Below are 57450 nucleotides of genomic sequence, written 5' to 3' on the forward strand. Positions count from 1 at the left end.
GTGGAGGCCGGCGCCCGGGTCAGCGCCTGCGTCGTGGACGAGTGGGCCCGCGTCGGCCGGGACGCGGTCGTCGGTCGGCCGCTGCCGGGCACGCGGGTGACCGACGGGGCGATCACCCTGGTGGGCCGGCACGCGGTCGTGGCGCCGGGGGACGACGTGCCCGCCGGCGCCCGGCTGGAGCCGGGGACCACCACGTGAGGCCCCGGCCCGCCCTCTGCGCGAGGATGGGTCCGTGAGCGACGACGACGCATCGCCGGCCCCCCGCGGGTCCCGGACCAGGGACACCGACCGCGAGGACCTCGGCTCGCTGCCGCAGACCCGGTCGATCAGCCGCTGGGACCGCGTCTGGCGGCCGTTCTGGGTGCTGCCCACCGTCATCATCGTCGTGGCCACCCTGGGCGGGGTGTTCATGCCGGTGCTGGACCGCACGCTGGACGACCAGCTGCCCTACTTCTTCCCCGGGGGCCCCAGCGGCGCCCGCGACATGCTCGGCAACATCGCCGGGGCGATGATCTCGGTGACCGGCCTGGTGTTCTCCATCACGATGGTCGTCATCCAGCTGGCCAGCAGCCAGTACAGCCCCCGCGTGCTCGGCGACTTCCTCTCCAGCCGGATCACCCAGGTGACCCTGGGCATCTTCGCCGCGAGCTTCACCTACGCCCTCACGGTGCTGCGGTCCGTCCAGGGCGAGTCGGGCGAGAGCGCCCAGTTCGTCCCGCAGGTCTCGGTCACCCTCGGCTTCTTCCTCGTGCTGGCCAGCGTCGGGATGTTCCTGGCCTTCATCCACCACATCACCAACTCGATCCAGGTCTCCTCGATCGTCTCCCACCTGGGCGAGGACACCGTCGACGTCGTCGACCGCTACTTCCCCGAGCCGGACGCCCCGGGGTCGCGGCTGGGCCTGAACACCTGGGACCCCGGCCAGGGCAGGACCGCCCAGACCCTGCCCGCGCTCGAGCACGGCTCGGTCGTGGAGGTCGACCACCGGCGCCTGGTGGCGTGGGCCGAGGAGCACGACGTCGTCGTCGAGGTGCTGCCGCAGGTCGGCGACTTCGTGCCCGAGGGGATCCCCGCGGTGAAGGTGTGGCGCGAGGTCCGGGCCGGACAGCTGGACGAGGACGACCTGGAGAGCCTCCGGCCGATGGTCGTCGTGGAGAAGGACCGCTTCTTCCACCAGGACCCCGCCTTCGGGATCCGCAAGCTCGTCGACATCGCCGAGCGCGCGCTCTCCCCGGGCATCAACGACCCCACGACCGCCGTCCAGGTGGTCGACGAGCTGCACCGCATCCTGCGGCTCCTGGTCCTGCGCGCCGAGCTGCCGGCCCTGGTGACCCGGGACGGCCAGGTGCGCCTCGTGCACCGGCCGCAGCGGATCGGCCAGCTCGTCGACCTGGCCCTGGCGGAGCCGCTGCACTACGGGCAGGACTCGCTGCAGGTGCCGCGGCGGGTCGTCGCCGTGCTCGAGGACCTCCTCACGGTCGCCCTGCCCGAGCACCGGCCGCTGCTGGAGCGGTGGCTGCGGACCGCGCGCGACCTGGTCGGGGACGTGGCCGAGGGGAGCGGGACGTGAACGAGGCGCTGGAGGGGCTGGAGCTGCCGCCGGTCACCCCGGTGGGGGTGGCCCTCGGGCTGGCGGTCCTCGTCGTCGGCGTGGCGCTGGGCCAGCTCGTCCGGCTGCTCGTGGCGCGCGCGCTGGCCTGGCGCGGCCGCAGCGAGAGCTCGTCCCGGGTCTTCGGCCGCCTCGTCTCCTGGCTGGTCACCCTGCTCGCCGTCGGCGCCGCCGTCACCATCACCTTCCCCAGCATCCGCCCGGTCAACCTGCTCGGGGGCATCGGCGTCGTCTCGATCGCGGCCGGCATCGCCTTCCAGACCGTGCTGGGCAACATGTTCGCCGGCATCGTCATCCTCACCCGGGACCGGTTCCGCGTCGGCGACCAGATCTCGGTGGGCGAGCACCGCGGCACCGTCGTGCAGATGGGCCTGACCAGCACGTCGGTGCGCACCTTCGACGGCCGTCTGGTGCTGGTGCCCAACGGCACGCTGCACTCGGAGGTGGTCACCGTGCAGACCGGCTTCGAGCGCGTGCGCAGCTCGGTGCTGGTCGACGTCGCCGACAGCGCCGACCTCGACCGGGCCGCCCGCGTCGCCGTCGAGGCGATGCGGGCGGTGCCCCAGGTGCTGGACGAGCCGGGTCCCGAGGCCTTCCTCACCTCCATCGGCACCGCCACGGTGCAGCTGGAGCTGCGCTTCTGGTCCGGTGCCCGGCAGCTGGAGACCAAGGAGGCCACCCACGCCGTGGTCAGGGAGGTGCTGGCGGCCTTCGCCGAGCACGAGGTGGAGGCCGGGTCGGACGTCTACACCGTGGACGCCGGGCCCCGCCTGGCCCGGCTGCTGCGCGGCGACCAGGACCGTGCGACGGGTGCGGCCGAGGGGTCGCTGCGGCAGACTGAGGACCCATGAGCAGCCCGCACGACACGAGGACCGAGATCGAGCAGGCCCGCGAGGAGGATGGCCCGGGGCCTGACGGCGAGGAGGTCGCGGGTGAGGTCGAGGCCGAGGAGGCCACGGACGAGGCCGACGGTGACGAGGGCGAGGAGACCGAGGCCGAGGCCGAGGTCGAGGAGACCGAGAGCGACGAGGGCCACGAGGACGGACCCCGCACCGAGGGCCACCGCCTCACGGCGCTGACCGTCACCATGGTCACGGTCGACTGCGAGGACCCCCACGAGCTGGCCGGCTTCTGGCAACGGGCCATGGGCGCCGAGACGGCCCACGAGAGCGAGGACTTCGTGGTGCTGACCGGGGAGCCCCGCCTGGCCTTCCAGCGGGTGGAGCAGCCCAGCGCGGGCAAGAACCGGCTCCACCTGGACCTGGCGGGCACCGACCGGACCACCGAGGTCGCCCGGCTCGTGGAGCTGGGCGCCGAGGTCGTGCGCAACCACGACGTCGACGGGTTCGCCTGGACGGTGATGCGCGACCCCGCCGGCAACGAGTTCTGCGTCGCGGACGCGGAGGACTGAGCCGCCCGGTGCGGATCGCCCTCCTGGCGGCGGGCAGCCGCGGCGACTACCAGCCGGTCCTCGCGGTGGGCCGGGAGCTGGCGGACCGCGGGCACGAGGTCGGGGTGACCGCCACCCGCGAGTTCGTCGGTCTGGTGCAGTCGGCGGGTCTGCGGCCCGAGCCGGTGGACGTCGACGCCATGGCCTACTACCGCGACCAGCTGGGGGCCCACGGCATGCCGACCGACCTCGCCGGCCAGCTCCGCATGCTGCGCGGCCTGGCCGAGCTGCTGGCGCCCTCGGTCCGGCGACGGCTGGAGGAGATGCGGCCCCGCTACGACGGCCTGGTCCTCACCGCGATGACGGCCGGGTGGCCGGCCCTGGCCGGCTGGCCCCGGGCCCCGCGGGTGCTCATGATGTTCGTCCCGGCGCTGCCGACCACCTGGGGCGACACCAGCATGTTCTCCGTCGTGCCGGGCCGGTCGTGGCGCAACCTCGCGGCCGCCCTGAGGGTCCTGCCCACCGCCGTCCGCCTGGTCGCCCCGGACCCCCGCGCCGCGCTGAGCATGGGCACGGCGCCGGCGTTCGTGGCGCACAGCCCCCGGCTGGTCACCCCCCGCAGGGTGGCCGGGCGACAGGTCCGTGCGGTCGGCTACCCGTTCCGTCCGCTCCCGGCGGACACCGCGCTCGAGCCCGGCCTGGCCGCCTGGCTCGACGACGGCCCCGCCCCGGTCTTCGTCGGCCTGGGGTCGCACACCCTGCCCGCCGTGCGCACGGTGCTGGCGCACGCCGTGGAGGCGGCCGCCGACCTGGGGCTGAGAGTGGTGCTCCAGGGCGGCTCCGGCCTCGAGGACGGGCTCGGGCCCGACGTCCGGGTCGTCGACGACGTGGCCCACGAGCTGCTCTTCCCCCGCACCGCCGCGGTCGTGCACCACGGGGGTGCGGGGACCACCGCGCAGGCGTTGCGTTCCGGTCGTCCGCAGGTCGTGGTGCCCTTCACCATGGACCAGCCCTTCTTCGCGCGCCGGGTGCACGAGATCGGCGTCGGATCCGCCCCGGTCCCCGCCGCGTCCGCCACCCGGACGGCGTTCCGGCAGGCGTTGGCGGCCGCCCGGGAGCCCGGCGTCGCGCGGCGGGCGGAGGACGAGGCCGCGGCCGTCGCCCTCGAGGACGGCGTCCGGGGTGCGGCCGCCGAGATCGAGGCCGCACTCGCCGCCCGCACCTCCCGGTAGCGTGGGGGTCGTGCGACCCGTCCGCGCGACCGCCGTCCTGGTCCTCCTCGGCGCCCTGGGGGTGACCGGCTGCTCGTCGACGGCCACGCCGGACCCCGGCACCGGGACGACCCCCGACCCATCCGCGTCGCCGGGCCCTGCCGAGGACGCGACCGCGGGCGGCGGAAGCGACGCGGCCACGGACACGGACGACGCGGGCACGGCCGGCGGTGGCGCGACGGAGGACGCCCCGACCACCGGCGGGACCACCGTGGACCCGGCCGTCCCGCCCGAGCTCGACGTCGAGGTCGTCCTCGACGGGCTCGCCATCCCCTGGGACGTGGCACCCCGCCCCGACGGCACGGTCCTGGTCACCGAGCGGGGCGGGCGGCTGCTGGCCCACCGGGACGGCCGGACCCAGGAGGTGGCCACCGACCTGGACCACCTGTTCGCCTCCGGGGAGGCCGGCCTCATGGGCCTGGCGGTCGAGGAGGACACCGTCTACCTGTGCCACGCCTGGGCCCCGCCCGACGGGCCGGGGGACGTCCGCGTCACCGCCCACACGCTCACCGAGGACCTGACCTCCGCCACCCTGCAGGACGTGGTCGTCGACGGCATACCCCTGACCTCCGGGCGGCACAGCGGCTGCCGGCTGCTCCTGCAGGACGACGGCACCCTCCTCGTCGGGACCGGCGACGCGGCCGACGAGGCCAACCCGCAGGACCTCGACTCCCTGGGCGGCAAGGTGCTGCACGTGCGGACCGACGGCGGAGCGGCCGACCCCGCCTCGGCACCGCCCGGCGCCGACCCGCGCATCCTCACCTACGGCCACCGCAACGTCCAGGGCCTGGCCGGGCAGCCCGGCACCGGGGAGATCTTCTCGGTCGAGCACGGGCCGGCCGTGGACGACGAGGTCAACGTGCTGGAACCGGGGGCCAACTACGGGTGGGCGCCCGGCCCGGGCTACGACGAGGGTGTGCCGATGACCGACCTCGAGCGGTTCCCGGACGCCGTGGAGGCGGTGTGGTCCAGCGGGGACCCCACCCACGCCACGAGCGGTGCCGCCTTCCTCGAGGGCGAGGCCTGGGGCGCCTGGGAGGGCGCGCTCGCGGTCGCCGAGCTCAAGGGGTCAGGGATGACGGTGCTGACCCTCGACGGGCGGGAGGTCGTCGACGAGGCCCGGGTGCCGGAGCTCGAGGGCACCTACGGCCGCCTGCGGTCCGTCGTGCTGGACGACGACGGCGCGCTGTGGGTGACGACCTCCAACGGCAGCGACGACGTCGTCCTGCGGGTCACGCCGCGCGGCTGAGCGGACCCGCTCACCAGCTCCCGTCGCACCGGTCGACCACCTGGGCCAGCCGGTCCACCTGCCGACGGACCTGCCGCTCGTAGACCTCGGCCCGCGGGTGGCCCCGCATGCGGTCCCGGCGCTCGGGGTAGCGGCCGACCAGCTGGGCGTGCGCCAGCACCAGCTCCTCGGCACCGCTGAGGCGGCCGTCCTGCCGGGGAACGCCCAGGACCTCGGCCACGACGTCCAGCAGGGCGGCCGGATCGCCGCAGAAGAGGTGCAGCTTGGCGGCGTCGTGCATGACCGGCGCCTCCTGCGAGTGCTCCCAGTCGAGCAGCGTGAGCCCGTCCGGGCCGGCGAAGACGTTGGAGGGCACCAGGTCCCCGTGCGACCAGGAGACCCGGAGGGTGTCCGCGTCCCGGCCCAAGAGCTCGGCGACGCGTCCGGCGACCCCGTTTGGGACGATGCCGGCGCCGACCGTGGCCGCCCACCGCCGTGACATCCGGTCGCCCCACCGCTGCCGCACGGTCGTGCGCCGCGTCCCGTGTCCGGCATGCAGACCGGCGAGGGCGGTCAGCAGCTCGGCCGCCCGGGCGTCCAGCGCGCGCGCCGACCCCAACGGCCGGCCCTCGACGAGCTCCTCCACGAGGTAGCGCACTCCGGACCCGGTCCGCCCGTGGGAGACCATCCGGGGCGCCAGGCCGGGGGCGTGCCGGGCCACGACCTCGTGCGCGCGCACCGACCGGGAGATCCCGCACTCCCCCTTCGGCCCGGCCGGCTGGGCCGCCAGGACCAGCCCGGCCTCGGGGTATGCCGCGCGCAGCTTGACGCGGTCGGCCAGGTCGAGCTTGCCGAGGACGACCACGTCGGCCGCGACGAGCGCGGTCACCGACCGGACCGCGGGGTCCTCCTCGGACCAGGCTCCCCGCAGGGGCGGAGGCACCATCGGCTCGACGCGGGGGTCGAGCCGACCCACCCGGGCCACCCGGTCACGGACGAGCAGCTCGCGTCCGGTCGTCCGACGTGGAAGGGCGGCGTCCGTCTCCTCGATCTCGGCGACGAGCTCCAGGGCCCCGACGAGCCGGTCGTGCAGGTCCTGCGGCGCGCCCCCGCCCGTCCCGGTGGCTCCCCCGCCCGTCCCGGGAGGTCGCAGCCGGTGACCACGGTCCGCCAACGCCTCGCCGAGCAGCGGCAGCCGCCACCCGTCGGCCGCCCAGGCCTGCTGCTCCCACGGCGTGCGGGCGACCCAGACCGGGGCGCGGCCGGTGAGCGTGCGGACGACCTCCCCCGCCTGCTCGAGGTCGCGCACGGGCTCGTCCGCGGACGGCGGCACGGCCGCGACCAACGCCTCCCCGGCACGCAGCTCAGGGAGCGGCAGGGCGGGTGGGCCGAGAAGCGCGGGGTCGAGGACCAGCAGCGTGCCGGCGACCACCTCGTCGGCGTCGGTGAGCAGCTCGACGTGGCCGGCGGCCGCCTCGGCGAGGAGCTCCTCGTCGTACGGCTCCGGCTCGGCCCCGGCCCGGGTGAGGTCCTCGCGGACGAGCACGGCCGGGAGTCCGCCGTCGGCGGCGACGAGGGCCGCCAGACCACCGCCGAGCGCGGACGGGACGGGCCGGGCCGCGTCGGCCAGCAGGACGAGGGGGGCCGCGGAGGGGGCGCCGCCCGTCGCCCCCGTCCTCGACGGCCCGTCCACGGGGTCGCCCACGGGCACCGTCTCCTGGTCGCGGTCGACCCGGAACCGGCGGGGGACGGCATACGGACGGGGACCCTTCCGCTCGAGGGGAAGTGCGGCCTCTCCCGCCCGGACCCTGCGGTGCCAGTCGCGGAAGGCGTTGCGGAAGAGCACGCGGTCGGGGTGGTGCCAGCCCCAGGCGAAGTCGGCCCGCGAGAGCGAGCCCGCCGCCAGCCGGGTGATCGCCAACGGAGCGACGACGTCCTGCACGGGGCCGACCAGCCGCAGCCGCTCGGCGAACTCCGAGTCCGCCCCCTTGCGCAGGGTGTCGAAGGGTCCCACCCGGTCGAAGACCTCGCGGCGCACGAGGAGGGAGCTGGCGTTCATCCGCTCCGGGCGGTAGCCGAACCACTGCCGGGTCAGGTCCGGCCGGGCACGGACGGCGGCCGACCGGCTGGCGACGGCCTCCGGATGGTCGGTCAGGGCCGCGACCTGCCGGGCCAGCCGCTCAGGGTGCGACCAGTCGTCGGCGTCCTGGGTGGTCACCAGCTCTCCCCGGGCCTCGGCCAGGGCACGGTTGCGAGCCACGTACGCCCCGCCGTTGCGGTCCTGCCGCAGGAGCCGGACGCGGTCGTCGAGGGCGGCGACGGCCTCGAACACCGCGGCGAAGCCGGGTCCGGAGGCGTCGTCGACGACCACCACCTCGAGCTGGCCGTAGGACTGGGCCAGCACCGAGCGCACCGAGGTGAGCAGCCCGGCGTCGGGGCGGAAGGCGGGCACGACGACGGTGACGAGCGGGCCGTCCACCGAACGGGCCGGCCCCAGGTGCAGGCCGTCGAAGAGGCACGCCCCCGAGGGGTCCACCTGCGGCCCGAGGAGGTCGCGCGCCCGGAACCGGGAGCCGAGCGCCGCCACCCAGGCCTGGTGGTCCGCGGCGTCGACCGGGCGTCCGCCGGCGCCCGCCCCGTCGGCGTCTCCCGCCCGCCGCACGTAGGGGTTGAGCAGGTCGGCCCGCAGCCCCTCGGCCACGTCCGCCGTCAGGCCGCCGAGGGTGGCCAGACCCTCGTGCACGAGGTCCGTCCGCCCGGCGAGGTAGGCGGCCTGCAGGTAGTGCCGCTGCTCGACGGGGCGCAGCCCACCCGGCCCGTGCCGCCCGACGACCTGCCGGAAGACCTCCACGGCGGCGGCCAGACCTCCCGTCTCCCCCGTGGCCGCCCACGCGGTGGCCAGCGCCACCGTGAAGGGCAGGGTCTCCCCCGGCACCGTGGTCGCCGCGGGCAGGGGCTCGCCGTCGAGCAGGGCGGCGGCCACGGCGGCGGACGGCCGCCGGAAGCCGGCGGTGAGCGCCAGCGCCTCCAGGCCCGCGGGGTGCCGGCCGCGCAGCGCCACGGCCAGCAGCCTGGCGGCCCGGTCCCGGGCCGGGGCCCCGCCGTCGCCACCGTCCAGGAGCAGGCGCGCGGACAGCACGCTCGTCGCCTCCACCCGTGCCCACCTCCTCGCGTCCCGACGTCGCCGGTCAGCCTAGTGCCGCATACCCTGGGTCCCGTGAGCACGCACATCGCAGCCCAGCCCGGTCAGATCGCCCCCCGCATCCTCCTGCCCGGGGACCCCCTGCGCGCCCGGTGGATCGCCGAGACCTTCCTCGACGACGCCGAGTGCTACTCCGAGGTCCGGGGGATGCTCGGGTTCACCGGCACGTTCCGCGGCGAACGGGTCTCGGTCCAGGGCACGGGTATGGGGCAGCCGTCCGCCTCCATCTACGTCAACGAGCTGATCGACGAGTACGGCGTCCAGCAGCTGGTGCGGGTCGGGTCCTGCGGGGCGCTCACCGATCGCCTGCAGGTGCGCGACGTGGTCCTGGCGATGGCCGCCGCGACCGACAGCTCGATGAACACGCTGCGCTTCCAGGGCTACCACTACCCCGCGACGGCCGACTTCGCGCTGCTGCGGGCGGCGGCCGACGCGGCGCAGGCGCACGGGGCGCGCCACCACGTCGGCACCGTCTTCAGCTCGGACAGCTTCTACCACTCTCGCCCGGAGCTGACCGCCAAGGTCGTGGAGTACGGCGTCGCGGCCGTGGAGATGGAGACGGCCGAGATCTACACGCTGGCGGCCAAGGCCCGGCGGCAGGCGCTGACGGTGTGCACCGTCTCCGACCACATCGTCACGGGCGAGGAGACGAGCGCCTCGGAGCGGGAGCAGACCTTCGGCGACATGGTGACGATCGCCCTGGAGGCGATGCTGGCCACCCCGCTGCCCTCGGCCTGAGCCCCGGCCCCGCCGTCGGGGCGGGCGGCCCAGGCGGCGGCCTCAGCCGAGGAAGGCGCGCACGTCCGCGGCGAGCCCGGCACGGCTCCGAGCCGGGCGAGCTGGGCGAGGTCGAACATCGAGGTGTCCGAGACGATCTGGTCCAGCTCGCCCCGGACCCACAGCACCGGCGGGACGGGGTCGAGGTCGGCGAAGCCGCTCTGGTCGAGGTACTTCGGCGACAGCGCGTTGTTCATCCCGGTCGTGCCGGGGGCCACCCCGGGCCAGTTCGACGACGTCGTGAGGTCGCCGGGGTAAACGTCGTCACCGACGGAGGTCTTGAGCATCCCGTCCAGGTAGCGCTGCTCGACGTCGGGGTCGAAGGTGAACCCGGGGGCGACGTAGAACTGGCGCAGCGTGGTCAGCGGGCTGGTCGGCTCCTCGCCGCGGTCGCCCGCGCCCAGCTTGGCCTGGACGGTCATGCCGGGCATCCTGCCAGCGTCCTGCCGTCCCTGTCAGGGCTCGCTGTGGTCAGGGGTCGGCGTGCTCGGGCGGCCACACCACGGCGAACCTCTCGAGCACGATCTCCTGGTCCTCCGACCAGGGCTCGCCGCGCGCCGCGCAGGTGCGCGTCCAGTAGCGCCGGTGCTCCCGCCGCCAGCTCTCCAGCGACAGATCGCCCTCCCCCTCCTGCGCGGCGTAGGTCGCGTCGACCCCGCCGAAGGTGCCGATCCGCAGCTCGGTGCTGCGGAGGACGAGGCGCGGCCTCCCCCGGCCGTCGCAGGCGATCCAGTGGGACCCGACCCGTGGCAGCGGCTCGCCCTCGGCCAGGAAGTCGGCGACCAGCGCCGAGGTCGCCCGCTTGCCGCCGGCCAGCACGAGGTCGAGCAGCTCGTCAGCGAGCTCCTCGGAGTCCCCGAAGTGCTCGACCGTGTGGTCGGGGCAGGCGGCGACGACGCCCGGGAAGGCCGCGGCATACGCCTCCCAGAGCGCGGCCGCGGCGGCGACGTCCGGCGCGCCGGGGGGTGTGCGGTGCTGCTCGGCCACGGCAGACCCGGGCGGGTCAGGCCGCGCGGCGCGCGACGACGTCGACGAAGACCTGGGGCAGCTCGCGGGGGTCGGTGATGACCAGCGACTCGCCGCCGGCCGCCGTGGCCAGCCGCTCCAGCGCGTCGGCGTCCACGTCGGGCCCCACACCGATGAGGACGACGGTCACCTGCCGGTCGCCCTCCTCCCGGGCCTGCTCCAGCCGTTCGACGACCTCGTCCTCGGACAGTCCGCCCGTCGAGTCGTCGTTGATGCCGTCGGTGAGCATGAGCACCGAGCTGATCGCGTCGTCGACGTCCTCCTCCTGCATCGCGCTGTACGCGGCCCAGAGGGAGTCGTGCAGGCCGGTGTCGCCCTGCAGGGTGTCGACGCCGAGCTCTTCGGTGACCCCCAGGAGGACCTCCTTGTGCGTGACGTCCCCGACCTCCTCCTCGAGCGGTCGCAGCGGGGCGGCCTCGACGTGGTCACGCTCGCCGTCGAGGGAGGTGGCGAAGTACCACACGCCCACCGCCGTCCGCTCCGGGATGACCGACAGCGCCGTCTGCGCCGCCTCGCGGGTGAGGTCGATGCGGGTCGCGTCGTCGTCGACCGGTGCCTCCATCGACCCGGAGATGTCGATGAGGGCCAGGATGCGCGACTGGGGGGCGATGACCGACCAGGTCTCGGCGACCGTGGCGGTCAGCTGCTCGTCGGGGGCCTCGCCCGTCGTGCGCACCCGCTCGGGGACGCCCGGGACCCCGGGCGCGGCGCCCTCGTCCCCGGGGCGCAGGAACGACTCCGCCAGGTCGCCGTCGGCGGCGCCGGAGGTCAGCTCCTCCTGGAGGGCCGCGACGGCCTCTTCAGACCCCTCCTGGCCGACGCGCACGAACGGCAGCTGGACGGTGCCGAGGTCGCCGCCGAGCTGCACCCCCTGCAGCTCCTGGCCGTCGGCCACAGCGGTGCCGATCTGCTGCTCCGTGGCCGGGACCAGCGTGTCCGCGTCGGACCGCAGCACCGACAGCGGGTCACCCTGGGCGGCCGTCTGGGCGAGCACGACGAGCAGGCTGCGGCCGGGGCCGCCCGGCTCGTCCAGCGACCCCAGCTCCTCGGAGGTGGCGGCGAGCAGGGCCATGGTGGCCGGGTCGTTGCGGGGGTCCCCCAGGCGCATCGTCAGCTGCGCGTCCCCGGTGGCCGCCTGCTCCTGGTAGACCTGCGCCAGCTCGGCGAAGCTGCTGTCCGGGGTCAGGCCCAGGTCACCCATCCCGGCGACCGTGCCGGGCGCACCGGTGAGCAGGACCGGGCTGCTGGCGACCGTGGGGCCGACCTGGAGGTCCACCCCGTCCCGGGCGGCCAGCTGGGCCCAGGCCACCGAGCTGGGGAGCCAGACGTCGGGGGCGTCCTCACCGCGGACCTCCGCCTGGGAGGTGGCGGTCTCCCGCTCCTGGACGTCGTAGGTGAAGCAGTCGTCGGCCGCCCGGTCCGCGGCGGCGGTGACGGCGGGCAGCAGCTCCGGTGCCGACCACACGGTCACCGGGTCGCAGCTCTCGGGGGCGGCGGCCGGCGGGGGGTCGCTGGTGACGGCGGCGTCGTCGGACGGGGCCGGCTCGGCGGTCGTCGGGGCGGGGTCGGGCGCGTCGGCGGCCGGGTCGTCGTCGTCCCCGCCGAGGAACCAGAACGCACCGGCCACCAGCACGACGCCGAGCAGGGCGAGCAGGGCCCACAGGATCCCCCTGCGGTCGTTGTCCTCCGGCGGACGGCTGTGCTTGGCCACGAGCGAAAGGTAGCAGCCCGTCCGTGGACGCCGTCAGCACGGACCGGAGGCGGGCGGCTCAGCCCGGTGCGGTCCGGCGGGGGAGCCCGTCCTCGAGGAAGAGGGGGCCCGCGCCGCCCGCCGTCCCCCCGACCTCGGCCTCGGCCTCGGCCAGGGAGGTCAGCAGCCGGGCGACGTAGGGGGCGACGTGGTCGGCCGCCTCGGCGAGGGTGCACCAGTGGACGGAGCGCAGCTCGGTGCGCTGCAGCACCGCCCGGTCCAGCAGGTCGGGGTGGACCCCCAGGTCGAAGACGAGCAGGAGGGCGTCGGCCCACTGCTTGTAGGGCGGGAGCCAGTCGACCGCGAGCAGGTCGCCGACCGGCAGGTCGACGCCCAGCTCCTCGCAGACCTCCCGCTCGAGGCTGGCCACCGGTGTCTCGGCCGGCTCGGCCACGCCGCCGACGAGGTCCCAGTCGCGCTTGTAGGTCAGCTCGCACAGCAGCACCCGGCCCTGGTCGTCCCGGACGAGCCCCTGCACGATGAGCCGCTTGGTGGGCAGGGTGGCGTTCAGCATCCCCAGGAACCCGGCGGGGGTCCCGGGGGACGGGTCGTCCCGCAGCCGGCCGAGCCGGAGGACGTCGCCGGGTGGTCCGTCGGCGGCCGCGGCCCGGCCGCGGGCGACGCCCTCGGGCCGCAGCCCGGCCCGCTGGAGGACGCGCCGGGTCCCGTGGTCGTCCACGTCCACCTGAGCCTCGACGCGGTGGTGCCCGTCGCCGAACGACCGCTCCACCAGCCCGACGACGAGGTCGACGGCGTCCGTCGGGTCGGCCGGCAGGTGGGACAGACCGACCAGCTCGACCACGCCGGGGGCGACGGTCCGGCGGCGGACGTTCCCGGGCAGGACGGGCTCGTCGCGGCCGTCGCGCCCGGCGCCCGGGCCCTCGCCGGGGAGCGGCGGCATACCCGGCCCGTGGTCCGTGCTCAGACGTGCCGCCGGCTGGTGATGACCCGGAACCGGTTGGCCACGAACGCCGTGTCCGCGTAGGCGGCGTTGGCGGCCGGGTTGGCCCCGGTGCCGTGCAGGTCGCTGAACGCGGCCGTCTGGTTGACGAAGATCTGCCCGGTGAGGTTCTCCGAGAGCGCGACCCCCGCCTCGACCGCCGCCTCCCGGGCGTCCTCGAGCACCTGCTCGTCGGTGGAGTAGACGGAGGCGGTCATCCCCCCGTGCTCGCGCACGGTCTCGGCGAAGCGTCGCAGCGACTCGGTCGTGTCGGCGGTCCGCACGAGGAAGGCGACCGGCCCGAAGCACTCCTGGGTGTAGGCGACCTCGTTGCCCGCGTCGGTGGCCACGAGGGCGGGCGTGCGCACGACGGCGTCGGGATAGTGCGGGTGGGTCACGGCCCGGGAGTCGAGGAGCACCTCGCCACCGAGCCGCTCGGCCAGGGCCGGCACGTCGGTCGCCCGGCCGCGGACGTCGTCGTTGACGGTGGCGCCGAGGATCTCCACCGCACGGGCGTCGTCGGCGGTGAACCGCGAGAGAGCCTCCGCCAGGTGCTGCCCGAACTCGTCGGCGCCCAGGTGGCCCTCGTCGGTGTCGACCCCGGTGGCCGGCACGTAGACGTTCTGCGGGGCGGTGCACATCTGGCCCGAGTAGAGCGAGAAAGAGAACGCCAGGTTGCCCAGCAGGCCCTTGAGGTCGTCGGTGGAGTCGACGACGACGGAGTTGAGGCCGGCCTTCTCGGTGTAGACCAGCTTGCCCGCCTTGCCGGCCTCGGCCTCCAGCCACGCGCCGAACCCGGGCCCGCCGGTGTAGTCGATGATCTTCACCGCCGGGTGCAGGGCCAGGTCCTTGGCCAGGGTGCCGCCGTCGTCCTCGGCGGCCAGCTGGACCAGGGCCGGGTCGAAGCCGGCCTCGAGCAGCACCTCGCGGGCGGTGGCGACGGTGAGCGCCAGCGGGAGGACGGCACGGGGGTGGGGCTTGACGACGACCGGGTTGCCGGTGGCCAGGCTGGCGAAGATGCCCGGGTAGGCGTTCCAGGTGGGGAAGGTGTTGCAGCCGATGACCAGCGCCACCCCCCGGGGCACGACCCGGTAGTCCTTCTGCATCCGGATCGGCCCGCCCTTGGCGGGCTTCTCCCAGACCACGGAGGCAGGGATGCGGCTCTGCTCCTCCAGGGCGGCCACGACGGCCTCGAGCGCCCGGTCCTGGGCGTGCGGACCGCCGGCCTGGAAGCTCATGACGAACGGCTGGCCGCTGGTGTGCATGACGGCGTGGGCCATCTGGTGGGACCGGGCGTTGATCCGGTCGACGATCTCGGTGCAGACGGCGGCGCGGACCTCGGCGCCCGCGTCGCGCCAGGCGGGCATCGCGGCGAGCGCGGCGTCCATGGCGGCGTCGACGTCGAGCTCGGGGTAGCGCACGCCTAGCGTCGGGCCGTAGGGGCTGACCTCGCTGCCGACCTCCCGACCGGTGGAGGGCTGGTCGGCCAGGGCCGAGTAGCTGGCGTTGAGGCTGCGCTCGTGGGCGTCCTGGCCGTCCTGCGGCGCGGTCTCGCCGTAGACGCGCGGGCTGGGAGACTCGGGGTAGCGGCTGTAGTAGCTGCGCTCCCGGAGGGCCCGGGCGGCCTCCTCGAGGGTGTCCCGGTGCTGCTCCAGGAGCGGGTGCGTCGTCGCGGTCTCAGACATGCCCGTCAGCCTAACGACCGATGCCGGGTGCCGGCCCGGTCATCCCGCCGCGCCCGGCGGGCGGCCCGCCACCCGCTCCCCGCGGCGCACCTCCCAGGCGGTGGCCCCGCCCACGAGGACGCCGCCGACGAGGTTGGCGAGCAGGTCCCTGGCCGTGTTGTCGTAGCCGCCGACCCGGGTGCTCTCCAGCGTCAGGGTGAGCACCCACTCGACCACCTCGTTCAGCGCCCCGAACGCGCCGGCGCCGAGCACCACGACCCACCAGGCCGCCGCCGCCCGGGCGCCGGGGACCGGGGCCAGACGTCGTCCCAGCGCCTCCCACGTGGCCCGGCCGACCACGCCGAACCCGACCGCGTGCTGCAGGTTGTCGTAGCGGACCACGTCCTGGACCAGCCACCACTGGTAGAGCGTTCCGGTCCCGACCGGGACCATCCCCCCGGCCAGGTGGCCGAGGCCGAAGAGGAGCAGGCCCCAGACCGTGGGTGCGCTCAGCCCGGCGCGGCGGTGCAGGAGCGCGACCGCGCCCGCGCCCAGGACGAGGACGGCCAGGTAGACCTGCCAGTTGGGCTGGCCCGTAGCGATGCCCAGCCCGAGGAGCGCGGCGGTCCCGACCAGTCCGACGACGAAGGGGACCACGAGGTCGGCGATCCTCCCGCCGGGACGTGGCGGGACGGGGCCCGCGGGAGGGTCGCCCGGCCGGGTGGTCACGGCGACCCGGTGCCGGGCCGGGCGGCCGCGGGGTCGAGCACGACGGCGAAGAGCGCCCGCGGGTCCTGCAGCGTGGCGGGCCGTCGGGCGGCGGACCGGGGGACGACGTGGCCCCAGCGCACCGGGCGGCGGTGGGGCAGGGGCCCGTGGGGGACGAAGACGTAGTCCCCGGCGACCTCCCCCAGGAGCAGCCCGGCGCCGTCCTGCACGGGCAGGCCCACGAGATCGCCCGGCCGGACCTCGTCGAGGAGCGTGGACAGCTGGCGCAGGTCCTTGGCGGGCCGCCGGCCCGTGCGCTCCCGGGAGAGCGCCCGCAGCTCCTCCGGGCCCAGGCCGGCGGCGGGCACGTCAACCCCGGACCGGGTGCCCAGGCCCATGACGCCGGCCCCCAGGCATACCCCGACCTCCGTCTCCGTGGGCGGCCGCACGACCCAGACCCGCGTCCCCGCCGGTCCGGGCGGCACCGGGACGTCGTCGGGCCCGGGCCAGACGTAGGGCAGGTCGTCCGGCTCCGGGCCGTAGCGCGCGGTCAGCAGCGGCCGGTAGTGGTCGGGGTCCTTGGCCAGCAGGTTGGATCGGTGCGAGCGGTGCAGCTCCGCGTCGCCCAGCCAGGACGGCAGGAGGCCGGCGGCGGCCAGCTCCTGCTGGGGGACGTCGACGACCCCGGGGGCGAACTCCGCGATCGCCGGGGCCGTCCCGTCGGCGTGCCCGCGGTCGCGCCACTGCCGCACCATCGCCAGGCCGTAGGCGACCAGGGCGGGGGTGCGTCCGCGCCACATCCGCACGGCGGGGTGGTTGACCCAGCCGTAGTCCGGCAGCTCCAGGGCGCGCAGGACCTGCAGGGTCTCCACCCGCTGCTTGCCCAGCCGGGCGTCGTCGAGCAGCCGGGCGCTCTCGTCGAAGCCCGGGTCGGGCAGGAAGGTCTGCACCGGACCATCCTGCTGGACGGGGCCACCGGGCGTCACCCCGGTGGCGGCCCGGGGCGGGCGGGACCGCGTGCCCGTCAGCCGCCGGCCATCACCCGGCTGCGCCCGCGGAACTCCGCCAGCACCGCACCGTCGGACTGCCGGACCACCGTGACGTCGGTGATCCCGCTGCGGCCGTAGGTGACCCGTTCCCGAGCCTCCGCGACGAGGACGTCCTCGAGGCGCCCCGCGGCCACGTAGGTGATGTCGCAACCGGCCGCGACCGTGGGCCTGCCGGTCGCGTTGCAGGCGAGGGCGAAGGTCGAGTCGGCCAGGGCGAAGACGTAGCCGCCGTGGGCGATGTCGTGCCCGTTGACCATGGTCTCCCTGATCCGCATCCGCGCCCGGGCACGGCCCAGGGGTATGCCGTCGCGCACCTCCACCCCGACGTCCAGCAGCTCGATGCCCAGGTGGGCCGAGGCCCGGTCCTGGGCCCACATCCGCCGGACGTGGGCCAGGTCGGGCGGGGCCGAGGGGTCGGTGCCGGGGGTCTCCCCGGGTGCGCCGGTGCTCACAGGGCCTCGCTCGGCCGGTAGCGGCCGCCCGGGTAGACCAGGTCGAGCTCGGCGAGGGTCTCCCGGACCCGGTCCGCGCCCAGCTCGGCCAGCCAGCCGAAGGGCCCCTTCGGGTAGTTGGTGCCCAGCCGCATGGCGGTGTCGACGTCCTCGGCCGAGGCCTCCCCGCGGTGGACCAGGTCGACCCCCTCGTTGACGAGCATCGCCAGCGTCCGGGCGACGGGGTCGGTGACCACGGGCCCGCCGACGAGCCGGCCGGCCAGCTCCTCGTCGGGGTCGGCGTCCACGGCCCGGCCGTCCTCGTAGGTGAACACGCCGCGGCCGGTCTTGCGGCCCAGACGGCCGTCCCGCACGAGGGCGCGCTGGTAGTCGGTGGGTGCGTAGCGGGGGTCCTCGTCCGTCTGGTGCCACACGGACTCCCCGACGGCGAGGTTGACGTCCTGGCCGATGAGGTCGGTCAGCTCCATCGGCCCCATCCGGAAGCCGGCCCGCCGCAGGGCCAGGTCGACGGTGGCCGCGTCGACCAGCCCCTCCTCCACCATCCGCTGGGCCTCCCCGTAGAACGGCCGGGCGACCCGGTTGACGATGAACCCGGGGGTCGAGGCGCACAGCACCGGGGTCTTGCCCCAACGCCGCACCAGCTCGGCGGCGGCCTGGAGCACCGCGGGGTCGGACCGCACGCCACGGACCACCTCGACGAGGCGCATGACCGGCGGGGGGTTGAAGAAGTGCAGCCCCAGCACCCGCCCGGGGTGCTGCAGCGCGGGCGACCGGCCGCCGTGCAGGGCGGCGTCGTGGCCGGTGGTGGCCTCGCGGACGATGGCGTCGATCGACAGGCTGGAGGTGTTGGTGGCCAGCACCGTGCCCGGCGACTGGGACTGCTCGAGCTGGCGGAAGATGACGCGCTTGACGTCGAGGTGCTCGACGACGGCCTCGACGACGAGGGCGACCGCCGGGACGGTCGTCATGTCGGAGGTGGTCAGCGGGGTGATCTGCCCCAGCAGCGCGTCGACGTCCCCCTGCCCGGTGCGGCCCTTGGCCACCTGCCGGGCCAGGCCGTCACGGATGCGGTCGACGGCCTTCGCGGCGGCTCCCTCCTGGGCGTCGACGAGGTGCACGGGGTGCCCGGCCGCAGCGGCGACCTGGGCGATGCCGGCCCCCATGGCGCCGGCACCGAGAACGGCCACCGGGGTCCGGGCGGGGTCGGCGAGCAGGGGGTGGTCCTCGTGGTGCGACGTCGTCATGCGCCCACTGTGGCACGCCGCCCGGGCCTCAGCCGCGCAGCACCTTCTCCATCGCCTTGCCCCGGGCCAGCTCGTCGACGAGCTTGTCCAGGTAGCGGATCTTCTGCATGAGGGGGTCCTCGACGTCCTCCACCCGGACGCCGCAGACGACCCCGGTGACCTGGTCCACCCGCGGGTTGAGCTCGGCGGCGGCGAAGAAGTCCTCGAACGTGGTGCCGGCGTCCAGGTGGCGCTGGAGGGCCGCCTCGTCGAACCCGGTCAGCCACTCGACGACCTGGTCCAGCTCGGCCTTCGTGCGGCCCTTGCGCTCCACCTTGGCGACGTAGTGCGGGTAGACGGAGGCGAAGCTGGTGGTGAAGATCCGGTGCATCCACCGAGCGTAGTGCGGGCCCGGGGCCGCACGGCATACCCTGCCCTGAGCCGCCCCGACGAAGAGGTGAGGTATGACGCTGCCGACGATCGACCCCCGACCGGACCTGCACGACGAGGCCGAGACCTGGTCGGTGGACCAGCTGCGCGCCGCGCAGCTGGAGCGGCTGCAGGGCTGCGTGCGGCGGGCGTACGAGGGGGTGCCGCACTACCGGCGGCAGCTGGAGGAGCGCGGCGTCCACCCCGACGACGTCCGCAGCCTCGAGGACGTCCGGCTGCTGCCCTTCACGACCAAGGCGGACCTGCGGGACAACTATCCGTTCGGGATGCTGGCGGTCCCCCGCGAGCAGTGCGTGCGGCTGCACGCCAGCTCAGGGACCACCGGGCGGCCCACGGTCGTGGGCTACACGCGGCAGGACATCGACACCTGGGCCGGGCTCGTGGCGAGGTCGCTGCGCGCCGCCGGGGTGCGCCCGGGCCACCTGGTCCACGTGGCCTACGGCTACGGGCTGTTCACCGGCGGGCTGGGCGCCCACTACGGCGCCGAGCGGCTCGGGTGCACCGTCGTGCCGATGAGCGGCGGGCAGACCGAGAAGCAGATCCAGCTGATCCGCGACTTCCGGCCCGACGTCATCATGGTCACGCCGTCCTACTTCCTGGCCCTCATCGACCACGTCAAGGAGCTGGGGCTCGACCCCGCCGAGACGTCGCTGCAGATCGGCGTCTTCGGCGCCGAGCCGTGGACCGAGGCGATGCGCGCCGAGATCGAGCAGACCTGCGGTATGCACGCGACCGACATCTTCGGGCTCTCGGAGATGATGGGCCCCGGCGTGGCGCAGGAGTGCGTCGAGACCAAGGACGGCCTCACGCTGTGGGAGGACCACTTCTACCCCGAGGTCGTCGACCCGCTGACCGACGAGCCGGTGCCCGACGGGGAGGAGGGCGAGCTGGTGCTCACCGCGCTGACCCGGGAGGCGATGCCGGTGCTGCGCTACCGCACCCGCGACCTGACCCGGCTGCTGCCCGGCACGGCCCGGCCGTCCATGCGGCGGATGGCCAAGATCACCGGACGCAGCGACGACCTGATGATCGTGCGCGGCGTCAACGTCTTCCCCACCCAGATCGAGGAGCTGGTGCTGGCCACCGAGGGGCTGACGCCCCACTTCCAGTGCGTGCTCTCCCGACCGGGCCGGATGGACCAGCTGACGGTCAACGTCGAGGGCGCCCCGGGGCTGGACGAGGCGCGTCGGGCCTCGATCGCGCGCGAGCTGGGCCACCAGATCAAGTCGCGGATCGGCACCAGCGCCCAGGTGGTCGTGCTGGCCGAGGGCGGCATCGAGCGGTCGGTCGGCAAGGCGCGCCGGATCGTGGACCTGCGGGAGAAGGGCTGACCCGCGGCCGCTGCGTCGGTCGCTGCAACTAGGGTTCGGCCCATGACGACGTGGTGGGGGTGGGCGATCCGGCGCGCCCGCGCGTCCACCGGGCTGCTGCTGACCCTGCTCGTGCTCGTCACCGCCACCACCGCGATCCTCGCCGGCACGGTCGGCTACTCCGGGGCCGCCGCGACGACCGCCGCCCGGGCCTCGCTGACAGGGGCCGTGCCGCAGGAGGCGGGGATCCGGGTGCAGACCCGGCAGGCGCAGGACCCACAGGCCCAGGACGCCGCGGCCCGACGCCTGGTCGACGAGGCGTTCTCCCCCGCACCGGTCAGCGTCCAGCGCACGGTGGTCAGTGAGCCCCGGCCGGTCCGGCTCGGGGAGGACGGCCTGGAGGGAAGGCTCGTCGTCCTCGCCAGCGTCTCGCTCACCCCGGAGGACCCCGAGGTGGCGGAGCGGGTCGAGGTGGTCGAGGGCACCTGGCCCTCCCCCGGCGCCGAGCCGGTCCAGGGCATGCTGCACGCCGCGGCGGCCGAGACCTGGGGCGTGCGGGTCGGGGACACCCTCGTCGTCGGCGGCGCCGACGTCGAGGTGACCGGCCTCTGGCGCCCGGTCGCCGCCGACGACGCCTTCTGGTTCGGCGACCCGCTCGTGGCGGCCGGTCGGGACGGCACCGACCGCGGCCCGCTGGTCGTGCCGCCGGACGGCGTGGTCCGCGTCGTGGACGCCCCCTTCGTCCGGTGGACCGTCCAGCCTGACGCCACCAGGATCCAGCCGGACGACCTGGCCCACCTCGCCTCCGCGGCGGGCAGCCTGCGGTCGTCGATGAAGACGCCGGAGGTGGACGTCCGCGGCGTGACCGTCGACGGCGACCTGGCCCCCACCGCCGGGACGGCCGCGACCAACCTGGCCACGGCCCGCGCACTGGGGGTGGTCCCGCTCTCGGTGCTCGTCCTCGTGACGATGCTGTCCGTGGTCCAGCTGGCCCGCCTCCTGGCGACCACCCGGGAGACGCAGCACCAGCTGCTGCTGGCCCGGGGCGCCACCGGCGCCCAGGTGCTGGGCAGCACGGTGGCGGAGTCCGCCGTCGTCGCGCTGGCCGGCACCGCCCTCGGCGGCGGGACGGCCTGGGCCGTCCTGCAGGCCGTCCCCGCCGGGGACGGCCAGTGGCCCACGGTGGTGCGGGTCGCGCTGCTCACCGGCGCCGCGGTCCTCGCCGTCCTCGTCGCCGTCGCAGGGTTCCAGGTGCGCCGGCTCACCGCTGGGGGCCGGGCCGACGTGTCTGGGCGCACCCGCGCCGCGACGGCGCTGGCCACCGTGGTGCTGGTCCTCGGCGGGGCGGGCGTGGCCTGGTGGCAGCTGCGACGGCACGGCTCGCCGCTGGTGACCCGGGAGGACGGCTCGCTGGGCACCGACCTGGTCGCGGGCGCGGCGCCCGCGCTGCTCCTGGCCGCCGCGGCCGTCGTGGCGATGGCCCTGCTGGGCCCGGCCGGGCGCCTGGTCGAGGCGCTCACCCGGCCGGGCCGGGGCGCCACCGGCCACCTGGCCGCGGCCCAGGTCTCCCGCCGGCTGCCGGTCTACGCCGTGCCCGCGGTCCTGACCGTCCTCGCGGTCGGGGCGACCACCCTGTCCGGCCTCTACGCCGGCACCTCGGCCCAGCTGCGGGACGACCTGCGCTCGGTGGCCCAGGGCGCCCCCGTCCGGGTCGTGCCGGAGGAGCCCCCGGCCACCGTGGAGCCGGGCGTGGTGGCCCCTCCCCCGCCGTCCCTGCGCGGCGCACCCGGCGTCGTGCGGTCCACGCCCGTGTGGCTCGACGAGGGTGCCCGGCTGGGCGACGCGCAGGTGGCGCTCACCGTCTCCCCCGTCGTCGACCTCGCGGCCGTGGCGACCGGACCCGGGCTGGCCGGCACGTCGACGCGCGCCGACGGACAGGCCGGGGACGACGCGACGGGCGCCACCACCCACCCGCTCGTGCCGGTCGAGGCCCTCACGACGGACGGGCCGACCGCGGACGGGGTTCCCCTCCCCGGTGGCGCGACCACCCTCGAGGCGGCCCTGACAGTCGAGCTCACCGTCGAGGACGAGTTCCTGCACACCCTCCAGGAGCGGTACGAGCAGGACGTGCAGAACTACGTCGACGGGGCCCACGGCGGCGAACCGCTCCCCGAGGACGAGGCCCGCTCCATGGCCCGGCAGGTGGTCGACGAGCAGCTCCGGGCCGCCGCCGACGACCGGACGGTGCCCTGGACGGTGTCGCTGACCCTCCTCGACCCCACCACCGGGACGCTGGACGTCGTGGACGGACCCACGGTTCCCGTCGACAGGCCGGTGGTCACGCCGCAGGAGGGCCGCGCCTACACCGAGGCCGAGGTCGAGCCCGGTGGTGGCACCGGCACGGTGACCTTCACCCTCCCGGAGGGCAGCACCCAGGTGCTCCTGGACGTCCGGATCGAGGCGCCCCTCACGCCGGGGGACCGGTGGGAGCCGGTGCCGGCGGAGGTCGCCGCCCGTCTGTCCCTGTCCACCGGTGACGGCGACCCCGTGCTCGGCCCGGCCACCGAGGGCTGGGGTGCCGAGCAGCTGGCCCCGCCGGACGTGACGCAGGCCGCGCAGGAGGACGCCGACCGGCTCGCCGCCGAGGCGGAGTCCGAGGGCCGCGACCTCGTGGAGACGCGGGTGGACCCGGCCACCGGCGCCGTCTGGGTCCTCGACGACGCGGTCTTCGTGCCCGCGTCCCTCGACACGTCGGGGGAGACCTGGACGCTGCACGGGGTGGCCCGCAGCAACTGGCCCGAGCAGACGGTCGTCGTGGGCCCCGGCCGCAGCTACCGCCCTCCCCCGGCCGAGGGTCCGTTCGCCCCGCCGGACCCGGCCGCCAGCCCCGACGTCACCGTCGAACCGGTCCCGGTCGCCCTCACCCCCGAGGCCGCCCGCGCCGCCAACCTCGAGGTCGGCGACGAGGCCCTGGTGGAGGCCTTCGGGACCGACGTACCGGTCACGGTCACCACCCTGGTGCCGGCGGTCCCCGGCACCCTCGCACCCCGGGCCGCCCTGCTCGACCGGGACGGCCTGCTCCGCGCACTGGCCGCCGACGACCGCGGGCTGCCGTTCCCCACGCAGCTGTGGGCCGCGACCGTCCCCGGTCAGGAGGCGACCGTCGTCGAGACGCTCGCCGGCCGGGACGACGTGGTCTCCGTCACCGGGCCCGCCTCCGGGGCAGCCCTGGTCACCGACGCGACCGGCGCCGCCCGCCGGGTCTTCTGGGTGGCCTCGGCCGGGGCGGTCCTGCTGGCGGCCACCGGCATCGGCGCAGTCGCGGCGACCCTGCTCGCGTCTCGCCGTCCCGAGGTGGCGGTGCTGCGGGCGCTCGGCATGCCGCCCGTCGCCCAGGCCCGCTCCCGGACGCTCGAGCTCGGCGGCATCGTGGCCGCCGCGGTCGCCCTCGGCCTGGTCGCGGGCCTGCTCGTCGCCCGGGCCGTGGTGCCCGAGCTGGCCCGGTCCACGACCGCCGTCGACCAGGTGACGCTGGCGGCCCCCCTGCACCTGGAGGCCGTCCCGTGGGTAGTCATCCTGCTCACCGGCGCGATCGCCGTCGCCGCCGTGGTGCTCGCCCAGGCGACCCGGGTGCGCCGGCAGGCCCTGGAAACCGACTACCGGGAGGAAATCCGGTGAGCGGACGTCACCGCGGGGCGCGACGGCATACCGGAGCAGGTATGGCGTGGCGGCAGTTCGCCGCGGACCCGTGGGTCTCCGTGGGGCTGGCCCTGCTGGTGGCGGTGGTCTCCGTGCTCCTCACCGCGGTGCCGCGCGCCCTGCAGGACGTCAACGACCGTCAGCTCGCCCAGGACGTCGGCGGCCTGTCCGCCCTGCAGCGGGACGTCACCGGCCGGTGGAGCACCACGGTCGAGGTGCCGGCACCGCCGGGGGTCGACCCGTGGGTCCCCTTCGAGGAGGGGGCGGCGAAGGTCCGGGCCGGCCAGCCCGAGCCGCTGCGGTCGCTGCTGCAGGAGGCGCAGATGTACGCCCGCGCCACCACCGCGGTGGAGCACGTCCCGGACGAGGACAGCGGCTACTACGGCGCGGAGGTCGCGGTCCACGCGGACCCGCACCTGGCCGAGCACGTGGAGATCGTCGACGGCACGCTGCCCGGCCCGTGGGGCGGGCCTGAGGCCGACGCGTCCGGGGAGGCCGGGGCGGAGGGTGGACGGGTCGTGGGTCCGGACGGGGCGCCCGGCGAGGGGGACGCCGGCGACGGCGTCCCGGTGGTCGTGCTCGAGGAGGCCGCCGAGGAGCTGCTGTGGGAGGTCGGTGACCGGGTCGGCCCGCTGGTGGTCGCCGGGACCTACCGGCCGCTGGAGCCGGACGACCCGCGGTGGCAGCACGTCGACAACGGCGTCCGGATGGGGGTGCTCTTCGACCCCAACCGTGGGCAGGCCGCGCTGGTGACCGCGTTCGTGGACCCCGGCAGCCGCGGCTACCTGGGCCAGCCCACCGCGGTCCGGCACGAGCTGTGGTTCCCCGTCGACCCGGACGCGGCGTCCGGGACGGGCGTCGACGTGGGTCTGGTCCGCCGACAGCTGACCGGGATGCTCGCCCAGCAGCACACGCTCGTGGAGTCCGGCGACCCCGCGCTCGGACCGATCGAGGCCGACCAGACACCGGCGTTCGCCACCGAGCTGACCGACACCCTCGACCAGGTGGTCCGCCAGCAGCGGGCGACGTCCTCGCTCCTGGCGGTGGTCGCCGCCGGGCCCCTCGGGGTCGCGCTGGCCGTGGTCGGGCTCGCCGCCCGGCTGGTGGTCCAGCGACGCCGCCCGTCGGTGGCTCTCGTGCTGGCCCGGGGCGCCAGCCCCCGCCAGCTGCGCCGGCTGGCGGTCGTCGAGGGCCTGGCCGTCGGGGTGCCGGCGGCCGTGCTCGGCCACGTCCTGGCCCGGGTGCTCCTGCCCGGGGGTGCGGGCTGGCAGGAGTGGCTCGTCACGGCGGCGGTGGCGGCCGCCCCGGCGGTCGCGCTGGCCGCGTCCGTCGACGACGCCTCCCTCCTGCAGACGCGGCGCGACCTCTCGCGCCGCAGCAGCTCGCGGTGGCGGTGGGTCGTGGAGGCCGCCGTCGTCGCCCTGGCCGGGCTGGCCACCTGGCGGCTGCTGGACCGCGGCTCGCGGGGTGACGACCCGGGGACCTCCGGCGTCGACCTGCTCGCGGCCGCCACCCCGGTGCTGCTGGCGCTGGCCGCCTGCGTCGTGGCGCTGCGGCTCTACCCGGTCCCGCTGGCGGCCCTGACGCGGGTGCTGCGCGGCCGCCGGAGCCTGACCCCCTTCCTCGGCGCGGCCCGCGCCCTGCGCGACCCCGCCGGAGGGTTGGTCCCGACCCTGGCCGTCGTCCTGGGGACCACCATCGCCCTGGTCAGCGCGGTGCTGCTGACGACGGTGACGCGCGGGGCCGAGGCCGCCGCCTGGCAGGCCAACGGGGCCGCCGTCCGCGTCAACGGCCCGGTGCTGACCGACGAGCTCGTCGGGCAGCTGGCCGGGCTCGACGGGGTGGCGGCGGTCGCCCGGGTCGCCGACATCGGCACCACCCAGGAGCTCTTCGTCGACGGGGAGCGCACGCCCCTGCGGATCCTCGTCGCGGACCCCGCCCTGGAGCAGGTGCTCGGTGCCGGCTCACCCGCCCCCGGTCCGCCGCCGCAGCTGTATGCCGACGAGGGCGCCATCCCCCTCGTCACCGGGGGCGACGCGCCCGCGCAGGTGGGCCCGGCCACCCTCGGGGGCGCGGACGGGCAGGTCCAGGTCGTCGGGCACCTGGCCGAGCTGCCCGGCGTGCAGACCCCCGGCAGCTGGGCGCTCATGGACGCCGACCGCTGGGCCGAGCTCGGGCGCCGGCTGCCCACGGCCCGGTCGGCGCTGGTCTCGACCACCGAGGGGGCGGACCCCGGCGCGGTCGCGGACGCGGTGCAGGACCTGGTCGGGACCGGCGTCGTGACGACGGTGCAGGAGGAGCTGGACTCCTTCACCTCGGCCCCCGTGACGACCGGGCTCACCCGCGCCTTCGTCGGCGCCACCGTGCTGACCGGGCTGCTCACCGTGCTCGCCGTCGTCGTGGTCCAGCTCATGGGGACCGCGGCGCGCTCCCGGCTGCTGGCCGTCCTGCGCACCCTGGGCCTGCGTCCCGGGCAGACCCGGGCGCTGGCCGCGTGGGAGCTGGGCCCGGTGCTGGCCACCTCGCTCGTCGTCGGCGCCGTCCTCGGCCTGGTCGTGCCCTGGGTGCTGGTCCGCGCCGTCGACCTCACCGGGCTGACCGGGGGCCGGTCGCAGCCGCCCCTGGCCGTCGACCCGCTCGTCGTCGGCGCCGTGCTGGCCGCCGTCGCCCTGACCGTCCTGACCGCCGTCACCGTCAGCGCCTGGCTCGCCGGGCGCACCAACCTCGCGCAGGCCCTGCGCGTCGGGGAGGACTCATGAACACCACGACCGCACGCCCCGACATCTGGTGCGAGGACCTCGTGCGCATCTACTCCACCGAGGGCGTGGAGGTGCAGGCCCTGCAGGGGCTGAACCTCGTCGTCGACCCCGGTGACGTCGTCGCCCTCGTCGGGGCCTCCGGGTCGGGCAAGTCGACCCTGCTCAACATCCTCTCGGGGCTGGACCGGCCCACCGGCGGGCGCGCCCGGGTCGCCGGGGTCGACCTGATGGCGATGAGCCGGGCCCAGCGGGTGGACTACCAGCGCTCCGTCGTCGGCTTCGTGTGGCAGCAGACCTCGCGCAACCTGCTGCCCTTCCTCACCGCCGCGGACAACGTGGCCCTGCCCATGGTCATCAGCGGCCGCGGCGGGCGCGGCGCCCGGGCCGCCGAGCTGCTGGACCTGCTCGGCGTGGCCGACTGCGCGGACCGGCGCCCGGCCCAGCTCTCGGGCGGCCAGCAGCAGCGGGTCGCGATCGCCACCGCCCTGGCCAACGCGCCCTCGGTGCTGCTCGCCGACGAGCCGACCGGCGAGCTGGACGACGCCGCCTCCGAGCAGGTGCTGGGGGCGATGCGCTCGGCGGCCGAGGAGCTGGGCACCACGGTGCTGGTCGTCACCCACGACCCGACGGTCTCCGACCACGTCCGGCGCACGGTCCAGATCCGGGACGGCCGCACCTCCACCGAGGTGCTGCGCCAGACGGTCGTCGACGCCGACGGCGTCGAGCGGACGGTGGCCCGGGAGTACACCGTCATCGACCGGGCCGGCCGCATCCAGCTGCCCCGGGCCCACGTCGACGAGCTCGGTCTGCGGGACCGGGTGCGGATCGAGAAGGAGAGCAGCCACGTGCAGGTCTGGCCCGACGACGAGACGCACGGCACCGGGGACGACGCGCTCGGGGCCGACGAGGAGCCGCCCGGCACCGACGGGGAGGAGCGGCGATGAGGGACGGCGGCGGCTCCGTGGTCCTCTCGGCGAGGGACCTGCACCGCACCTTCGGCTCCGGGCCGACGCAGGTGCACGCGCTGGCCGGGGTCGACCTCGACGTGCCGGCCGGCCGGCTCACCGTCGTGCGCGGCCCGTCCGGCTCGGGCAAGACGACGCTGCTCAACCTCCTCGGCGGGCTGGACCGGCCCAGCAACGGGCAGGTCGTCCTCGACGACGGCCGGGTGCTGTCCGAGCTGCCGGAGAAGGAGGTCCTGGCGGTCCGTCGCGAGCGGATCGGCTACGTCTTCCAGAGCTTCGGCCTGGTGCCGGTGCTCTCCGCCGAGGAGAACGTCGAGGTGCCCCTGCGCCTGCGCGCGGTGCCCGCCGGCGAGCGCTCGGCCCGGGTCGCCGAGGCCCTCGAGATGGTCGGGCTGGCCAGGCACGCCAGGCAGCGGCCCTACGAGCTCTCCGGCGGGCAGCAGCAGCGGGTCGGGATCGCCCGGGCGCTCGTCGGCGCCCCCGACATCCTCGTGGCCGACGAGCCGACGGGCCAGCTGGACTCAGACACCGCCGCGACGATCATGGACCTGCTCGTCGAGCTCACCCACGCCCGCGGCATCGCCAGCGTGGTCTCCACCCACGACGCCGCCCTCATGGAACGGGCCGACCAGGTCGTGGACCTGCACGACGGCCGCCGGACCGACGGCCGGCCGGCCGGGGACGGCGGGCGGGCAGGGCGCGAGGGTGGCACCATCGGAGGATGAGCACCGACGACCCCGGCGACCTGCAGCCGCTTCCCTCCGACGAGCGCCCGACGGCCCCGGTCCCGCCCGGGGTGCACGAGGACGGGCTGCCCACGCCCTCGGACTTCCCGACCACACGGGTGCGGCCGGGCTACGACACCGACCAGGTGGACGCCCTCATCGGGGACGTCTTCGACGCGGTGCGGGCCGGTGCGCAGGCCCCCGTCATCGCCGAGGCCCGGTTCCGCGGGACCGGCGGGCTGCGCAGGGGCTACGACGAGCGGTCGGTCGACGAGTACCTCGACGCGCTCGCCGAGGCGGTCGGCCAGCAGGCCACCCCGGAGCCCGGGTCCGAACACCGCCACCTGGGCGACGAACGACCCGGGGACGACGCACCCGCATAGGGTGGCCCCATGCGCGTCCTGGTCACCGGCGGAGCCGGCTACATCGGCTCCCACACGGTCCTGCACCTGCTCTCGGCGGGCCACGACGTGGTCGTCGTGGACGACTTCTCCAACGCGCGCCCGGCCGTCGTCGACCGGCTCGCCGAGCTGGCCGGCCGCCCCGTGGAGGTGCACCGGCTCGACGTGACCGACGAGCGGGAGCTGGACCGGCTCGTCGACGGGGCCGGCTTCGAGGCGGTCGTGCACTTCGCCGCCTTCAAGGCGGTCGGCGAGTCCGTGGCGCGGCCGCTGGACTACTACCGCAACAACCTCGGGGCCACGATCGCCGTGGCCGCGGCGATGGTGCGCCACGGCATACCCCACCTGGTGTTCTCCTCCTCGGCCACCGTCTACGGCGCGGAGGCGCCCGTGCCGATGACCGAGGACCTGCCGACGTCGGCGACCAACCCCTACGGGTGGACCAAGGTGATGAACGAGCAGATCCTCCGGGACGCCGTCGCCGCCCACCCCGGGCTGCGGGTGGCCCTGCTGCGCTACTTCAACCCGGTCGGGGCCCATCCCTCGGGACGGATCGGCGAGGACCCCGCCGACGTGCCGAACAACCTCATGCCCTACGTCGCGCAGGTCGCGGTGGGCCGGCGCGGGCGGCTGTCCGTCTTCGGCGACGACTACGACACGGTGGACGGGACGGGGGTGCGCGACTACATCCACGTCGAGGACCTGGCCGCCGGGCACGTCGCCGCGCTCGAGCGCATCGCCGCCCACGACCGGCCGCTGTCGGTGTGGAACCTGGGCACCGGCCACGGCACCTCGGTGCTGGAGCTGGTCCGCGCGTTCGAGGAGGCCAGCGGCCGGCCGGTCCCCTACGAGGTCGTCGCCCGGCGCCCGGGGGACGTCGCCTCCTCCTACGCCGACCCGTCGCTGGCCGAGCGGGAGCTGGGGTGGCGGGCGACGCGCACGGTCGCCGACATGTGCGCCGACACCTGGCGGTGGCAGCAGGCCAACCCGGAGGGCTACCCGCAGGAGCCGGCCTGAACTGGGCCGGCAGCGACAACTCGTCGTAGACTTGCCCCCATGCCCCGCAACGCAGCCCTCGGAGATCTGGAGCGAGTCGTCATGGACACGCTGTGGACCCACGGCCCCCAGCTCACCGTCCGCGACGTCATGGACCGCATGGAGGGGACCAAGGAGCTGGCCTACACGACGATCATGACCGTCCTGGACCGGCTCGCCAAGAAGGGCCTGGCGCAGCGCACCCGGGACGGTCGCGCCTGGCGCTACACCGCCGCCTCCACCCGTGAGGCGCTGGCCGCCACCGCCCTGCGCTCGACCCTCGAGAACGTCCAGGCCGACCGCAGGCTGGCGATGATGCACTTCCTCGACGACGCCTCGCCGGCCGAGCTGGACGACCTGCGGGCCGCTCTCGCCGAGGTCGAGCGCCGCCACACCTGACGTCGTGACGGGGGTCGTCCTCACCTCGGCGCTGATCGTCGGCGCGCTCCTGCTCACCCTCGTGGCCCCCCACCTGCTGGCCGGGCGCACGGGGCTGCGCGCCGCTCCCGGCCCGGCCCTGCTGCTCTGGCAGGCGGTCAGCCTGGCCGGGGTCGCCAGCGCGCTGCTGGCCGCCCCCGTCGCCGCGCTCGTCCTGCCCACCGACCGGCCCTGGCTGCTGACCGCGGCCGTCGCCCTCTCCGGCCTCATGCTCGCCCGGCTGCTCTGGTCGGGCCACCGCGTCGGCACCGACCTGCGCCGCCGCCGGGCACGCCACCGCGAGCTCGTCGACCTCGTCGGCGAGCGCCTCGCCGACGAGCCGGGGGCCCCGGACCGGCCCGACCGGGCCGACCGCCCGGCGAGCGACCACCCGGTCGCCGTCATCGCGCACGCCAGCCCGACGGCCTACTGCCTGCCCGGCCGGCACGACCGGATCGTGCTGAGCAGCGCCGCGGTCGACCGGCTCGACGAGGACCAGCTGGGCGCGGTGCTCTCCCACGAGCACGCCCACCTGACCCAGCGGCACGACCTGCTCCTGGAGCTGTTCACCGTGCTGCACGAGGCCGTGCCCGCCCGGATCCGCGCCGACCGGGCGCTCGGCGAGGTGCACCTGCTGGCCGAGATGCTGGCCGACCGGACCGCCGCCGCGCGCAGCGGCCCCACGACGTTGGCCCGTGCCCTCGTGGCGATGGCGGTGCCGACGGGGGACACCGCCGGGCGCGCGGGCGAGCCCCTCGGCGCCGGGGCGGGCACGGCATACCTCGTCGACCCGGGCCCGGCCGCCGGGTCCGGGCAGGTCGCGGTCCGGGTGCGGGCCTTGGCGGCCCCTCCCCGGCCGCGCGGCCTGCGCGCCGGCCTCGTCGTCACCTCGCTCGTGGTGGTGCTGCTGCCGCCGGTGCTGGCTGCCGTCGCGCTCCTCGGCTGAGCCGCCCGCAGGCACGCCGCGGCGACCGGCGCCCCTCACCCTGGCGTGTGAGCGACCCCACGGTGTCGGGTGCGTCACAGTTCCTCTAAATTGCCGGTCGGTGCCCCGGCGGCGGAGTAGCGTACGACCATAGGTAGTACGCGCCCGCACCCACGGCGGGCCGTCCGCACGCCGCGCCCCGGGGGGCGCCGGTCCGTCAGGAAGAGCTCATGGACGCACTGGACCTTGCACGGTGGCAGTTCGGGATCACCACCGTCTACCACTTCTTCTTCGTGCCGATCACGATCGGGCTGAGCCTGCTCGTGGCGATCATGCAGACGCAGTGGATGCGCACCCGCAACCCGCAGTGGCTGCGGCTGACCAAGTTCTTCGGCAAGCTGTTCACGATCAACTTCGCGCTGGGCCTGGTCACCGGCATCGTCCAGGAGTTCCAGTTCGGAATGAACTGGTCGGACTACTCCCGCTTCGTCGGCGACATCTTCGGGGCACCGCTGGCGATCGAGGCGCTGCTGGCGTTCTTCCTCGAGTCGACCTTCCTGGGCCTGTGGATCTTCGGCTGGGGCCGGATCCCGGAGAAGCTGCACGCCTCGTTCATGTGGCTGGTGCACGTCGGGACCGTGCTGTCGGCCTACTTCATCCTCGCGGCCAACTCGTTCATGCAGAACCCGGTCGGCTACTGGATCAACCCCGACACCGGCCGCGCCGAGCTGACCGACTTCCTGGCCGTGATGACCAACCCGGTGCAGCTGGTGACCTTCCCGCACGTGGTCGCCGCGGCCTACATGACCGGCGCCGCGTTCGTCCTGGCCTTCGCGCTGTGGCACCTGTGGCGCCGCCAGACCCCCGGCGGCGACCTGCCGATGTACCGCAAGGCCGCACGTCTGGGTGCCTGGGCCCTGCTGATCGCCGGCGTCGCCGTCGTCGGCACCGGCGACGTCCAGGGCAAGATCATGACCGAGGTGCAGCCGATGAAGATGGCCGCCGCCGAGGGCCTCTACGAGGACGTCCCCGAGGGCGAGGGCGCACCCTTCTCGATCATCACCGTCGGCACGCTCGACGGGACCGAGGAGGTCTGGGCGGTCACCGTGCCCAAGCTGCTGTCCTACCTGGCCACCGGGTCGCTGGAGGGCGCGGTCGAGGGCATCGACCACATCCAGGAGCGCTACGAGCAGACCTACGCCGGCAGCGAGCTGACCGAGGTCGAGGACTACCGCCCGCTCATCCCGGTGACCTACTGGTCCTTCCGGCTGATGATGGGCCTGGGCTTCGCCGGGATGGCGGTCGGCGCCGCGGTGCTGTGGCGGCTGCGCGGCCGCGACGGCGAGGAGGACCGGCTGACCTCCCGCTGGTGGGGCTGGGCCGGGGCGCTGGTGCTCTTCATGCCGCTGCTGGCCAACAGCTTCGGCTGGATCTTCACCGAGATGGGCCGTCAGCCGTGGCTGGTCATGGGCCTGATGACCACCCAGACCGGCGTCTCCCCCGGCACCACGACAGGGGAGGTGCTCACCTCGATGGTCGTCTTCACCCTGCTCTACGGCGCGCTGGCGGTCGTGGAGGTCGCCCTGATCCTGCGCTACGGCCGGGCCGGCGCCGAGGAGGTCCCCGAGGACGCGTCCTACGACCCGCAGGACCGCTCCGACGACGACGCCTACGTCTTCTCCTACTGAGCACACGGCATACCAAGGAAACGGATCATGGAACTCACCACCGTCTGGTTCATCCTCATCGCCGTGCTGTGGGTCGGCTACTTCGTCCTCGAGGGCTTCGACTACGGCGTCGGCACCCTGCTGCCGGTCCTCGGCCGGGACGAGACCGACGCCGGCACCGACACCGACGCGGTCCGGCACACCGGGGAGACCCGGCGCCGGCAGATGCTGTCCTCGATCGGCCCGTTCTGGGACGGCAACGAGGTGTGGCTGCTCACCGCCGGCGGCGCGACCTTCGCGGCCTTCCCGCACTGGTACGCCACCCTGTTCTCTGGCTTCTACCTGCCGCTGCTGCTCATCCTCGTCGCGCTCATCGTGCGCGGGATCGGCCTGGAGTACCGCGGCAAGGTCGACTCGCGGACCTGGCGCGCCCGGATGGACGCGATGATCGTCGTCGGCTCGTTCCTGCCGGCGCTGCTGTGGGGCGTGGCGTTCACCAACATCGTCGTCGGCGTGCCGATCGACCAGGACATGGAGTACGTCGGCGGCTTCTTCAACCTGCTCAACCCGCTCGCCCTGCTCGGCGGCCTGGTGACGCTGACCCTCTTCGTCACCCACGGCGCCCTCTTCGTGGCGCTGAAGACCGACGGCCGGCTGCGCCACGACGCCCGCGCCCTGGGCCTGAAGGTCGGCGTCGTCTCCGCCGCCCTCGCGGTGGTCTGGCTGGGCCTGGTGCACGCCCGCACCGGCGACCTGGTGTCCTGGACGGCCGCGGGGCTGGCGGCGGCGGCCTTCGTGGGCGCGCTGGTCATGGCCTGGCGGGGCCGGGAGGGGTGGGCCTTCGCCGGGACCTTCGGCGCGATCGCGCTGGCGACGGTCTCGCTGTTCCTCGCGCTGTTCCCCGACGTCATGCCCTCCAGCCTCGACCCGGCCTGGTCGCTGACGGTGGAGAACGCCTCCTCCAGCCAGAAGACCCTGGGCATCATGACCGTCGTCGCGGTGATCTTCACCCCCATCGTGCTGCTCTACCAGTCGTGGACCTACTGGACCTTCCGCAAGCGGATCTCGGGCCACCACATCCCGACCGACGTGCACCCCGCCGCCGCGACCGAGGAGACCCGGGCGGCGCTCGCCGGGGAGCGGTGAGCGGCCGCCGCCACCCCCGGGGCCGGTCCGCCCGGACCGGCCCCTTCGACCCCCGCCTGCTGGAGGCGCTGCCCGCCACGCGCGGACCGGTGGCGGTGCTGTCGGTCCTCGGCGTGCTCGGCGGCGTCGCCGCGGTCGCGCAGGCGGTCGTGCTGGCGCTGCTCGTCGCGCAGGTGGTCGGCGACGGCCCGGTCGGCCCGGTCCTCGCCGGGCTGGTGGGGCTGCTGGCCCTGCGCGGTCTGCTGGGCGGGGCCGGGGAGTATGCCGCGCGCCGGGCCGGGCAGCGGGTGTCCGGCCAGGTGCGCCTCGCCGTGCTCCGACGCTGGTCGGCCCGCCCCGAGGAGGAGCGCCCGCCGACGGACGTGGCGCTGACGCGGGCCACCGACGGGGTGACGGCCCTCGAGCCCTACGTCGCCCGCTACCTGCCGGCGCTGGTCACCGCCGCGGTCGTGCCGGCGCTGACCGTGCTCGTCCTGGCCGTCGTGGACGTGTGGAGCGCGCTCATCGTGGTCCTCACCCTGCCCCTGCTGCCGGTCTTCGCCGCGCTCGTGGGCCGGCACACCCAGGAGCAGACCGAGCGGCGCTGGGGCGCGATGGCGCTGCTCGGCGGCCACTTCCTCGACGTGGTCCGGGGGCTGCCGACGCTGGTGGCCTACGGCCGGGCCGACCACCAGGTCGGCGTGGTGCGGGAGGTCGGCGAGCGGCACCGGGCGGCCACGACCGCCACGCTGCGGACCGCGTTCCTGTCGACCGCCGCCCTGGAGCTGCTGGCCACCATCTCGGTCGCGCTGGTCGCCGTCGCGGTCGGGCTGCGGCTGGCCTACGGCGCGATGGACCTCACCGTGGGCCTGGTCGCCATCCTGCTCGCGCCGGAGGCGTACTGGCCGGTCCGCCGGGTCGGCGCCGAGTTCCACAGCGCCGCCGACGGCGCGACCGCCCTGGCCGAGCTGGCCGCCGACGGCGTGCTGGACGTCGACGACGCGCCGGACGTCGCCGCCGCGCCGGCAGGGAGCCCGCCGGCGCTCGGCCCGGTCGACCACGTCGGGCTGCACGCGCTGTCCTACGCCCACCGCGGCCGCAGCCGCACGCTCGTGGACGTCGAGCTGACCACCCCGGCCTCGCCCGGCCTGACCGTGCTCACCGGGCCCTCGGGCGCCGGCAAGACGACCGTGCTGGAGCTGCTGGCCGGCCTGCGCGTCCCCGCCGCGGGCTCGGTCGTCGCCCCCCGCGCCTTCCTGGCGAGCCAGCGGCCGGTCCTGCTGCCGGGCACCGTGCGCGACAACCTGCTGCTCGTGGCGCCGACCGACGGCTCCGACGCCACCCTCGTCGACGCCCTCCGCCGGGTCGGGCTCTGGGACGACCTCGCGGCCCGCGACGGCCTGGAGACCGACCTCGGCGAGGACGGCTTCGGCCTCTCCGCCGGCCAGCGCGCCCGGCTGGCCCTGGCGCGGGCGCTGCTGTCCGACGCGCCCCTCGTCCTCCTCGACGAGCCGACCGCCAACGTCGCCGCCGGCTCCGTGCCCCTCCTCCACCGGGCGGTGCTCGACCTCGCCGCCCGCCGCCGGGTCGTCGCGGTCACCCACGACCCCGACCTGGCCGCCCTGGCGGACGACCGCTGGCACCTGGAGCCCGTGCCCCTCGACGACCCGGCCGCGGCGGTGCCGCCGGCCGGAGGTCCCGCCCGGTCGGACGCGGCGCGGGGACGCGACGAGGGCACACCCCTCCTCGGTGCGCTCCGCGGACGGGCCGGCCTGGCCGCCGCGTGCGTCCTCGGCGGCCTGTCGGTGGGTGCCGGGGTGGCGCTGACGGCCACGTCCGGGTGGCTCATCGTGCAGGCCTCGACGCAGCCGGTCGTGCTCACCCTCATGGTCGCCATCGTGGGCGTGCGGGCGTTCGGGCTGGCGCGGCCCGTGCTGCGCTACGCCGAGCGGGTCGTGTCGCACGACGTGGCCCTGGCCGACCTGGCCGACCGCCGCGCCGCGGTGTTCGCGCGGCTCGTGCCGCTGACCCCCGCCCGGCTCGGGCGGCGCAGCCGGGGGGAGCTGCTCACCGCGGTCGTGCGCGACCTGGACGACGTCGTCGACGAGCAGGTCCGGGTGACGGTGCCGGCCTGGTCGACCGGCATCGCGACCGTCGTGGGCGCCGTCGTCGCGGCGTGGCACCTGCCGTCCGCCGGGCTGGTGGTGGCCCTCGGCGGGCTCCTCGCGCTGGGGGTCGGCGCCGCCGGGTATGCCGCCGAGCGGGCCGCGCAGGGGACCGTCGTCGCCGCGCGGGGCCGGGTGCGGCACACCGTGACCGCCCTCGTGACCCGGCTGCTGCAGGTGCAGGCCACGACCGGGCTGCACGCCGACCGGACCCGCCTCCTGGCGCCCGTCGTGGACGGCGAGCAGGACCAGCTCCGGGCCGAGAGCAGGCTGGCCGCCGCCCGGGGGACGACGGTGGCCCTGCTCTGGCTGGTCGTCGCCGGGACCACCGCGCTGGTCGCCGTGCTCGTGGCCGACGCGCTGGCCGCCGGGGCGCTCAGCGGGCCCTACGCGGCGCTCGTCGCCCTGGTCCCGATGGCGCTGGCCGACGCGTGGGTGGGCCTGGCGGACGTGGCCGGTGCCCGGGCCAGGGCGCGGGCCGCGGCGGCGCGGCTGGACCGGGTGCTGGGCCAGGAGCCCGCGGTCGCCGGTGCGGGCCGGCGACGACTGCCGGCCGGTGCGCCGTCGGACGTGCGCTGGGACGGGGTGGCCGCGAGCTGGCCGACGGACGCCGGGCGTGCCGACGTCGGGCGTGCCGACGTGCCGCCGGACCTGCTGCCGACCGACCTCGACCTGCCCGCGGGGGCGCGGGTGAGCCTGACCGGCCCCAACGGCACGGGGAAGTCGACCGCGCTGGCGGTGCTGGCCCGCCACCTCGACCCGACGGCGGGCCGGGCCACGACGGCCGGGATCGACGTGCTGGACCTCGACCTGGCCCAGGCGCGCTCGCGCATCGCGCTCGTCGACGACGAGCCGCACGCCTTCGCCGGCAGCGTCCGGGCCAACCTCGCCCTGGCGGCGCCCGGAGCCGACGACGAGGAGATGGTGCGGGCGCTGCGCACGGTCGACCTGGGGCACTGGTTCGCCACCCTGCCGGACGGCCTGGACACCCCGCTGACCGGGCTCTCCGGCGGCGAGCGCGCCCGGCTGTCGATGGCCCGGGCCGTGCTGGCCGACCGTCCGCTCGTGCTGCTCGACGAGCCGACCGCCCACCTGGACGACGCCACCGCCGAGCGCGCCCTCGCCGGCCTGGACGGGCAGGTCGGGGCCACGACGACGGTCGTCTCGGTGAGCCACCGCCCGGTCGGACCGGCCCGCGACTGGCCGCAGGTCACGCCCGGCTCGGCCCGCGCCCTCGTCGCTGCGCAGGACGGGGCCCGTCCGGTCCACTAGCGTGAGCGGCATGTCCGACATCGACCCGATCTGGTGGATCGTCCTGGGGCTGGTGGTCCTGGCCGCGCTCCTGGCGTGGTTCTTCATCGCCCGTCGCAAGAAGCAGGAGGAGGCCCGCACCGAGGCCTCCCACCTGCGCGAGCGGGCCCAGGGCGGGGAGACCTACGTGGCCGGCGCCGAGGACCGCGCCCGCGAGCTGCGGGAGAAGGCCCAGGACGCCGAGCAGCGCGCGCAGCGGCTGCAGGCCGAGGCGGACGAGGCCACGCGGGTGGCCCGCGAGCACCGGGACCGGGTGACCGACGACTACCTGCGCGCCGACGACATCGACCCGGACGCCAGGCACTGACCGACCGGCCCGACGAACACCCCCGTCACCACCCGGGCCGCGGCACCGCTCCCCCGCCGGGCTGAGAAGATGGGCCCATGCCGCTGCCCGCCGCCCGCACGCCCCTGTCCCAGCTGAGCCCGCCCATCGCGCTGGGGGCCCTCGACGGCCGCTACCGCGGCGCGGTCGCGCCGCTGGTCGACCACCTCTCCGAGGCCGCGCTCAACCGGGCCCGGCTGCACGTCGAGGTCGAGTGGCTGCTCCACCTCGTCGGGCACCAGGTCGTCCCCGGCGCCCCGTCGCTGAGCGCGGAGGAGCAGGCCGCCCTGCGCGCCGTCGTCACCGACTTCGACGCCGCCGCGATCGAGGAGCTGCGCGCCATCGAGGCCGAGACCGTCCACGACGTCAAGGCCGTCGAGTACTTCCTGCGCCGACGCCTCACCCAGGTCCTGGCCCGCACCGACGGCGACGACACCTCCCGGGCCGACGCCCTCGGCGAGCTGGTCCACTTCGCCTGCACCAGCGAGGACGTCAACAACACCTCCTACGCCCTGATGGTCCAGGGCGCGGTCACCCAGGTCTGGCTGCCGCGCGCGACGGCGCTCGTCGACCAGCTGTCCACGATGGCCCGCGACCTGGCCGACGTCCCCCTGCTGGCCCACACCCACGGCCAGCCGGCCACCCCCACGACGATGGGCAAGGAGCTGGCGGTCCTGGCCTGGCGGCTGCGGCGCCAGCTGCGCCGGGTCGAGGGAGCGGCATACCTGGGCAAGCTCAACGGGGCCACCGGCACCTACGGAGCCCACGTCGTGGCGGTGCCCGGCGCCGACTGGCAGCAGGTCAGCCGTTCCTTCGTCGAGCACCTGGGGCTGACCTGGAACCCGCTGACCACCCAGATCGAGAGCCACGACTGGCAGGCCGAGCTCTACGCCGACGTGGCCCGGTTCCACCGGATCCTGCACAACCTGGCGACCGACGTGTGGACCTACATCTCGATGGGCTACTTCGCCCAGGTCCGCGGCCAGGGCACCGTCGGGTCCAGCACGATGCCGCACAAGGTCAACCCGATCCGGTTCGAGAACGCCGAGGCCAACCTCGAGGTGTCCAACGCCCTGCTCGACGTGCTCGCGACCACGCTGGTGACCAGCCGGCTGCAGCGCGACCTCACCGACTCCTCGATGCAGCGCAACATCGGCACGGCGCTGGGCCATGGCCTGCTCGCGCTCGACAACGTCTCCCGCGGGCTCGCCGGCCTGGACGCGGTGCCCGAGGCGATGGCCCGCGACCTCGACGCCAACTGGGAGGTGCTCGCCGAGCCGGTCCAGTCGGTCATGCGGGCGCTCGCGGCGCGCGGCGTCGAGGGGATGACCAACCCCTACGAGCGGCTCAAGGAGCTGACCCGGGGACGGCGGATCGGCCAGGCCGAGCTCGTGGAGTTCGTCCGGGGGCTGGGGCTGCCGTCCGAGGAGGAGGAGCGGCTCGTCGCGCTCACCCCGGCCGGTTACACCGGGATCGCCGCCGACCTCGTCGACCACCTGGGGCAGGCATGATCCTCGTCCCCGCCGAACGGCTCGAGGGGGTGCGCACCCACCTGGCCGACGCGGGGTATGCCGTGGTCGAGGCGACCACGCCCGTGCACGCCGACCTGCGGGGGGCCCAGGCGGAGCTGGCCGCGGCCCTGGGGCTGCCGTCCCCGGCGGAGCGCAACCTGGACGCGATGGTCGACACCCTTCGTGACCTGCCGCAGATCTGGGACGGTCGGATGGTGGCCCTGCTGTGGAAGGACGCCGAACGCCTGGCCTGCGCGGACGGGCGCGGCTGGTGGATCCTCGGGGAGATCCTCGACGACGCCGACGACCTGACGGTGGTGGCGTTCGGCGAGGCGCGGATCGGGCGGCCCCCGGCCGAGGGGGACGCCGCCTCCGAGGACGGCGCGGGCCGGGACGCCGGAGGGGACCGATGAGGCTGAGCCGGCCGGTGGCGGCCGTGCTGCTCGTGCTCGTCGTCCTGCTGCTCGTCTGGCTGATGCTCGGCCAGGGCGGGGCCGGGGAGGACCCCGGGGCCGACGCCCCCCGCCCCAGCCCCACGGCGCAGGCCCAGGACGCGGACCCCGCCGAGGACCCGGTCGAGGACCCCACGCCTGAGGCGCCGGACGACACCGCGGCGGACGACGGCTTCGCGCCGTTCGACCCGGACGCCGAGGGCGGGTCCACCGACGGCACGGGCGGGGAGGAGCCGCGCGGGGTGGACACCCGCGACTGGGACGGCATCGACGCGTGCCGGGACGACGAGCTGCCCGTCGAGCTGGACGAGGTGGCCGACGACGTCGAGGCCGGCGGCCCCTTCGACTACCCCGGCAAGGACGGGTCGACGTTCGGCAACTACGAGGGCTACCTGCCCGAGGAGTCCCGCGGCTACTACCGCGAGTACACCGTGGAGACCCCCGGCCTGGACCACCGCGGCGCCCGCCGGATCGTCGCCGGCGGCGGTACCACCGATCCGGAGGTCTGGTACTACACCGACGACCACTACGAGAGTTTCTGCGAGTTCGCGCCGTGACCTCCGCCCTGGACGGGCTGGGCGAGCCGGGTGCTGCCTTCCTCGCCGAGCGGCACCTGGCGACGCTGTCCACCGTCGGCCCCGGGGGCCTGATCCACGTCGTCGCCGTCGGCTTCACCTGCTCGGACGGCGTGGTGCGGGTCATCACCAGCGACGGGAGCCAGAAGGTGCGCAACGTCGAGCGGGACCCGCGCGCCACCGTGGCCCAGGTCGACGGGCGTCGCTGGCTGAGCATCGCCGGCAGGGCCGTCGTCGAGCGCGACCCCGGGGCCGTGGCCCTGGCGGAGGAGCTCTACGCCGTCCGCTACCGGCCGCCGCGGGTCAACCCGCGGCGGGTGGTGATCCGGCTGACGCCGCAACGCCTGCTCGGCTCCCGGTCGCTGCTGACGTCCTGACGGAATACCCCAGAGGGGTATGCTGTTGTCATGGTCGTGCACGGATACACCGGATCGAAGGACGACTACCTCAAGCGGCTGCGCCGCATCGAGGGACAGGTCCGGGGCATCGCCCGTATGGTCGAGGAGGACACCTACTGCATCGACGTGCTCACCCAGGTGAGCGCGGTGACCAAGGCCCTCCAGGCCGTCAGCCTCGGCCTGCTGGAGGACCACATCGGCCACTGCGTCGTCGACGCGGCCAAGGAGTCCGACGAGGCCGGGCAGGCCAAGGTCCGCGAGGCCTCCGAGGCGATCGCCCGGCTCGTGCGCAGCTGACCCATCCCCCACCGACGAAGGAGCAGCCCCATGACCAGCCCCGACACCCCCGTCCAGAACCAGACCACCAAGATCGTCGTCTCCGGGATGACCTGCGGCCACTGCGTCGCCTCGGTCACCGAGGAGCTCAAGGAGGTCGACGGCGTGCTCGAGGTGCGGGTCGACGACCTCGTCAAGGGCGGCGACACCGACGTCTTCGTCGAGTCCGACGGTCCGCTCGACCTCCCGGCGGCCCGCGCGGCCGTCGAGGAGGCCGGCTACACCGCCTCCGTCTGAGCCCACCCGTGGGCCTGGGCCGGACGCCCGCCGCCGGGCGTCCGGCCGACCGGCCCGGGCCCTCCCGGGACGACCGCACCCAACCGACCCGGCGGCACCACGTCATACCCCTCCCCGAGCAGGAGCCATGAGCACCAGCACGAAGCCCACCACCGACACCGACGCCCAGCACGTCGACCTGGCGATCACCGGGATGACCTGCGCCTCGTGCTCGGCGCGCATCGAGCGCAAGCTGAACAAGATCGACGGGGTCGAGGCCAGCGTGAACCTGGCCACCGAGAAGGCCAGCATCAGCTTCCCCTCCGCGCTGTCGGTCGCCGACATCGTCGCGACGGTCGAGAAGACCGGCTACGGCGCGACCCCGCTGGAGGACGAGCGCGGCGGCCGGGCCCCCGCGATGACGCACGACGTCGTCAGCAAGGACTCCCTGCGGGCCCGGATGATCACCGCCGGCGTGCTGGCCGCCGTCGTGGCCGTCCTGCACATGGTCCCGCCGGTCCGGGACGCGCTGGGCACGACCGGGCACTGGCTGCAGTTCGTGCTGACCCTGCCGGTCTACCTGTGGGCGGCCTACCCCTTCCACCGCGCCGCCGCCATCAACGCCCGACACCTGTCCTCCACGATGGACACCCTCGTCTCGGTGGGGACCACCGCCGCGATGGGGTGGTCCGTCGTGGCCCTGTTCACCGGCTTCACGCACGACCTGTACTTCGAGGTCGTCGCGGTCGTCACCGCCTTCCTGCTCATCGGCCGCTACATCGAGGCCCGGGCCAAGGCGCAGGGGCGCTCGGCGCTGGCCTCGCTCATGGAGCTGGGGGCCAAGGACGTGGCGGTGCTGCGGCACGAGGCCGGCAGCGGCGCCTGGACCGAGTCGCGGATCCCGGTCGAGGAGCTGACCGAGGGGATGCGGTTCGTCGTCCGCCCGGGCGAGAAGATCGCCACCGACGGCCGCGTCGTCGACGGCGCCAGCACGGTCGACGCCAGCATGGTGACCGGCGAGTCGATGCCGGTGGAGGTCGCCACCGGCGACGAGGTCACCGGGGCCACCGTCAACGGGCACGGCCGGCTGGTCGTCGAGGCCACGCGCGTCGGCTCCGAGACCACCCTGGCCCGGATCACAGACCTGGTCGAGCAGGCCCAGACCGGCAAGGCGCCGGTGCAGCGGCTGGCCGACCGGATCTCGGCGGTCTTCGTCCCCGTCGTCCTCGTCCTGGCGGCCCTGACCTTCCTGGTCTGGCTGGTCGTCGGCGGCTCCGTCGCGGGCGCGCTGGCCCCGGCCGTGGCCGTGCTGATCATCGCCTGCCCCTGCGCGCTCGGGCTGGCCACGCCGACCGCGCTGCTCACCGGCACCGGCCGGGGTGCGGAGATGGGGATCCTCATCAAGGGCCCGCAGATCCTGGAGTCGACCCGCCGGGTGGACACCGTCGTGCTCGACAAGACCGGCACGCTGACCACCGGAGAGCCGGTCCTCGGGGACATCGTCACCACCGGGTCGCTCGCCGAGGAGGCGGCGCTCAAGGCCGCCGCCGCCGTCGAGTCCGGCAGCGAGCACCCCGTCGCCCGAGCCATCGTCGACGCCGCCCGGGACCGGGGGGTGGAGCTGGTCACCACGACCGCCTTCACCAACCTGCCCGGCCAAGGCGCCCGCGCGACCATCAAGGACACCGAGGTCACCGTGGGCAAGGCGGACCTGTTCGCCGAGGTGCCCGCCCAGCTGCGGGCCGCCCTCGACGCCGGCACCGGGACGACCGTCCTCGTCGGCTGGAACGGCATCGCCCGGGCCGCCCTGACGGTGACCGACACCCCGCGCCCGACCAGCGCCGCCGCCGTGGCGCGCCTGCGCGAGCAGGGCCTGACGCCGTACCTGCTGACCGGGGACAACGAGCACACTGCGCGCGCGATCGCCCGGGAGGTCGGGATCGACGAGGCCAACGTCGACGCCGGCGTGCTGCCGCAGGACAAGTTCGCCCACGTGAAGGCGCTGCAGGAGCGGGGCCGGGTCGTCGCGATGGTCGGCGACGGTGTCAACGACGCCGCAGCCCTCGCGCAGGCCGACCTCGGCATGGCGATGGGGTCGGGCACCGACGTGGCGGCCGAGTCCGCCGACATCGTGCTCATGCGCTCCGACGTCGACGCGGTCGCCGACGCCATCGGCCTGTCCCGCAAGACGCTGCGGATCATCAAGGAGAACCTGCTCTGGGCGTTCGGCTACAACACCCTGGCGATCCCGCTGGCCGCGTTCGGCATGCTGACGCCGATGATCGCCGGCGGCGCGATGGCGATGTCCTCGGTGCTGGTGGTCCTCAACAGCCTGCGGCTGCGGGGGTACGGCAAGGACTGAGCCCGCGGCTGGGCTCCAGGGCCCGGCCCCACCGGGCCAGACCCCCGAAAATGCCGTGAGACCCCCGATATTTCGGGGGTCTCACGCATGTTTCGGGGGTCTCGCAGCCTCCGGGGCCGACGGCCCGCCGCCCTCAGACGACGACGCGCCCCTCGGGCGTCTCGAAGGTGACCTCGTAGAGGCACGGGCAGGCGTCGTCCTCGACGAAGCCGAACTCCACCTGCGACTCGAAGGCCCCCTCCGGGGCGTCGCCCAGCCCGAGCCAGGCGCGCACGATGGGCGGCTCCCCGCCGATCGTCAGACCGGCCAGCCGCGCCCGCGACTCGGCCAGCTGGCTGGGGTGGTCCTCCGGCGGCGACTCCCAGCGCACGAAGAACGGCAGGTTGCCGTGGTCGATGACGTTCTTGACCCCGATCTGGCGCCAGCGCAGGTCCACGCCCTGGGGGGTGTGCCGGTTGCCGTCGACGGCGCCCCGGCCCAGCCGCTCCTCGACCGGCCCCAGGTCGTCGACGGCCACGACCCACGCCATCCAGCCGCCGCCCCGGTTCGACCGGGCCTTGACGGCCTGGCCGAAGGGCGCCTTGTCAGAGGCCGGGTGGTCCAGGCAGTCGACGACCTCCAGGTAGCGCCGCTCCGCCAGCGGCAGGATGACGTTGCGCGTGCCGAACCGCGGGTGCACCCCGCCGTCGACCGGCTCGACGCCGAGCTGCTCCCCCAGCCGGGCCGCCGTCTCCTGCAGACCCTCGGGACCGGCGGCGTAGCTCACGTGGTCGATGCGCATGTCGTCATCGTGACACACGCCACGGAACGCTCAGGACCCGGCCCGGCCCCTGCGCTGCCGCACGGCCTCGTAGAGCAGGATGGCCGCGGACGTCGACACGTTGAGCGAGTCGGCCCGCCCCACCATGGGGATGCGGACCCGGTGGTCGGCGGCGTCGAGCAGCTCGCGGGTCAGCCCCTCCTTCTCGGTGCCCACGGCCACCGCGACCGGGCCGGTCCAGTCCACCTGCGTGTGCTCGGTCCGCGTGTCCGGGGTGGCCGCGACGAGGGGTATGCCGTGCGCGCGCAGCCAGGCGAGCGTGGTCGCCGTGCCGTCGGAGGCGACGGGCACGGCGAAGACCGTGCCCTTGGACGCGCGGACGGTGTTGGGGTTGCGCCAGTCGGTGACCGGGTCGGCCGCGACGACCGCGGACACCCCGGCGGCGTCGGCGGTGCGCAGCATGGCCCCCAGGTTGCCGGGCTTCTCCACCGACTGGCACACGAGGACCAGCGGGTCGTCGGGCAGGTCCAGGTCGGCGCACCGGCGGTCGACGGTGGGCACGACGGCCAGGAACCCGTCGGGGCCCTCCCGGTAGGCGGCCTTCTCGAAGGCCGGACGGGACAGCCGGACCACCTCGGCCCCCAGGCGGGCGGCGCGGTCCACGACGTCGGAGCTGCGCGCCCGGTCGCCCATGAGCTCGGGGCAGACGTAGAGCGTCTCGGGCACGACGCCGGCCCGCAGCGCCAGGTCGAGCTCCTCGTGGCCCTCGACGAGGGTGCGCCCCTGCTCGTCCCGGGTGCGGCGGCGGCGCAGGGCGGCGAGCGCCTTGACCCGGGGGTTGGCCGGGGAGGTGATGGTCGTCGGCTCAGGCAAGCTCGGCCAGGACCTCCTCCAGCGCGTCGACCAGCCCGTCCTCCTCGACGGTGCCGGTGACCCGGTCGGCGGCCTCCAGGACCTCCGCCGGGGCCTGGCCCATGGCGTAGCTGCAGGCGGCCCAGACGAGCATCTCGCAGTCGTTGCGCTGGTCGCCGACGGCCACGGTGCGGTAGGGCTCGACGTGCAGGTGGCGACGGACCTGCTCGAGGGCGGACGCCTTGGAGACGCCCTCGGGGGCCAGGTCGAGCCAGGCGGACCAGCCGACGGCGTAGCTCACGCCGTGCAGACCCATCCGCTCGACCAGCTCGCTGAACTCCTCGGAGGTGGAGCTGGGGTCGCGGAAGGTGACGCGGGTGACCGGGTCGGCCATCAGCTCCTCGACGGGGACCACCTTCTCCTCGCCCCACAGCTCACCGTGGGGGAAGGGGGTGCTGACCTTGAAGCCGGAGCCGACGTCCTCCACGGCGATGAGCGCGTCCGGCAGCTCCCTGCGCACGAGCGAGATGGCCGGGGCCGGGTCGAAGGTGACCACGTCCACCACCCGGAACCCGCGCTCGGTCCCGGGGTCCACCTCGACGGTGACCGCGCCGTTGGAGCAGACCGTCTGCCGGCCCGGGGTGAGCAGACCCAGCTGCTCCATGACCGGGAGCGTGGCCTCGACGGCGCGGCCGGTGGCGATGACGACCTCGACGTGGGGCAGCTCGTCGAGCCGGCGGACGACGTCGACCACGCGGGGGGACAGGGTGCCGTCGTGGTGCACGAGGGTGCCGTCGACGTCCAGGCCGACGAGCAGCCGCTGGTCACGGACGGGGTGCCTGGGCTCGGTCGCGCTGCCGGCGTGCTCGGGGCTGCTCACCCTCGCACCCTAGCCGCCCTCCGGCCCCCGGCTCACTCCGAGAGGCGCATGCCCTTGCGCCAGCTCAGGCTGCCCGAGGTGTGCAGCAGGGCCCGCTGGTAGAGCCGGGTCCCGACGAGGATGGTCACCAGGCAGAACAGGGCCACGAGCACCAGGGCCAGCACCGGCTCCCACCAGGACACGTCGCCCTCGAGGATCCGCAGCGGCATGAGCAGCGTCGACAGCAGCGGCACGAACGAGGCGACCTCACGCCATACCCCCTGGAGGTTGAGGGCCGCGATGAAGGCGACGACGAGCACCATCGTCAGCGGCATCGTCGTGGACTGCAGGTCCTCGGTCCGGGAGGCCAGGGCCCCCGCCGCGGCCCAGATGCAGGCCAGCGCCACGAAGCCGAGGAGGAAGAAGGGCAGGTACCAGCCGACCGCCTCCGCCAGCCCCGGCAGGGCCACGTCGAGGTCGGTGAAGGTCAGCCCCACGAGGGCCGTGGCGACCAGCAGCGCCATCTGCCCGAAGGCCAGCAGCGTGTTGCCCGCGACCTTGCCCATGAGCAGCTGGCGCACCGGGATGGCCGCGGCCAGGATCTCCACGATCCGGGACTGCTTCTCCTCGACCACCGAGCTGGCGATCTGCATGCCGAACATGATCGCGGCCATGTAGAAGAGGAAGGCGAACCCGAAGCCGAGCAGGAAGCTCACCTGCTCCGGCATGCCCTCGTCCTCGGTGACCTCGGCCAGGTCGGTCAGCCGGACCTCGGTGCCGGCGGTCAGCTCGGTCACGCTGGTCCCGGCCGCCTCCGCGTTGGCGGCGAGGGCGTCGGTGCGCACGACGTCGGACACCGCGCCCAGCAGCGTCGTCGGGGGGGACCCGTCGGCCAGCACCTCCCACTCGCCCGGGCCGCCGACGAGGGCCAGGTCCGCGTCGCCCTCGAGGACCGACTCCTCCGCTGCGGCCCGGTCCGCGACCTCCTCGACGGAAACGGTCGGCTCCTCGCCGTCGAAGGACAGCGCGCCCATGGCCGCGGGGTCGACGCGCTCCACGACGGACGTGGCGTCGGGGCCGGTGGTGGCCACCCTGTAGTCCACGCCGCCACCGCCGCCGATGAGGGCCGGCACGACCATCGCGCCGAGGATGAGGACGACGGTGAAGACCGTCGAGAGCAGGAAGGTCCGGTCGGTGAGGCGCACCTGCACCTCGCGGGCGGCCACGAGGGTCCACGGCGCCCGGCGCCCCACCCGCCCGCGGTCCGTCGTCGGGGAGTCGCCGGACGGCTGGGTCCCGGCGGCGCCGTCCCGGTCCTCGACCCGGGTGCTGCTGGTCGTCTGCGTGGTGCTCATACGGAGGCCACCTCCCGGTAGATCTCGGACAGGGTCGGCACGACGCGGGCGAACTCCCGCACGCCCCCGCGGGCGACGGCGTCGACGAGCAGCCGCTCGGCGACCTGCTCGTCGGCCGGGGCGACGACGGCCGTCGGCCCGTCCACGTCGAGGACCTCGACCCCGGGCACGCCGCGCACCCACCCGGTGTCGCCGGCCATGGTCAGCCGGTAGCGCAGCGGCGCCCCGGCCCGCAGCTGCTCCGCGGAGCCGTGGGCCACCACCCGTCCCTGGTGCAGCACGACGATGGAGTCGCAGAGCCGGTCGACCAGCTCGAGCTGGTGGGAGCTGAAGAGCACCGGCACGCCCCGCGCGGTGTGCTCTCGCAGCAGCTCGCTCATCTGGTCCACGGCGGAGGGGTCCAGGCCGGAGAACGGCTCGTCGAGGACGAGCAGGGTCGGGTCGCCCAGCACCGAGGCGATGATCTGGGCCCGCTGCTGGTTGCCCAGCGAAAGGGTCTCCAGCTTGTCCTTGACCCGCTCCCCGAGGCCGAACCGCTCCAGCAGGTCGCGCGAGCGCTCCCGGGCGGCGGGGGCGCTCATCCCGTGCAGCTGGCCCAGGTAGGTCAGCTGGGGCAGCACCGGCTGCTTGGGGTAGAGCCCGCGCTCCTCGGGCATGTAGCCGAACCGGGCCCGGTCGCCCGCCGTGACGGGTCGTCCCTGCCAGAGCACCTCCCCGGCGCTCGGGGCCAGCACCCCCATGACCATCCGCATCGTCGTCGTCTTGCCGGCGCCGTTGCCGCCCACGAAGCCGACCATCGCCCCCCGTGGCACGGTGAAGCTCACCTCGTCGACGGCCAGCACGTCGCCGTACCGCCGCGTCAGTCCCCTCAGCTCGAGCACCCGTCCGCCTTCCTGCTCCCGCCGCCGGGCCAGGGGCCCGGCGGGTGGTGTGTGTCCTGTCGTGCTCGACGCTAGTCGGGCACCGGCGCCGGCCACATCGGCCGTGCGGGCGAGATCGGTCTCCGTCCCGCGTCGCAGGACGACGTCCGCCCTCCCGGGGCGGGAGGCCGGCTCAGCCGCCCGGTGCGACCAGCCCGCCCTCGTAGGCGGCCACGACCGCCTGCACCCGGTCGCGCACCCCGAGCTTGGCGAGCACGTTGGACACGTGCGTCTTGACGGTGGCCTCGCTGACGTAGGCCTCGCGGGCGATCTCGGCGTTGGACAGGCCCCGGGCCACGAGGACGAGCACCTCCCGCTCCCGCTGGGTCAACGACGGCAGGGGTATGCCCTCGCCCGCCGCTCCGGGGGACCCCGCCGCAGGCGCGGGGCCGGCGTCCTGCCCGGTGCTGCGCTCGATGACCCGCCGGGTCACCTCCGGGGCCAGCAGGGCGTGCCCGTGAGCGGCCGCGCGGACGGCGTCGACGAGGTCGTCCGGGTCGGCGTTCTTGAGCAGGAAGCCGCTCGCCCCGGCCGCGAGCGCGTCGAAGAGGTAGTCGTCCCGGTCGAAGGTGGTGAGGATGACCACGCGCACGGCGGGGTGGTCGGCGACGATGCGGCGCGTGGCCTCGATGCCGTCGAGCCGGGGCATCTGGACGTCCATGAGGACCACGTCCGGGGCGAGCTCGGCGACGGCGGCCACGGCGAGCTCGCCGTCGGTCGCCTGCCCCACCACCTGCAGGTCGTCCTCGACCGAGAGGATCATCGAGAAGCCCTGCAGGAGCAGGGGCTGGTCGTCGACCAGCAGCACGCGCACGGTCACCGGTCGGCCCCGGCCCGCGACAGCTCGACCGGCACGTCGTCGGCCCATGCGCCCGGAGCACCGACGGCGCAGCCCGGCCCGCCCGGCCCGGGGGTCCCCGACAGCGGGACCCGCACGAACACCCGCCAGCCCGCCCGGCCCCGACGGGGCCCCGCCTCCACCCGGCCACCGAGGTGGGAGGCACGTTCCTCCATGCCCAGCAGACCCAGACCGGTGCCCGCGGTGCCCGCCCGCGCCGTCCCGTCGTCGACGACCTCGATCTCCAGGCAGCCGGCGGCCTCGTCGACCCGCACCACGGCCCGGGCCGAGCGCGCCGTGGAGTGCCGGTGCACGTTGGCCAGCGCCTCCTGCACCACCCGGTAGGCGGTCAGCTGCAGCGGTGGTGCGACCCGCGCGGCCGCCCCGTCGGGGTCCTCGACCACGTCGACGACGACCTCGCAGGTCGAGGTGGTGGCCCGCGCGGCGAGCCGGGGCAGGTCGGCCAGGGAGGGCTGGGGGTCCCGCTCACCGGCCCCCTCACCCTCGCGGACCTGCTGCCCGAGGTCCTCCCCCTCGCCATGGCCACGCAGGGTGCCCAGCAGCCCACGCATCTGGGTCACGGCGTCGCGGGAGGACTGCTCGACCGACGTCAGGGCCGCCGTCGCGGCGTCCGGGTCCTTGCCCATCACCCGCCGGGCGGCGGCCGCCTGCACCCCCATGAGCGAGACGTGGTGGGCCACGACGTCGTGCAGCTCGCGGGCGATCCGCAGGCGCTCGTCCACGACCGCCTGGTCCCGCAGCCGGCGCGCCTGGGCCGCGATCGTGCGGGCCTGGTCGAGCACCTGGGCGGTCCGGCGGGCGCCGTCCCAGGCGACCTGGCCGAGCACGATCGCCCCGCCGAAGAAGATGACGTTGACGAGCAGCGTGTAGCCGACCATGCCCACGACCGGCGAGAACAGCCCGGCCCCCTCCTCGGCCTCCGGCCCGAACGAGCTCACCATCTGCTCCAGCCCGCGACCCAGCGCGAAGGTCCACGCCAGCCAGGCCGCCATGAGGGTGAGCGTGAGCGCGACGGCGGCGAGCAGTGCCCGACGGTCCCGGGCCCAGGCGACGCCGGAGAAGATGAGGAAGAAGTACAGCGTCTGCATCGGCAGGGTGCTCATGGTCATCGGCACGAGCAGCCCGAGGGCGAGCATGTGCACCCCGGCCAGCGCGGTGACCAGGACGGGGTGGCTGCGCCGGACCGCCACGAGGGCGGCGGCGCTGGCCATGCCGACGTACTGCCAGCCCACCCCGAGCCGCTCGTTCTCGAAGGCCCCGAGGCTGCGCATCAGCTCCGCGCCCAGGGCGCTGACCACGAACGCCAGGACGGCCAGCCACACGTCGTTGCGCACGGCCCGCCGGTCGGGGGCCGGCCGTTCCCACTCCTCGTCCGCCCCGAACCACCGGTCCACCCGCATCATCCCGTCAGGGTATGCCGCCCGCGGCACCGCCGGCCTCGGCCGCACGACGGAGCCCCCCGGACCGGTCCTCCGTCGCGGGCCGGAGACGGTGGGACCAGGACCGCGAAAACCCTGGCCGAGCGACGGGACCGCTGGCAGGCTGGACCCATGAGCTGGCTCCCGGACGACTGGCGGCACCCCGAGCGGCTGGACCTGCCGACCGGTCACCACCTCCGGCCCATCCGTGCCGACGACGTCGAGATCGACCATCCCGCGGTGATGGGCTCGCGCGAGCGGCTGTGGGAGACGTTCGGGCAGGTCTGGGGCTGGCCCCCGGCGGACCTGACGCTCGAGCAGGACCGCGACGAGCTGGCCTGGCACCAGCGCGAGATCGCCGAGCACCGGTCGTTCAACTACGCCCTCTTCGCCGACGAGGCGGAGTCGGCGCTGCTGGGTTGCGTCTACGTCGACCCGCCCGAGAAGGTCGGTGCCGACGCGGACGTCTCCTGGTGGGTCGTCGACGACCTGGTCGCCACGCCCGCCGAGGCCGCGCTGGCCGAGGCGGTCCCGGCGTGGCTGGCCGCACGGTGGCCCTTCGGCCGGGTGCGCTACCCCGGCCGCGAGCTGACCTGGGCCGAGTGGGAGGCCCTGCCAGAGGTCAGCCCCCCGCCGCGGTGAGCGTCTCCATACCCCCGAGGAAGGGGCGCAGCGCCGCCGGGACGTGCACGGTCCCGTCGGGCTGCTGGTGGTTCTCCAGCAGGGCGATGATCGGGCGGGTGCTCGTCAGTGCGGTGCCGTTGAGCGTGGCCACGATCCGGGTCGAGCCGCCCTCGGGGTCGCGCTCGCGGATCCCGAGGCGACGGGCCTGGAAGGTGGTGCAGTTGGACGTCGAGGTCAGCTCGCGGTAGCGGCCCTGGGTGGGGATCCACGCCTCGCAGTCGTACTTGCGCGCGGCGGGCGCCCCCAGGTCGCCGGCGGCGACGTCGATGACCCGGTAGGGCAGCTCGAGCGCGTCGAGGATGCGCCGCTCGATCCGCAGCAGGTTGGCGTGCTCGGCCTCGGCCTCCTCGGGGCGGCAGTGGACGAACATCTCGGTCTTGGTGAACTGGTGGACCCGGAAGATGCCGCGGGTGTCCTTGCCGTAGGACCCGGCCTCCCGGCGGTAGCAGGTGGACGTCGCGGCGTAGCGCAGCGGCCCGTCGGAGAGGTCGACGATCTCGTCGGCGTGCAGGCCGGCGAGCGCGACCTCGGAGGTGCCGGTGAGGTAGAGGTCGTCGGCCTCGAGCCGGTAGACCTCGTCGGCGTGCGCGTCGAGGAAGCCGGCGCCCTCCATCGTCGCCGGGCGCACGAGGGTGGGCGGCACGACCGGGACGAAGCCCTCCTCCTGGGTGATCTGCTGGGCCAGACCCATGAGCGCGTGCTCGAGCCGGGCGCCGATCCCGAGGAGGAAGTAGAACCGGGCGCCGGAGACCTTGGCCCCCCGGGCGGTGTCGATGGCACGCAGCGCCTCGCCGAGCTCGAGGTGGTCCTTGGGCTCGAAGCCCTCGGCGCCGAAGTCGCGCGGCGTGCCGACCTCCTCCAGCACGACGAAGTCGTCCTCCCCGCCGGCGGGCACGCCGTCGATGATGAGGTTGCCGATGCGCCGCATCTGGGTGGACCGCTCGGTGGCGGCCTCGTCGGCCTCCGCCTGGAGCTGCTTGACCCGGGCGGACAGCTCCTGGGCCTGGGCGACCAGCGCCTGCTTCTCCTCCCCCTTGGCCTGCGCCACCTGCTTGCCGAAGCTCTTCTGCTCGGCCCGCGCGGACTCGAACGCCGCCAGGGCGGAACGGTGCCGCTCGTCGGCGGCGAGGGCGGCGTCGACGGCACCGGGGTCCTCGCCCCGGGCCGTCTGGGAGGCGCGCGCCCGGTCGGGGTCGGCGCGCAGGTCGCGGATGTCGATCATGAGCCCCAGCCTAGCCAGGGTCGGAGACCTCCCCGGGGGCCGATACCGTGGGGGTATGCAGAGCGAACCGAGCTGGGTCGTGCTCGCCGTCGCCGTCCTCCTCGTCGCCGCCCTCACCGCCCTCGTGGTGTGGCTGGCCGCGACCGAGGCCCGGGCGGTCCGGCCGGCACCGGAGGGCAGGCGAGGGGCCGGCACGGCCGTCGAGGAGAAGGGGGCACCGTGAGCGTGCAGCAGGGGGGAGAGCGGCGTGCGGCCGTCGTGGTCAACCCGACCAAGTTCGACGACGTGCGCAAGGTCCGCGACCGGGTGACGCGGATCTGCCGCGAGGAGGGCTGGGCCGACCCGCTCTGGCTGGAGACCACCCCCGAGGACACCGGCACTGGCCAGACCCGTCAGGCGGTCGAGGAGGGCGTCGACCTGGTCTGCCCGCTGGGCGGCGACGGGACGGTGCGCACCGTCGGCGCCGAGCTGGCCGGGACCGACGTCCCGATGGGCCTGCTGCCCGCCGGCACCGGCAACCTGCTCGCCCGCAACCTCGAGCTGCCGGTCGACTCGCTGGAGAAGTGCCTGCGGATCGCGCTGACCGGGCAGGACGCGCGCATCGATACCTGCCTGCTGGAGCTGATCCGCCCCACGAGCGCCCAGATCGCGGCGCGGGTGGCCGACGACACCGACCCGGCGAGGACCCTCGACTTCTCCGACGCGGTCGACGACCGGTCCAGCGAGGAGGTCCGGGAGGAGCACGTCTTCCTCGTCATGGCGGGGTTGGGCTTCGACGCCGAGGTCATGGCCGCCGCCCCGGAGAGGCTCAAGGCCCGGGTGGGCTGGCTGGCCTACCTGGTGGCCGGGCTGCAGCACCTCAAGGGTCCCCAGTTCACGGTGGCCGTCAAGCTGGACGGCGGCCCGCCGCTGCGCCGCAAGGTGCGCAGCGTCATGGTCGGCAACGTCGGCAAGCTGCAGGGCGGCATGGACCTGCTGCCCGACGCCGTGGCCGACGACGGCAGCGTCGACGCCGTGCTGCTCTCGCCCGAGGGGATCGTCGGCTGGGGCGCCACCTTCGCCCAGCTGGTCACCCGGCAGAAGATCGGGCACAGCCGCGTGGACCACCTGCAGGCCCAGGACGTGCGCGTCGTCTCCGACAAGCCCGTCGAGATCGAGGTCGACGGCGACACCCTCGGCGAGGCGATCGCCATGCGCGTGCAGACCCAGCCCGGCAGCCTCGTCGTCCGGCTGCCCGCGGGCCGCCGTTCGCGCGCGCGAGAGGAGATCGGTGCGCTCAGCGGCTCCGGCCCGTCTGGTGCCTGAGGTCCGGCCTCGTGGCGCCTGAGGCTCAGCCGGCCTCGCCGGTCCGGGCCGCGTCGAGGGCCTGCCGCTCCTCGGGCGTGAGCACGACGTCCGACCCCCCGTCGACGATGCCCTTGGCGTAGGTCCGGCTCTCCCCCCGGGCGTGGATCGAGCTGACGACCATCCCGTCGCCGGCGTCGTCCAGCAGCGCGGCGCTGAAGGAGAGCCGTCCGCCCATGTCGCCGAACGCGTCGTAGCGCACCACGGCCACGTGCCGCAGGGCCTGCGACAGCTCCGCCCGCAGCCGGACGGTCTCCTCCTCCACGGCCGTCAGCCGGTCGGCCTCCGGGGTCGTCGGCGCCCCGGCGGCCACCAGACGTCGGACCTGCCGGTCCAGCACCCGCAGCCGGCGCCAGGCCACCGCCGCGAGCAGCAGGGCCAGCAGCGCCACGGCGGCGGCGATCCACGCCAGCGTCTCGGGGTCGGGTCGGTCCACGCACCGAGGGTATGCCGTCGCCCCCACCTCCCCCCGGCGTGCCGCGCGTCTCGGCCCCACCTCCCCTCCCCCCGGCGTGTCGCGCACTGTGCCGTCGGCCCTGCGGCGTGTCGCGCGTCCTGGCCCCGCCGGTGCAGCACGCAGGACGCAGCAGACTAGCTGCGGCACACGATGCGCAGCAGCGGGCTGCACCGACTGCCACGGGACCGCCTGGTCGGGCCACCGCTCGTGACGATCCGGCCGGCGACCGCCGTGGGACGATGCGGTCGACGAGCGAGGAGGTGGGAGCGTGGGACGGAACGGGCAACGGGGGGCGACGGTCCTGACGCTCGTCGTCCTGCTCAGCTGGCTGGTCGCCGCCGTGCTGGCAGCCGTCGGGGTGGCCCCCCGGGCCCAGGCCCCGCCGGTCGAGCCGGCCTCTGGGGCAGGACCGGTGGTCGTCGTCGGGGTGCCCGAGCTGACCTGGGACCAGGTCGACACCGGCACCGACGACGGGGTCGACGACCCCTCCGCCACGGTCATCGCCGGGCTGGCCGCCCGGGGCGGGACCGCCGCGCTCGTGCTCCGCGGGACGCACGAGACCACCTGCGCCGCGGACGCCTGGCTGACCCTCGGTGCGGGCCAGCGTGCCGCCACGGACGTGGCCGGTTGCGTCGACGCCGGTCCCGCCGCCGGGGCGGGCGGCGACGGCACGGGCCAGGTCCTGCCCGAGGAGCTCGTCGAGCCGCGCGGCCGGGGGGCCGTCGTCGACGCCGACGCCTGGGGCCGGTGGACCGCGCTGGCCGACCGACGATCCCTGGGCACCGAGCTGGGCACGCTCGCCGAGCTACTTTCCCCGACGGGGTGCGTGGCGGCCTACGACCCTCTCTCCGCCCTCGGGGCGGCGGACGCGGACGGGCGGGTGGAGGCATACCGGCCCCGGACCGACGGAGGGGGCCGCGGCTCCGCTGGGCCGTCCTCCCCCGAGCTGGTCCCGGGCTGCGACGTCCACCTCGTCTCGACCGACCCTGCGGACCCCGGCGCGGTCGGCGACCTCGTGGACGGCCTCCCGGGCGATGCGACGGTCGTGCTGGCCGGGATGGGCCACCTGCAGGACGAGCCCGCGGCGACGGTCCTCGTCGTGGCCCCGGCGGGGTCGACCTCCGGCGGGGCCCTGACGTCGGGGTCGACGCAGCAGCGCAGCCTGGTCCAGCTCACCGACCTGACCGCGACCGTGCTTCACCTCGCCGGCGTCGAGGGGCCCTTCCCCGACGCCGTGGCGGGGCAGCCGGTCGTCGTGGTCGAGGACGACCCGGACGGGGGCGAGGGGGCCCGGAGCGACCCGGACGGGAAGGTTCGGACCACGAACGTCGAGCAGGCCCGGGACCTGGCGGCCGGGATCACCCTGGCCAAGACCGGCGCCCCCTGGGTCCTGGGTGGGGCGGCCGCCGTCCTGCTCGTGCTGCTCCTCGCGGCCGTGGTCGTGCGCCGCGTCCGGCCGGGGTCGACGTCGGGGACCTGGGGACTGTCCGTGGTGGCGACGGCGGTGCTCTCACTCCCGGTGGCCACCTTCCTCGCCGGGCTGGTGCCATGGTGGTCGGCCGCCCGCCCCGTCCTCGCGCTGAGCGTCGTGGTGCTGGCGACCGTCGGCCTGCTGACCTTCCTGGCGTGGGTCGGGCCGTGGCGGCGCCACCCGCTGGGTCCCGCCGCCGTGCTGGCCGCGGTCACCCTCGCGGTGGTCGGGGTCGACGTGCTGTGGTCGGCCCGGCTGGGACTCGTCTCCGTGCTGGGGCTGCAGCCGGTGACCGCCGGGCGGTTCTACGGGCAGGGCAACGTGGGGTTCGGGATCGTGCTCGGTGCCTACCTGGTGCTCTCGGCGGCCGTCGTGGGGCCGGGGACCGACCTCCGGGCCGGCTCGCGACCTGCCCGGCCCGCGCCACCTGAACGGCCCTCGCGGTCGGGACGGACCGCCGCGGCCGTGGTGCTGACGCTCGGCGCCGCCGCCGTCGTGCTCAACGCGGCTCCGCAGGGCGGCGCGGACTTCGGTGGCGTCCCCGCGCTGGTCGTGGCGACCGGGCTGATGACGTTGGCCGCGCTGGAGGTCCGCTGGTCCGCCCGGGCCCTGCTGCTGCTCGGCCTGGCCGGCGTCCTCGTGGCGGCCGCCGTGATGCTCCTGGACTGGACGCGGGGCCCGGGACGACGCACCCACCTGGGCGACTTCGTCCAGCGGATCCTCGACGGGACCGCACTGGAGGTCGTCGGCCGCAAGCTGGAGCAGAGCCTGGGCATCCTGCTGGCCTACCCGCTGTCCTGGCTGGCCGTGCTCGCCCTGGTGCTGCTGGCGGTGGCCCTGGTGCGCCGGCCCGGCTGGGCGGCACCGGTCTGGAAGCACACGGGCCTGCGTGCCGCCCTGGCCGCGGGTGTGGTCGCCGCCGCCCTGGGCTGGGTGCTCAACGACTCAGGCATCGCGGTGCTGGCGCTGGCGCTGACCGTGCTGCTCGCCGCCGCGCTCTCCGTCGCGGGCCGGCCCGTCCTCCCGGGCCCCGGGCGACTCAGCCGGCCGCACCCGTCTCGATGAGCAGCACGCCCCCGGCGACGAGCACGATGCCCAGACCCATGAGCCAGGTGAGGGGCTCGCCGAACAGCACCCGGCTCAGCACGGCGGTCAGCGCCACGCCGACGGCCGCCCAGATGCCGTAGGCCACCCCCAGGCCGATGCCCCCGGCGAGCGCCAGCGCCAGCAGGGTGAACGCCCCGACGTAGCCCAGTCCCACGGCCACGAACCATCTCCGCGGCCCGGACGCCGCCATCCGCAGCGACAGCGTGCCGGCCACCTCGAGGAGGATGGCACCGACGAGGAAGACCCAGGCCATCAGGACCCCTCCCCTGTCAGCCCGTCCGCCCCCGGCCGCGCCCGACGGGCGGCCTGGGCCCCCAGCTCGATGCACAGCACGCCGGCGACGACCAGCACCAGTCCGGCGGCCATGACGGGGGTGATGGTCTCGTCGAAGACCACGGCCGAGGCGACCGCGGTCAGCGCGACCCCGGCCGCGCCCCAGATCCCGTAGGCCACGCCCAACCCCATCCCTGCGCGCAGCACCAGGGTGAGCGCACCGAAGGCGCCCACGTAGCCCAGGACCACGAGGACGAGGAACGCCGGCCGCTCGAGGGCACCCTTGAGCGAGAGGGTGGCGGCCACCTCGAGGAGGACGGCGGCCACCAGGAAGGGCCAGGGGCCGGTGCCCCGCAGCGGCGGCACGCCTACAGCTCGTGCCAGGTGCCGTCCCGGCGGAGGGGCCGGGTGAGGGCCCGGCCCGCACCGCCCACCCGTTCGCGGAGGGTGG

Annotated in this window: 53 protein-coding genes (2 of these 53 running past the window's edge); 31 read left to right on the forward strand and 22 right to left on the reverse strand. The window is 75.4% G+C overall.

The window, feature by feature from the left end:
• The 6 genes in view from FJR00_RS01075 to FJR00_RS01105 are tightly spaced (at most 34 nt apart) and all read left to right on the forward strand, a layout consistent with a single transcriptional unit that may run on beyond the window.
• Positions 1–198: the 3' end of a glucose-1-phosphate adenylyltransferase family protein gene (locus tag FJR00_RS01075; RefSeq protein WP_141337071.1), read on the forward strand. It extends 1065 nt beyond the left edge of the window; the window shows 198 of its 1263 coding nt (coding positions 1066–1263); its start codon lies beyond the left edge, outside the window; the stop codon is at positions 196–198.
• A gap of 34 nt (positions 199–232) precedes the next feature.
• On the forward strand, positions 233–1570 hold the full coding sequence (locus FJR00_RS01080) for a DUF2254 domain-containing protein (RefSeq protein ID WP_181409432.1): 1338 nt from the start codon (positions 233–235) through the stop codon (positions 1568–1570).
• Positions 1567–2460, forward strand: coding sequence for a mechanosensitive ion channel family protein (locus FJR00_RS01085; RefSeq protein WP_238330226.1), 894 nt, complete (start codon positions 1567–1569; stop codon positions 2458–2460). Before FJR00_RS01080 ends, FJR00_RS01085 begins: the two co-directional genes overlap by 4 nt.
• Positions 2457–3020: a VOC family protein gene (locus FJR00_RS16105; protein WP_238330227.1), complete on the forward strand. Its 564-nt coding sequence runs from the start codon at positions 2457–2459 to the stop codon at positions 3018–3020. The genes FJR00_RS01085 and FJR00_RS16105 overlap by 4 nt, the downstream gene beginning before the upstream one ends.
• Positions 3021–3028: 8 nt before the next feature.
• A complete protein-coding gene (locus FJR00_RS01100) occupies positions 3029–4231 on the forward strand; it encodes a glycosyltransferase (protein WP_141337073.1) in 1203 nt (400 codons plus the stop codon).
• Positions 4232–4241: 10 nt separating this feature from the next.
• Positions 4242–5519, forward strand: a complete 1278-nt coding sequence (locus FJR00_RS01105) for a PQQ-dependent sugar dehydrogenase (RefSeq protein ID WP_238330228.1) — start codon at positions 4242–4244, stop codon at positions 5517–5519.
• A 10-nt stretch (positions 5520–5529) separates the two neighbouring features.
• On the opposite strand, the gene FJR00_RS01110 is transcribed toward FJR00_RS01105, so the two are convergent.
• The gene (locus tag FJR00_RS01110) at positions 5530–8652 is read right to left on the reverse strand and encodes a glycosyltransferase family A protein (RefSeq protein WP_141337074.1); all 3123 of its coding nucleotides are present in this window, start codon (positions 8650–8652) and stop codon (positions 5530–5532) included.
• 63 nt (positions 8653–8715) lie between these two features.
• On the opposite strand from FJR00_RS01110, the gene deoD reads away from it, so the two are divergent.
• Entirely contained in the window at positions 8716–9438 is a 723-nt protein-coding gene (gene deoD / locus FJR00_RS01115; protein WP_141337075.1) for a purine-nucleoside phosphorylase, read from the forward strand.
• Positions 9439–9948: 510 nt separating this feature from the next.
• Here the strand turns inward: deoD and FJR00_RS01125 are convergent.
• The 9 genes from FJR00_RS01125 to FJR00_RS01165 all read right to left on the reverse strand — a co-directional run bounded on the left by FJR00_RS01125 (position 9949) and on the right by FJR00_RS01165 (position 18680).
• Entirely contained in the window at positions 9949–10464 is a 516-nt protein-coding gene (locus FJR00_RS01125; protein ID WP_141337076.1) for an ASCH domain-containing protein, read from the reverse strand.
• A gap of 16 nt (positions 10465–10480) precedes the next feature.
• Entirely contained in the window at positions 10481–12214 is a 1734-nt protein-coding gene (locus FJR00_RS01130) for a VWA domain-containing protein (protein WP_141337077.1), read from the reverse strand.
• Between the two features lie 58 nt (positions 12215–12272).
• A complete protein-coding gene (locus FJR00_RS16110; protein ID WP_238330229.1) occupies positions 12273–13154 on the reverse strand; it encodes an NUDIX hydrolase in 882 nt (293 codons plus the stop codon).
• A 20-nt stretch (positions 13155–13174) separates the two neighbouring features.
• The gene (paaN, locus tag FJR00_RS01140) at positions 13175–14878 is read right to left on the reverse strand and encodes a phenylacetic acid degradation protein PaaN (protein ID WP_141337078.1); all 1704 of its coding nucleotides are present in this window, start codon (positions 14876–14878) and stop codon (positions 13175–13177) included.
• Between the two features lie 39 nt (positions 14879–14917).
• The gene (locus tag FJR00_RS01145) at positions 14918–15586 is read right to left on the reverse strand and encodes a DUF2238 domain-containing protein (protein WP_141337079.1); all 669 of its coding nucleotides are present in this window, start codon (positions 15584–15586) and stop codon (positions 14918–14920) included.
• Complete coding sequence (locus tag FJR00_RS01150) at positions 15583–16515, reverse strand: MSMEG_6728 family protein (protein ID WP_141337080.1); 933 nt, start codon at positions 16513–16515, stop codon at positions 15583–15585. The genes FJR00_RS01145 and FJR00_RS01150 overlap by 4 nt, the downstream gene beginning before the upstream one ends.
• A 74-nt stretch (positions 16516–16589) precedes the next feature.
• Positions 16590–17066 carry a hydroxyphenylacetyl-CoA thioesterase PaaI gene (paaI, locus tag FJR00_RS01155; RefSeq protein ID WP_238330230.1) on the reverse strand — a complete coding sequence of 159 codons (477 nt, stop codon included), beginning with the start codon at positions 17064–17066 and terminating at the stop codon, positions 16590–16592.
• Positions 17063–18310 carry a 3-hydroxyacyl-CoA dehydrogenase NAD-binding domain-containing protein gene (locus FJR00_RS01160; protein ID WP_141337081.1) on the reverse strand — a complete coding sequence of 416 codons (1248 nt, stop codon included), beginning with the start codon at positions 18308–18310 and terminating at the stop codon, positions 17063–17065. Before FJR00_RS01160 ends, paaI begins: the two co-directional genes overlap by 4 nt.
• A 28-nt stretch (positions 18311–18338) precedes the next feature.
• Positions 18339–18680 carry a DUF2200 domain-containing protein gene (locus tag FJR00_RS01165; protein WP_141337082.1) on the reverse strand — a complete coding sequence of 114 codons (342 nt, stop codon included), beginning with the start codon at positions 18678–18680 and terminating at the stop codon, positions 18339–18341.
• A 73-nt stretch (positions 18681–18753) separates the two neighbouring features.
• On the opposite strand from FJR00_RS01165, the gene paaK reads away from it, so the two are divergent.
• The 20 genes from paaK (at position 18754) to FJR00_RS01265 (ending at position 43418) form a co-directional block, all read left to right on the forward strand.
• The gene (paaK, locus tag FJR00_RS01170; RefSeq protein WP_141337083.1) at positions 18754–20070 is read left to right on the forward strand and encodes a phenylacetate--CoA ligase PaaK; all 1317 of its coding nucleotides are present in this window, start codon (positions 18754–18756) and stop codon (positions 20068–20070) included.
• Positions 20071–20112: 42 nt separating this feature from the next.
• On the forward strand, positions 20113–23727 hold the full coding sequence (locus FJR00_RS01175) for an FtsX-like permease family protein (RefSeq protein WP_141337084.1): 3615 nt from the start codon (positions 20113–20115) through the stop codon (positions 23725–23727).
• Positions 23724–26507 (forward strand): ABC transporter permease, encoded by a 2784-nt coding sequence (locus FJR00_RS16455; protein WP_141337085.1) that lies wholly within the window; start codon positions 23724–23726, stop codon positions 26505–26507. The genes FJR00_RS01175 and FJR00_RS16455 overlap by 4 nt, the downstream gene beginning before the upstream one ends.
• A complete protein-coding gene (locus FJR00_RS01185; protein WP_141337086.1) occupies positions 26504–27451 on the forward strand; it encodes an ABC transporter ATP-binding protein in 948 nt (315 codons plus the stop codon). Before FJR00_RS16455 ends, FJR00_RS01185 begins: the two co-directional genes overlap by 4 nt.
• Entirely contained in the window at positions 27448–28197 is a 750-nt protein-coding gene (locus FJR00_RS01190; RefSeq protein ID WP_141337087.1) for an ABC transporter ATP-binding protein, read from the forward strand. The genes FJR00_RS01185 and FJR00_RS01190 overlap by 4 nt, the downstream gene beginning before the upstream one ends.
• The gene (locus FJR00_RS01195) at positions 28194–28580 is read left to right on the forward strand and encodes a DivIVA domain-containing protein (protein ID WP_141337088.1); all 387 of its coding nucleotides are present in this window, start codon (positions 28194–28196) and stop codon (positions 28578–28580) included. The genes FJR00_RS01190 and FJR00_RS01195 overlap by 4 nt, the downstream gene beginning before the upstream one ends.
• A gap of 9 nt (positions 28581–28589) precedes the next feature.
• Positions 28590–29615 carry a UDP-glucose 4-epimerase GalE gene (gene galE / locus FJR00_RS01200; RefSeq protein ID WP_141337089.1) on the forward strand — a complete coding sequence of 342 codons (1026 nt, stop codon included), beginning with the start codon at positions 28590–28592 and terminating at the stop codon, positions 29613–29615.
• Between the two features lie 39 nt (positions 29616–29654).
• A complete protein-coding gene (locus FJR00_RS01205) occupies positions 29655–30032 on the forward strand; it encodes a BlaI/MecI/CopY family transcriptional regulator (protein ID WP_141337090.1) in 378 nt (125 codons plus the stop codon).
• A gap of 4 nt (positions 30033–30036) precedes the next feature.
• A complete protein-coding gene (locus FJR00_RS16460; RefSeq protein WP_141337091.1) occupies positions 30037–30996 on the forward strand; it encodes a M56 family metallopeptidase in 960 nt (319 codons plus the stop codon).
• Between the two features lie 209 nt (positions 30997–31205).
• A complete protein-coding gene (locus FJR00_RS01215) occupies positions 31206–32663 on the forward strand; it encodes a cytochrome ubiquinol oxidase subunit I (RefSeq protein ID WP_141337092.1) in 1458 nt (485 codons plus the stop codon).
• 27 nt (positions 32664–32690) lie between these two features.
• Positions 32691–33788 (forward strand): cytochrome d ubiquinol oxidase subunit II, encoded by a 1098-nt coding sequence (cydB, locus tag FJR00_RS01220; protein ID WP_141337093.1) that lies wholly within the window; start codon positions 32691–32693, stop codon positions 33786–33788.
• Positions 33785–37204: a thiol reductant ABC exporter subunit CydD gene (gene cydD, locus FJR00_RS01225; protein ID WP_181409434.1), complete on the forward strand. Its 3420-nt coding sequence runs from the start codon at positions 33785–33787 to the stop codon at positions 37202–37204. The genes cydB and cydD overlap by 4 nt, the downstream gene beginning before the upstream one ends.
• A gap of 10 nt (positions 37205–37214) precedes the next feature.
• Positions 37215–37550 carry an LPXTG cell wall anchor domain-containing protein gene (locus FJR00_RS01230; protein ID WP_141337095.1) on the forward strand — a complete coding sequence of 112 codons (336 nt, stop codon included), beginning with the start codon at positions 37215–37217 and terminating at the stop codon, positions 37548–37550.
• A gap of 77 nt (positions 37551–37627) precedes the next feature.
• A complete protein-coding gene (gene purB / locus FJR00_RS01235; protein WP_141337096.1) occupies positions 37628–39079 on the forward strand; it encodes an adenylosuccinate lyase in 1452 nt (483 codons plus the stop codon).
• The gene (locus FJR00_RS01240) at positions 39076–39492 is read left to right on the forward strand and encodes a barstar family protein (RefSeq protein WP_141337097.1); all 417 of its coding nucleotides are present in this window, start codon (positions 39076–39078) and stop codon (positions 39490–39492) included. The genes purB and FJR00_RS01240 overlap by 4 nt, the downstream gene beginning before the upstream one ends.
• Positions 39489–40088 carry a guanyl-specific ribonuclease gene (locus FJR00_RS16125; RefSeq protein WP_238330231.1) on the forward strand — a complete coding sequence of 200 codons (600 nt, stop codon included), beginning with the start codon at positions 39489–39491 and terminating at the stop codon, positions 40086–40088. Before FJR00_RS01240 ends, FJR00_RS16125 begins: the two co-directional genes overlap by 4 nt.
• The gene (locus FJR00_RS01250) at positions 40085–40483 is read left to right on the forward strand and encodes a PPOX class F420-dependent oxidoreductase (protein ID WP_141337098.1); all 399 of its coding nucleotides are present in this window, start codon (positions 40085–40087) and stop codon (positions 40481–40483) included. Before FJR00_RS16125 ends, FJR00_RS01250 begins: the two co-directional genes overlap by 4 nt.
• Positions 40484–40519: 36 nt before the next feature.
• Entirely contained in the window at positions 40520–40801 is a 282-nt protein-coding gene (locus tag FJR00_RS01255; RefSeq protein WP_075958211.1) for a metal-sensitive transcriptional regulator, read from the forward strand.
• 30 nt (positions 40802–40831) lie between these two features.
• Positions 40832–41077 carry a heavy-metal-associated domain-containing protein gene (locus FJR00_RS01260; protein ID WP_141337099.1) on the forward strand — a complete coding sequence of 82 codons (246 nt, stop codon included), beginning with the start codon at positions 40832–40834 and terminating at the stop codon, positions 41075–41077.
• A 127-nt stretch (positions 41078–41204) separates the two neighbouring features.
• On the forward strand, positions 41205–43418 hold the full coding sequence (locus FJR00_RS01265) for a heavy metal translocating P-type ATPase (RefSeq protein ID WP_141337100.1): 2214 nt from the start codon (positions 41205–41207) through the stop codon (positions 43416–43418).
• A gap of 133 nt (positions 43419–43551) precedes the next feature.
• Here the strand turns inward: FJR00_RS01265 and FJR00_RS01270 are convergent, their stop codons facing one another.
• The 7 genes from FJR00_RS01270 to FJR00_RS01300 all read right to left on the reverse strand — a co-directional run bounded on the left by FJR00_RS01270 (position 43552) and on the right by FJR00_RS01300 (position 50426).
• Complete coding sequence (locus FJR00_RS01270; RefSeq protein WP_141337101.1) at positions 43552–44199, reverse strand: VOC family protein; 648 nt, start codon at positions 44197–44199, stop codon at positions 43552–43554.
• A 30-nt stretch (positions 44200–44229) separates the two neighbouring features.
• Complete coding sequence (locus tag FJR00_RS01275) at positions 44230–45051, reverse strand: TrmH family RNA methyltransferase (RefSeq protein WP_141337102.1); 822 nt, start codon at positions 45049–45051, stop codon at positions 44230–44232.
• Entirely contained in the window at positions 45044–45910 is an 867-nt protein-coding gene (locus tag FJR00_RS01280) for an HAD family hydrolase (RefSeq protein ID WP_337678377.1), read from the reverse strand. The genes FJR00_RS01275 and FJR00_RS01280 overlap by 8 nt, the downstream gene beginning before the upstream one ends.
• A 32-nt stretch (positions 45911–45942) precedes the next feature.
• Positions 45943–47244, reverse strand: coding sequence for an ABC transporter permease (locus tag FJR00_RS01285; protein ID WP_141337103.1), 1302 nt, complete (start codon positions 47242–47244; stop codon positions 45943–45945).
• Positions 47241–48125: an ABC transporter ATP-binding protein gene (locus FJR00_RS01290; protein WP_075958170.1), complete on the reverse strand. Its 885-nt coding sequence runs from the start codon at positions 48123–48125 to the stop codon at positions 47241–47243. Before FJR00_RS01290 ends, FJR00_RS01285 begins: the two co-directional genes overlap by 4 nt.
• A gap of 172 nt (positions 48126–48297) precedes the next feature.
• Positions 48298–49032 carry a response regulator transcription factor gene (locus FJR00_RS01295; protein ID WP_141337104.1) on the reverse strand — a complete coding sequence of 245 codons (735 nt, stop codon included), beginning with the start codon at positions 49030–49032 and terminating at the stop codon, positions 48298–48300.
• Positions 48981–50426, reverse strand: a complete 1446-nt coding sequence (locus FJR00_RS01300) for a sensor histidine kinase (RefSeq protein ID WP_141337105.1) — start codon at positions 50424–50426, stop codon at positions 48981–48983. Before FJR00_RS01300 ends, FJR00_RS01295 begins: the two co-directional genes overlap by 52 nt.
• A gap of 147 nt (positions 50427–50573) precedes the next feature.
• Here FJR00_RS01300 and FJR00_RS01305 point away from each other — a divergent pair, with 147 nt between their 5' ends.
• Complete coding sequence (locus FJR00_RS01305; protein WP_141337106.1) at positions 50574–51083, forward strand: GNAT family N-acetyltransferase; 510 nt, start codon at positions 50574–50576, stop codon at positions 51081–51083.
• On the opposite strand, the gene serS is transcribed toward FJR00_RS01305, so the two are convergent.
• Positions 51064–52347, reverse strand: coding sequence for a serine--tRNA ligase (serS, locus tag FJR00_RS01310; RefSeq protein WP_141337107.1), 1284 nt, complete (start codon positions 52345–52347; stop codon positions 51064–51066). The two genes, FJR00_RS01305 and serS, sit on opposite strands and share 20 nt — an antisense overlap.
• 55 nt (positions 52348–52402) lie before the next feature.
• Between serS and FJR00_RS15635 the strand changes: the two genes are divergently transcribed.
• A complete protein-coding gene (locus FJR00_RS15635) occupies positions 52403–52570 on the forward strand; it encodes a hypothetical protein (protein WP_181409436.1) in 168 nt (55 codons plus the stop codon).
• The gene (locus tag FJR00_RS01315; protein WP_238330232.1) at positions 52567–53652 is read left to right on the forward strand and encodes a diacylglycerol/lipid kinase family protein; all 1086 of its coding nucleotides are present in this window, start codon (positions 52567–52569) and stop codon (positions 53650–53652) included. Before FJR00_RS15635 ends, FJR00_RS01315 begins: the two co-directional genes overlap by 4 nt.
• 25 nt (positions 53653–53677) lie before the next feature.
• On the opposite strand, the gene FJR00_RS01320 is transcribed toward FJR00_RS01315, so the two are convergent.
• Positions 53678–54127: a DUF4446 family protein gene (locus FJR00_RS01320; protein ID WP_238330233.1), complete on the reverse strand. Its 450-nt coding sequence runs from the start codon at positions 54125–54127 to the stop codon at positions 53678–53680.
• A gap of 289 nt (positions 54128–54416) precedes the next feature.
• Here FJR00_RS01320 and FJR00_RS01325 point away from each other — a divergent pair, with 289 nt between their 5' ends.
• Entirely contained in the window at positions 54417–56684 is a 2268-nt protein-coding gene (locus tag FJR00_RS01325) for a hypothetical protein (RefSeq protein ID WP_141337108.1), read from the forward strand.
• Here the strand turns inward: FJR00_RS01325 and FJR00_RS01330 are convergent.
• The 3 genes in view from FJR00_RS01330 to FJR00_RS01340 are tightly spaced (at most 2 nt apart) and all read right to left on the reverse strand, a layout consistent with a single transcriptional unit that may run on beyond the window.
• Positions 56659–56979 (reverse strand): DMT family transporter, encoded by a 321-nt coding sequence (locus tag FJR00_RS01330; RefSeq protein ID WP_141337109.1) that lies wholly within the window; start codon positions 56977–56979, stop codon positions 56659–56661. The genes FJR00_RS01325 and FJR00_RS01330 overlap by 26 nt on opposite strands.
• Complete coding sequence (locus FJR00_RS01335) at positions 56979–57365, reverse strand: DMT family transporter (protein WP_238330234.1); 387 nt, start codon at positions 57363–57365, stop codon at positions 56979–56981. The genes FJR00_RS01330 and FJR00_RS01335 overlap by 1 nt, the downstream gene beginning before the upstream one ends.
• A gap of 2 nt (positions 57366–57367) precedes the next feature.
• On the reverse strand, positions 57368–57450 hold the end of the coding sequence (locus tag FJR00_RS01340; protein WP_238330235.1) for a glycosyltransferase. 844 nt of this gene lie beyond the right edge of the window; 83 of the gene's 927 nt are visible here — the last part of the coding sequence; its start codon lies off the right edge, out of view; the stop codon is at positions 57368–57370.

The organism is Ornithinimicrobium kibberense, from assembly GCF_006519705.1.
Taxonomy (GTDB): Bacteria; Actinomycetota; Actinomycetes; order Actinomycetales; family Dermatophilaceae; genus Ornithinicoccus; species Ornithinicoccus kibberensis.

What these genes read in the sequence shown, in the direction of transcription:
- FJR00_RS16105 (WP_238330227.1), top strand. Translation starts at nt 2,457, where the DNA reads ATGAGCAGCCCGCACGACACGAGGACCGAGATCGAGCAGGCCCGCGAG.
- FJR00_RS16110 (WP_238330229.1), bottom strand. Translation starts at nt 13,154, where the DNA reads ATGCCGCCGCTCCCCGGCGAGGGCCCGGGCGCCGGGCGCGACGGCCGC.
- paaN (WP_141337078.1), bottom strand. Translation starts at nt 14,878, where the DNA reads ATGTCTGAGACCGCGACGACGCACCCGCTCCTGGAGCAGCACCGGGAC.
- FJR00_RS01160 (WP_141337081.1), bottom strand. Translation starts at nt 18,310, where the DNA reads ATGACGACGTCGCACCACGAGGACCACCCCCTGCTCGCCGACCCCGCC.
- FJR00_RS01165 (WP_141337082.1), bottom strand. Translation starts at nt 18,680, where the DNA reads ATGCACCGGATCTTCACCACCAGCTTCGCCTCCGTCTACCCGCACTAC.
- paaK (WP_141337083.1), top strand. Translation starts at nt 18,754, where the DNA reads ATGACGCTGCCGACGATCGACCCCCGACCGGACCTGCACGACGAGGCC.
- FJR00_RS01175 (WP_141337084.1), top strand. Translation starts at nt 20,113, where the DNA reads ATGACGACGTGGTGGGGGTGGGCGATCCGGCGCGCCCGCGCGTCCACC.
- FJR00_RS01185 (WP_141337086.1), top strand. Translation starts at nt 26,504, where the DNA reads ATGAACACCACGACCGCACGCCCCGACATCTGGTGCGAGGACCTCGTG.
- FJR00_RS01190 (WP_141337087.1), top strand. Translation starts at nt 27,448, where the DNA reads ATGAGGGACGGCGGCGGCTCCGTGGTCCTCTCGGCGAGGGACCTGCAC.
- FJR00_RS01195 (WP_141337088.1), top strand. Translation starts at nt 28,194, where the DNA reads ATGAGCACCGACGACCCCGGCGACCTGCAGCCGCTTCCCTCCGACGAG.
- galE (WP_141337089.1), top strand. Translation starts at nt 28,590, where the DNA reads ATGCGCGTCCTGGTCACCGGCGGAGCCGGCTACATCGGCTCCCACACG.
- FJR00_RS01205 (WP_141337090.1), top strand. Translation starts at nt 29,655, where the DNA reads ATGCCCCGCAACGCAGCCCTCGGAGATCTGGAGCGAGTCGTCATGGAC.
- FJR00_RS01215 (WP_141337092.1), top strand. Translation starts at nt 31,206, where the DNA reads ATGGACGCACTGGACCTTGCACGGTGGCAGTTCGGGATCACCACCGTC.
- cydB (WP_141337093.1), top strand. Translation starts at nt 32,691, where the DNA reads ATGGAACTCACCACCGTCTGGTTCATCCTCATCGCCGTGCTGTGGGTC.
- FJR00_RS01230 (WP_141337095.1), top strand. Translation starts at nt 37,215, where the DNA reads ATGTCCGACATCGACCCGATCTGGTGGATCGTCCTGGGGCTGGTGGTC.
- purB (WP_141337096.1), top strand. Translation starts at nt 37,628, where the DNA reads ATGCCGCTGCCCGCCGCCCGCACGCCCCTGTCCCAGCTGAGCCCGCCC.
- FJR00_RS01240 (WP_141337097.1), top strand. Translation starts at nt 39,076, where the DNA reads ATGATCCTCGTCCCCGCCGAACGGCTCGAGGGGGTGCGCACCCACCTG.
- FJR00_RS16125 (WP_238330231.1), top strand. Translation starts at nt 39,489, where the DNA reads ATGAGGCTGAGCCGGCCGGTGGCGGCCGTGCTGCTCGTGCTCGTCGTC.
- FJR00_RS01260 (WP_141337099.1), top strand. Translation starts at nt 40,832, where the DNA reads ATGACCAGCCCCGACACCCCCGTCCAGAACCAGACCACCAAGATCGTC.
- FJR00_RS01265 (WP_141337100.1), top strand. Translation starts at nt 41,205, where the DNA reads ATGAGCACCAGCACGAAGCCCACCACCGACACCGACGCCCAGCACGTC.
- FJR00_RS01270 (WP_141337101.1), bottom strand. Translation starts at nt 44,199, where the DNA reads ATGCGCATCGACCACGTGAGCTACGCCGCCGGTCCCGAGGGTCTGCAG.
- FJR00_RS01285 (WP_141337103.1), bottom strand. Translation starts at nt 47,244, where the DNA reads ATGAGCACCACGCAGACGACCAGCAGCACCCGGGTCGAGGACCGGGAC.
- FJR00_RS01295 (WP_141337104.1), bottom strand. Translation starts at nt 49,032, where the DNA reads ATGGGCCGACGACGTGCCGGTCGAGCTGTCGCGGGCCGGGGCCGACCG.
- FJR00_RS01300 (WP_141337105.1), bottom strand. Translation starts at nt 50,426, where the DNA reads ATGATGCGGGTGGACCGGTGGTTCGGGGCGGACGAGGAGTGGGAACGG.
- FJR00_RS01305 (WP_141337106.1), top strand. Translation starts at nt 50,574, where the DNA reads ATGAGCTGGCTCCCGGACGACTGGCGGCACCCCGAGCGGCTGGACCTG.
- serS (WP_141337107.1), bottom strand. Translation starts at nt 52,347, where the DNA reads ATGATCGACATCCGCGACCTGCGCGCCGACCCCGACCGGGCGCGCGCC.
- FJR00_RS15635 (WP_181409436.1), top strand. Translation starts at nt 52,403, where the DNA reads ATGCAGAGCGAACCGAGCTGGGTCGTGCTCGCCGTCGCCGTCCTCCTC.
- FJR00_RS01330 (WP_141337109.1), bottom strand. Translation starts at nt 56,979, where the DNA reads ATGGCCTGGGTCTTCCTCGTCGGTGCCATCCTCCTCGAGGTGGCCGGC.